This window comes from Hydrogenophaga sp. Root209, assembly GCF_001428625.1.
In the GTDB taxonomy this organism is placed as follows: domain Bacteria; phylum Pseudomonadota; class Gammaproteobacteria; order Burkholderiales; family Burkholderiaceae_C; genus Hydrogenophaga.
Genome location: NZ_LMIE01000031.1, coordinates 55,740 through 112,761, shown reverse-complemented (window position 1 = coordinate 112,761; position 57,022 = coordinate 55,740). Strand labels below are relative to the sequence as shown.

The following is a 57,022-nucleotide window of genomic DNA, read 5'->3' as shown; positions in this document are numbered from 1 at the left end:
CCATCATGGTGTGCACGATGTCGACCACCTCCACGGTGGTGCGGGTCTGGCTCCAGAGGCGAAAGTCCACCTCGACGCGGTCACCCACGCGCGCGCCCACGGCATTGGCCAGCAGCGACGACATCACCAGCCCGCTGGCGGGCAGGGCCACGTGGCCGCGCGCGTCGTCCACCGCGCGCAGGAGTTGCGCATCCTTGATCAAGCCCATCAGCGCCGCATCGTCGGTCTGCCCGCGCAGGTGCACGCGCACCGGCTCGCTGCGGTAGGGCTCGGCACTCATCACGCCGGGCAGGCGCTGCAGGTCCTGCACCACCGACAGCGGCACCGGGCGGTGGAAGTTCACCAGCACGTCGCCTTGCTGCACCTGGCGGAACTGCACGTCGACGATGTGGGCGATGGCGTCCAGCCAGAAAGCGCCCGAGATCTGCAGCGCGACCGAGAGCGCGATGCCGGTGACGGTGAAGGCCGCGCGCAGCGGGCGGCGCTCGAAGTTTCGGATGACCATGAGCGCGCCGGTGCTCACGCGTCGGCCCAGGCCCAGCCGTTCGATCAGCGTCTGGCGGTAGTGGGGCGGGGTGGGGGGTTGCATGGCCTGTGCGGGCCGAAGCCGCACCACCGCGTGGATGGCGGCCCAGGTGCCGGCCGCGGCGGCGGCAAAGGCCAGCGCCGTGGCGACCACCACCAGCCATGGCGTGGTGACGTAGGCGAGGTGGTTGAAGCGGAACACCTCGTCGTACAGCCCGAGCATCAGTTGCCCGATGACCACGCTCAGGCCCAGCCCTGCCACCACGCCCAGGCCGGCAATCACCATGGAGAGCTTGATGTAGTGCCAGGCGATGGCCCCGTCGCTGTAGCCCAGCGCCTTGAGCGCGGCGATCTGGCCGCGCTGCGTGGCCACCTGGCGGCTGATCACCACGTTGAGGATGAACATGGCCACGGCCAGGAAGATCGAGGGCAGCACCGTGCCCATCACCTTGAGTTGCGAGAGCTCGTCGGCGACGATCTTGGCCGAGAGCTGTTTGTCGCGACCCACCGCGCCCAGCGCGCCGTAGGCGTCGAGCAGGCGATCGGTCTGCTCGATCACGGCGGGTTGTGATGCGCCCGCGTCCAGCCGAAGCGCGGCCTGGTTGAACGCGCCCTGCAGGTCGAAGGCGTGCGCCATGCGCTCGCTGTCGATCCACCAGATGCCGAAGGTCTGGTCGTCGGGCGCGCCACCGCGCGAGGCAAACACGTACTCGGGCGAAATCGCCGTGCCCACCAGGTGCACCTGCTCCAGTCGACCATTCAGGATGGCGTTGACCCGGTCACCGGGCTTGAGGCCTCGCGCCACGGCGAACCGGTCGCTCACCACCGCCTCCAGCGCACGGCCGCGTTCGGGCCAGCGCCCGCTGCGCAGTGTGAGCGCATTGAGTCCCTGGCGCTGCGCATGCACGCGGGCCAGATCGAGCCCGATGAAGCGCCCCGTCACGGGTGCATCGGCGTCGGGCAAGGCGATCTGCGCGTCCATCACCACGTCGAGCTTGACCTCGGCCACGCCAGGGATGGCGGCGAGCCGCGTGCCCAGGTGCACGGGCGCGCGCTTGACATTGGCAAACACGTCGGCGAGGCGGTTGTCGCGGTAGAAGCTGTCGCGCGATCCCTGCAGCGACTCGTGCACCGAGAACATGCCCACAAAGCCAGCCACGCCGATGGCCACCACCACCGCGATGGTGCTCACCTGGGCGCGCAGGCGCTTCAGATCGCGCCAGAGCTTGGTGTCCAGGGCCTTCATGGTGGGCTCACCAGCGCAGGGTGGACGCGGCCACCTTGTGTGTGTTGACCCGCACGTCCTTGATGCTCCCATCGGCCAGACGCAGCACGCGGTCGGCCATGTCGGCGATCGGCGCGTTGTGCGTGATCACCACCGTGGTCGTGCCCAGCGTGCGGTTCACGTGTTCGATGGCCTGCAGCACCATCACGCCGGTGGCGTAGTCCAGCGCGCCGGTGGGCTCGTCGCACAGCAGGACGGCGGGCCGCTTGGCGATGGCCCGCGCAATGGCCACGCGCTGCTGCTCGCCGCCGGAGAGCTGCGAGACGAAGTGGTTCCTGCGTTCGCTCAGCCCCACCAGCGCCAGCGCTTCTTCGGGCGGCATCGGGTCGTCGGCCAGGTCGGTCACCAGCGCCACGTTTTCCAGCGCGGTCAGGCTGGGGATGAGGTTGTAGAACTGGAACACGAAGCCCACGTGCTCGCGGCGGTAGCGTGTGAGCTCGGCGTCGCTGGCGCCGGTGAGTTCGTGCGATTCGCCTTCGTGCACCCAGCGCGCCGTGCCGGCGCTGGCGCTGTCCAGCCCGCCCAGGATGTTGAGCAGGGTCGACTTGCCACTGCCCGAGGCCCCCAGCAACACCACGAACTCGCCGCGCACGATGGACAGATCCACCCCGCGCAGCGCGTGCACGGCGGTCTCGCCCTCGCCATAGACCTTGGTCAGGCCCTCGGCGATGAAGACGGGTTCGGCATCCAGCGGGGCGGCGTTCATCGGGTGGGTCGGGCAAAAAAATTCCAGCTTCCCATTCAATCACCCGGGCTGCCCTGTGTCCTTGACACCGGTCAAGTCATCGCCATTGCCTTAGACTCCCGCCTCCCCTCATGTCTGCATCCCTCACCCCCACCCCCAACCCATCCCACGGCCCGCTGATCGCCAACCTGATCGCGCAGCTCGCCTTCGGCCTGCTCGCCATGACCATCTGCCTGCCGTCCATGCAGGAGTGGGGTGCCGTGTTCGGATCGGATCAGGCGAGCGTGCAGCTCACCTTCAGCGGCTACGTGGTGGCCTATGGCGGACTGCAGCTGCTCTACGGCCCGTGGTCCGACCGGTGGGGTCGAAAGAAGGTGCTGATGTTCGGTCTGGCGCTCGCCGGCCTGGGCTCGGTGCTGGCGGCGCTCTCTCCCAGCCTGGCGTGGCTCACCGCGGCGCGCGTGTTGCAAGGCGCGGGCTGCGCGGCGGGCATGGTGGTCGGCCGGGCCATGGTGCAAGACCTCTTCACCGGCGCCGAGCGCACGCGCGTGATGGCCTACGTGGGCATGGCCATGGGCTTGATCCCGCCCACTGCCACCATCCTGGGCGGGCAGATCCATGTGCGCCTGGGCTGGCAGGCCAACTTCGTGCTCATCGCCGTGCTCGCGGTCGTGCTGTTCGTGGCCGCGTGGAAGGGCCTGCCCGACCACAAGCCAGCCGCCACCGTGCAGCCGCATTGGCTGGGTGCCATGCTGTCGTCGTACGCGCGGCTGGCGCGCGAGCCTTCGTTCCTGCTGTTCGTGTTCATCCTGGCCATGAGCACCGCCAACTTCTATGCCTTCCTGGCGGGCGCGCCCATCGTGCTGGGCAGCTATGGCGTGGGGCCCGCAGGGATCGGCTACTACATCATGGTCGTGCCGCTGTCCTACATCGTGGGCAACTACCTCACCACGCACCTGGTGCACCGCACCGGTGACCGCGCCATGATGATGCTGGGCCAGCTGTGCACGGTGGGTGGCGTCGCGCTCATGCTGGTGCTGGCCCTGGCCAACGTGGACACCCCGCTGGCCTTTGCGCTGCCGCTCATGTTGATGGGCCTGGGCAACGGTTTCCTGGTGCCCCCGGCACTCACCGGCACGGTGGGGCTGGTGCCGGCGCTCGCCGGCTCGGCCGCCGCGGTGGCGGGTCTGGCGCAGCAACTCATGGGGGCGGTGGGCGGCTACGCGGTGGGCCTGGTACCGCACGACGGTGCGGTGAACCTGGGCTGGCTGATGCTGGGCCTGGGCAGCGTGGCGATGGCGGCGCAGGTGATGCTGAACCGCCGGCGCAGCGCCAAAGCCGCGCCGGTGCGCAGCACTCCCGACGACGCTTGACGCCGGCTGGCCCGGGCGCGCTGCAGGCGATGGGTTCGCTGGCGAACAGACCACCGCCTTGCGCAGTGGTCAGATGATCCTGCAGGCACATGCCGATGCCCCTCACCGAGGGCCGGCAATGCTCGGGAGAATCACATGTACATCGGCGGCGGCGCTCTATTGCTCATCATCATCCTGTTCCTCGTGTTCCGTTGAACCCTGGTGCGAGGGCTCACACATCCGTGTGTGGGCCTTCGTGCGGCCGTGTCCGCTGAATGTGTGCGCCTGTGTCATTGAGGCAGGCCCGCGAACGCGAGTGACAACCGCGGGCGCGAGATCAGTGCACCATGGCGTTGCCGTCACTACCCGCACGCCCGCACCATGACCACACAGCAATTCCAGGTCCGCAAGGACCAGCTCGCCACCACCCGCACCGTGCAACTGCCCGACGCGCCACTGGCTGATGGCGAGATTCGCGTGCGCATCGAGCACTTTGCCTACACCTCCAACAACATCACCTACGCCGCGTTTGGCGATGCGATGAACTACTGGCAGTTCTTCCCGGTCGCACCTGCGTCTGGCGATGACACCGCATGGGGCCTGGTGCCGGTGTGGGGGTTTGGCGTGGTGGAGCAGACGCAGTGCGCGGGCGTGGCCGTGGGCGAACGCCTGTACGGCTACTGGCCCATGGCTTCACACGCGGTGCTCAAGCCCGTGCGCCTGTCGCCCGAAGGTTTCTTTGACGGCGCACCGCACCGCGCCACGCTGCATCCGGTCTACAACAATTACCTGCGCTGCGCGGTGGACCCGCTGCACGATCCCGCCACCGAGCCGCTTCAGGCCTTGCTGCGCCCGCTCTTCCTCACCGCCTGGCTGATCGACGATTTTCTGGCCGACAACGATTTCTTTGGAACGTGCCAAGACGGCAAGCGCGGCGTGATGCTGCTCTCGTCGGCCAGCAGCAAGACGGCGTATGCCACGGCCGCCCAGCTGGCGAAGCGGCCCGAGGTGGAGGTGGTGGGCCTCACCTCGCCGGGCAATGTGGCGTTTTGCGAAAGCCTGGGCGTGTACAGCCGCGTGCTCACCTACGACCAGCTCGAGCAACTGCCGCAGGCCACACCCTGCGTGTACGTGGACTTTGCGGGCAACGGCGCGCTGCGCAAGGCCATCCACGGCCGTTTCGCCGCGCTGGCCTACAGCTGCTCCATCGGCGGCACCCACGTGGACCAGCTCGCCGGCGGCCGCGATCTGGCCGGGCCGCGCCCGGTGCTGTTCTTCGCGCCCACCCAGGCCAAAAAGCGCCACGGCGACTGGGGCGCCGCCGGTTTCAACGAGCGCATGGGCAAGGCCTGGCACGCCTTCATGGCCCAGGTGAGCCAACCCGCTGCGCCCTGGGTGGTGGTGCAGCACCACAAAGGCCCGGCCGCCGTGCAGGCCGCTCACGCCCTGGTGCTGGGCGGGCGAGGCGACGCGCGCGTGGGGCACATGCTGTCGCTGCCGTGAGCGACGCGTGACTTTACGCACAGAGACTGTGCCCTACGCTGTGGATAACAAGGTGGACAACCGCCGCAGCCCGCCGCCCGCCTGGCTTGGCGGGGACTGCTTAAAAATAGGGCGCTGACCGCAGGTTCAGTACAGCCGCACGGCCATGTCGAAATGCCAGGTGCGGCGGATTTCGATCACGTCGTACTCGCTCGCCAGGCCCGGCGGAAACGCCGGGTAGTTCGCCTGGCTGTGCACGATGCGAGGGATGGCCTCGTCGATGGCCGTCACGCCGCTGGAGCGCACAAAGGTCACCGACTCCACCGTGCCATCGCTGCGGATCGCCACCGTCACCACGGGCTGGGTGTGCGGCTGCTTCGCCGCCTCGCGCACCATGTCGATGGTCATGTTCATCTGGATCTTGCGGGCCCAGGCCTCCGCATAGAGGATGAGTTCGGTGTTGGGATCGGTGTGCCCGAAGAGCCGGGCCCGGCGCAATGTGCTCGCCGAGGGCAAGCGGCGTGCCGCCGCTTCGGCCGCCTCGCGCCGGTCGGCTTCCTCGTTCAACTGCCGCCCGATGGCCCGAAGCCGCTCTTCGCGTTTCGCTTCCGCCGCCTGCCGCTCGGCTTGCAGGCGCGCGGCTTCTCCCTGAGCCGCTTGCTGGCGGGCAGCCTCCTGCTGACCAGCCGCTTGCTGCGCGGCGGCCTGACGCGCGCCCTCTTGCCGTGCGGCTTCGGCGGCTTGCTGGCGGGCGGCCTCTTGCCGCGCGGACGCTTGCTGCGCGGCAGCCTGGCGTTCCGCTTCGAGCCGTGCGGCCTCGGCCCGTGCCGCTTCCTGGCGTGCTGCGTCCTCGCGTGCCGCTTCCTGTTGCGCAGCCGCGCGTTGTGCCACCGCCTGTTGCTCGGCTTCCAACCGGGCTGCTTCGACCCGTGCCGCCTCCTGACGAGCGGCTTCTTGCTGCGTTGCCGCTTGCTGCGCGGCGGCTTGGCGTTCGGCTTCCAACCGCGCGGCTTCAACCCGCTCTGCTTGCTGGCGAGCGGCTTCCTGCTCGGTCGCTTGCTGCCTTGCAGCCGCCTGGCGCTCTGCCTCCTGACGTTCTGCTTCCAGTTGCCGCGCGGCTTCCTGCTGATTGGGCGGCGGCTTGCCGTTCGGCCTCCGCGCGTTCGGCGTCGGCCTGCGCGGCATTCTGTCGGGCTGCTTGCGCGCGCGCGATCTCCTGCCGTGCTGCTTCCTGGCGCTCCGCTTCCTCTTGCTGTGCCGCTGCCAACTGCGCAGCCTTCTGGCGAGCCGCGCCCTGGCGCTCAACTTCCAGCCGTGCGCTTTCGACCTGCGCCGCTTCCTGTCGAGCGGCTTCCTGGCGATCGGCCTCGACGCGCGCCAGTTCCTGCCGGGCCGTCTCCTGTTGCGCCTCTTCGCGCCTGGTGGCTTCTGCCCGCGCAGCCTCTTGCTGACTGGCTTCCAGTCGCGCCGCCTCTTGCCGCACCGCCTCCAGCCGCTCAAGCTCCAGCCGCTCCGTTTCCTGCGGTTGCGCCTGTGGCTCGGCGCGGTTGAGCAGAGCCACCTCGGCGGGGGACTCCTGTGCCCGTGGCGCGACAGGCGCGACCGCTGGTTCGCCGGCCTCATGAATCGGTGGCAACGCCGTTTCTGGAACAGGCTCGTTCGGCGCGGCCGCGACCACGGGCTCTGGCTGGGCCGGTGGCGCGCTCGCTGCCGGCGTCGGCCCAGAGATTGGCGCGGGGGGCTTCGACGGCTTTGGGGGCCTTGGCGCAGACCGCCGGGCCACCGGGCGCACCGCCTGTGCGGGGGGCGATGGCTCCACCGCCTGCGCCTGCGCAGGCTGCGCCACCGTTTCCTTCGTCGCAGTCAGGAGCACGCGCAGATTGGGCACCTCGATCCGCCGGTCCTGCCAGGGAAAGCCGAAGCCTGGCAGCCCGATGCCCTGGCCACCAAAGGTCAGGCCCAAGAGCAGGGCGTGGAACACGAGGGAGAGCAGCAGCGCGACCGACATGCGCCTGCGCTCGCGCGTCATGCGATCACTCTGCGGGCGGCCACGGGAGGCACCCCACGGCGATCCCGCAGGCTTGGAGGCAGAGCGGGGCCTCGGTGAAACGCTGGGAACGGTGGCGCTCAAATGTCCTCCGCCGTCGTTGCGCGGGCGCGGCCCAGGCGGGCCGGGTCGGGCCAAAGCACTGGGGAGGGTGTCGTGAGCAGCATCCGGCCGATTGTCGTATCCAAACTGTCGGGTCCGTGTGCCGGGCCTCACCGGGCCTGTTCCTGGTGGACCGTGGTCAAAAAATCAGGATTTCGACGCGCCGGTTGCGCGGTTCCCAAGCACCCGGACCGGATGGCGTCAGAGGCTTGGCGTCACCGAAGAATTGCACCTCGATGTCCTTGAGCGAGGGATCGTTCGTTCTGAGAAGGTGGGCAGCGGCCTCGGCTCGATCGGCCGACAACCTCAGGTTCCATTCCTTCGTGCCGGTGGCATCGGCGTGCCCGAACACCGTGATGCTGGTGGGCTTGCGCTCGCGCACCTCGTCAAAAATGGCAGGCAGCATGGCCTTCGACTCCTCGGTCAGCTCGGTCTTGTCCAACAGGAACTGCAGGATGAAGGTCCTGGGCTTCGGCGGTTGTGCCTTGAGCAAGGTGCCGTAAGCCGTGTCTATCGTGTTGCGGCTGATCGTCCTGGCTTTTGACGGTGCCGCGCTGCTCCCATTGACGGACGTGTAGCTGAACGCCTTGTCGAGCCGCCGTGATCCTGAGGCCGTGGAAACCGACACGGCGCCGACCGTGCTGTCTTCATCGGGCATCAGGACGACGGTCGTTCGGGTGCTGGTCGGCGGCGGTGTGGCGCATCCGCCAAGGAGTGCGACGGCGAGCAGGAGCGGCGCCGCGAACCGGGCGCAAGGGTTTTCTGATGTCCTCACGGCCCTAGTCCGCCTCGATGATGAATCGCGTCCCGCGAACGCCGATGGTCGCCGTGGGCGTGCCCACCTTGACCGCTTCCGGCGCCAGCTTGGCGATCATTCCCGACGAGTAGATCGCGGCCCCCCGGGCGAGGTAGACAAAGAACTCGTATTTCGCCTGCTTGGGCTCGAAGGCGTAGTCGCGCACCTGGATGTCGGTGGACGGCCCGACCGTCAGCGTCGTTCCGTCCTTGAACACGATGCCCGCGGAGGAACCGGAACCGGAAACGATGCGGTCCGAGACGAACAGCGTCGAGCCCGACACGGCGTCCAGCGTGGAGCCATTGCGAGCGATGCCGATATCCCCGGACACATTCTTGAACGTGGCGACATGGTCGCCATTCGCGCTTGCCGACCCGACAAACCCCAACGGCCCCACCACTGCCAGCAGCGAGGCAAAGATCAAGCGCTTCATCGGGTTCCCTTGTTTTGCGGTTGTCGAAAGACACAGACCCGGTGCACCATGGGCTGCGGCCGACAGTACGGACCCCGTCGCTGCTCGTATGTTCGATGTCGCACATAGGGATGCTCAAGCGCATCTCTTCAGGGAAGAGTGTGAGGAAATCCACACTCGCCCGGGATGGCCGACCCGGTTTCCTATGCTGCACCTGCCTGCTTCTTGAACGACAGCGCCACGAAATCAACAAACGCCCGCACACGCACGGCCAACTGGTGGCGTTGTGGGTAGACAGCGTAGATGTCGGCGTCGGGTGTGGCGTACTGGGGCAGCACCTGGATGAGCCGCCCGTTGGCCAGGTAGCGCTCGATGTCCCACTCGGCGCGCATGAGGATGCCGTGGCCGTCCAGTGCCCAGTTGACCGCGATCCCGCCATCGTTGGTGGTCAGGTTGCCACGGGTCTTGATGGCTTCGGTGGTGACGTTCTTGCCACGTCCACTGGCCAGGCGCCACAGCCCGTAGGCCTCTTCGCCCTGGCGGATGCCGATGCAGTTGTGTTTGACCAGGTCGTTGGGCACCCTGGGTGTGCCGTGTCTGGCCAGGTAGGCGGGAGACGCGCAGAGCAGCCGCCGGTTGGGCGCGATGTGGCGGGCGATCACGCGTGCGTCGGGCGGCGCGCCGAAGCGTATGCAGACGTCGAACGAGTCGTCGGTCAGCGCGGGCGGATTGACCGAAAGCTGCAGCTGCACCTCCATCTGCGGGTGCTTGCGCACGAAGCGTGAAATCAGCGGCGCCACGTGGCTGCGCCCGAAGCCCAGCGTGGCATTCACGCGCAGCAAGCCTTTGGGTGTTCCCTTGGACACACCCAGCAACGCCTGCATGCCGTCGATCTCGCCGAGGATGCGGCGCGCGTGTTCCAGGTAGAGCTCGCCCTCGGGCGTCATGCCCATGCGCCGGGTGGTGCGGTTGACCAGAACCACGCCCAGGCGCGCCTCCATCTGCGCCAGATGTTTGCTCACCGCTGGCGTGGTGATGCCGAGTTCGCGGGCCGCGGCACTCAGGCTGCCGGCACCCGCCAGCGCGGAAAAAAAGCCCAGATCGGCGGGTTGAATGGCGTTGCTCATGGTGGGTCCATTGTTGAATGCAGGTAAACAATGGATTCACTTTAGCGGTGAATGGACACGCCGTGCAAGCTCTACATTCACCCCATTGAACCATCCCCCACGAGGAAACAGCCGATGAAAACTTACGCCATTGCAACGATTCCAGGAGACGGCATCGGCAAGGAAGTGGTGCCTGCTGGCCAACAGGTGCTGGAGGCCATCGCCGCATCCAGCAGCGGTTTCAGATTTGTTTTCGAGGACTTCGACTGGGGCGGCGATTACTACCGCGAACACGGCGTGATGATGCCGGCCGATGGCCTGGACGCGCTGCGCCACAAGGACGCCATCCTGTTCGGCTCCGCGGGCGATCCGGACATTCCCGACCACATCACCCTGTGGGGCCTGCGGCTGAAGATCTGCCAGGGCTTCGACCAGTACGCCAACGTGCGCCCCACGCGCATCCTGCCCGGTATCGACGCGCCGCTCAAGCGTTGCAAACCCGAAGACCTGAACTGGATCATCGTGCGCGAGAACTCCGAAGGCGAGTACTCCGGCGTGGGCGGTCGGGTTCACCAGGGCCATCCCATCGAAGCCGCCACCGACGTGACCATGATGACCCGCGTAGGGGTGGAGCGTGTCATGCGCTTTGCCTTCAAGCTGGCGCAATCGCGGCCCCGCAAACTGCTCACCGTGATCACCAAGAGCAACGCCCAGCGCCACGCCATGGTGATGTGGGACGAGATCGCACTGGAGATTTCCCGCGAATTCCCCGACGTGAAGTGGGACAAGGAAATCGTGGACGCCGCCACCGCCCGCATGGTGAACCGCCCGGCCACGCTGGACACCATCGTGGCCACCAACCTGCACGCCGACATCCTCTCCGATCTGGCCGCCGCGCTGGCGGGCAGCCTGGGCATAGCGCCCACCGGCAACATCGACCCGGAGCGCCGCTACCCCAGCATGTTCGAACCCATCCACGGCTCGGCGTTTGACATCATGGGCAAGGGCCTGGCCAACCCGATCGGCACTTTCTGGAGTTGCGTCATGTTGCTCGAACACCTGGGCGAGATGGACGCTGCCCGGCGCCTGATGAGCGCCATCGAACAAGTCACCGCCAACCCCGCGCTGCACACCGGCGACCTGGGTGGACGCGCCACCACGGCACAGGTGACGCAAGCCGTGTGCGATCTGCTCGGCATCGGCGAGCGACGCCTCGCCGCCTGATCTGAAGTTCATGCCGGATGCACTTTTTTCAAAGTGATTCGGCGACCCCACCGGATCGCAGAGTCCGGTTCATCAGAGCGCAGACCGCGCCGTTTTTGGAGACAAGCATGCAAGCCATTCATTCCCTCAACCGTCGTCACGTCGTGCAGGCCCTCGCACTGGGTCTCGCCGTTGCCGGCACCAGCGCCATGGCCCAGAGCTGGCCCACCCGACCGATCTCACTGATCGTGCCTTTTGCGGCTGGTGGCACCACCGATGTGCTGGCCCGCGCGCTGGCCGACAAGCTGTCGCAAAGCCTGGGTCAGCCGGTGGTCGTGGAAAGCAAGCCCGGTGCAGGTGCGACCATCGGCGCCGACTTCGTGGCCAAGGCCAAGCCCGACGGCCACACGCTGCTGATGGGCGCGGTGCACCACACCATTGCGTCCAGCGTCTACAAGAAGCTGCCGTACGACTTCGCCAAAGACCTGGCCCCCATCACCACCGTGGCCCTGGTGCCCAACGTGCTGGTGGTCAACGCCAGCACCCCGGCGAAGAACGTGAACGAACTGGTGGCCTTGCTCAAGGCAAGCCCTGGCAAGCTGGCTTACGGCTCCAACGGCAACGGCACGGCGCAGCACCTGATCGGCACGCAGTTCCAGAACCAGACCGGCACCGCCGTGATCCACATCCCGTACAAAGGCAGCGGCCCCTTGTCCACCGACCTGCTGGGCGGTCAGATCATGATGACCTTCGACACCATCACGCCGGTGCTGCCGCACATCAAGGCAGGCAAGCTGCGCGCGCTTGCGGTGACCACGGCCAAACGCTCGGCAGCCCTGCCCGACGTGCCCACGCTGGAGGAGGCTGGCCTCAAGGGCTTCAACATCGGCACCTGGTTCGGCGTGTTGGCTCCGGCAGCCACACCGCAGGACATCGTGACCCGCCTCAACGCCGAGATGGTCAAAGTGATCCAGTCGCCCGAGTTCCGCAGCCGCATGGCCGAGATTGGTGCCGAGCCGATTGGCGACACCAGCGCGCAGATGGCTCAGCAGATTGCCAGCGAGACGGAGAAGTTCGGCAAGTTGGTCAAGGAAGCGAAGGTCGTGATCGACTGAGGCAGGGCGGGCGCCCAAAAAGCGGCGCTGTTGGGTTCGGTTTGTTCCACCAGTGGACAGGGTTTGACCTTTAAGATACTGTACGCACATACAGTATTTATCGGCCTTCCCAACCCCACCCGAACACCCCGCCATGCATCCCGCCCTTGACTGGCAGGAGGACGATCCGTCTTCCTCGCTGATGTTTTCACCTCCGCCCAAGCCACCACGCCCCGCAATCCCGGTGCGAGTGCCCGGTGAATTGCCCATGGCCGTGGCCGCGGCCATCTGGCGCGGCGATCAACTCGGCGGCCCGGTCTCGGCTGTGCTGGCCAGTGGCTTCGAGGCGCTGGACGCGCAACTGCCCGGCGGCGGCTGGCCGTGCCACGGCGTCATTGAAATCCTCGCGTCGCAGAGCGGCATGCTGGAGTGGCGCCTGCTCGGGCCCGCGCTGCGCCAGGTGTGTGCCGCCGGCCGCGCGGTGGTGGTGGTGGGCCCGCCCAGGGCGCCGCACCTGCCGGGCCTGCGCTTCGAGGGCATCGACGAGCGCCACCTGGTCTGGGTGCGGGCCGACACGGCCGCGGAGCGCCTGTGGTCGGCCGAACAACTGATCAAGGCCAACGCCTGCGGTGCGCTGGTGGTGTGGCTGCCGCAGGCGCGGGCCGAGCAGGTGCGCCGCCTGCAGGTGCTGGCCGCCAGCTGCGAAGGCCCGGTGTTTCTCTGCCGGCCCAGCGCGGCGGCGCGCGAATCGTCGGCCGCGCCGTTGCGGCTGCAGGCCCGCGTGGGGCTTGATTGGGAACTGCACCTGGACATCTTCAAACGCAAGGGCCCGCCGCTTGAAGGCACGCTGCGCCTGGGCTCGGTGCCCGGGGGCCTGCGCGCCATCCTCACGCCGCGGCTGCGGTTCCCCAGCCGCCTGTTGCCCTCTGATCTGTCCCGAGAGGCCGACCATGTTGTGGTCAGCACTCCTGCTCCCGACCGCCCCCACCGCGCCGTGCACTGAGGCGGCGCGCCGGGCCGTGGCCACCTGGGCGTTGCAGTTCACGCCCCGCGTGGCGCTGGCCGGCGGTGCGGTGCTCATGGAGGTGGCGGGGAGCGTGCGCCTGTTTGGCGGCAAACGCGCGCTGCGCGACCGCGTGGTGGCCGAGAGCGCAGAAGTGGGCGTGGCGCAGGTGGCCTGGGCGCCCAACAGCCTGGCCGCGCTGGCGCTGGCGCGCGCCGGCATTGAAAACGGTTTCAAGCAACCCCTGCCGGTGCTGCTCGATGCCTTGCCCATGGTCGTGTTGAACGCCGTGCACCCGCATCAGCTCACGCTGGCGCACATCGGCTGCCGCACGCTGGGCGACGTGCGCGCGTTGCCGCGTGGTGGTGTGGGTCGGCGATTTGACAAGCAGCTTTTGCAGGCGCTGGACCAGGCCTACGGCGCCGAGCCCGAGGCCCATGTGTGGGTGGCGCTGCCCGAGCGGTTCGAGGAGCGGCTGGAGCTCATGGCGCGCGTGGAGCAGGCGCCGGCTTTGCTGTGGGGCGCGCGGCGTTTGCTGCTGGTCATGAGCGGCTGGCTGGCGGCGCGGCGCGCGGGCGTCACGGCCTTCACGCTGCGCTGGGCGCACGACGCCATGCGCGCACGCGATGCGGGGGAGGGCGGCGAGATCACGGTGCGCACGGCCGAGCCCACGCGCGACACCGAACACCTCTGCCGCCTGCTCGCCGAGCACCTGGCCCATGTGCAGCTGCTCGCGCCCGTGGGCGACCTGCACCTGCTGGCCACCGACGTGCAACCGCTGTTAGAACGCAGCGCCTCGCTCTTGCCCGACACCGTGCGCCAGGGCGAGACGCTGCACCTGGTGCTGGAGCGCCTGGCCGCGCGCCTGGGGCCGGGGCGTGTGTTGCGCCCGGTGGTGCTGCCCGACCACCGCCAGGAATGGATGTGCCGCTGGCAGAGCGCGCCCGAGCCGTTGCCGCGCAAGCCGGCGCCCGACATCGGCCTGCCGCAACCCACCTTCGTGCTGCCCGAGCCGCTGAAGCTGCTGGTGCGCGGCAACCGGCCGATGTACCAGGGCGAGCTGCAACTGCTCGCCGGCCCGCAGCGGGTGGAGGGTGGCTGGTGGGACCGGGTTGATGGCGCGGGTGCCACGCGCAACGTGGTGCGCGATTACTGGGTGGCGCTGTCAGCGAAGGCGGGCGTGTTGTGGATCTTCCAGACGCGGCTGGATGAGGCGCCCGCGTGGTACCTGCACGGGCACTTTGCATGACATGAAAACCACCCTCCTGCCCGACTACGCCGAGCTGCGCTGCATCTCCAACTTCACCTTCCTGCGCGGCGCCAGCCACGCCGAAGAACTGGTGGAGCGCGCCAAGGCCCTGGGCTACAGCGCGCTGGCGCTGGTGGACGAGTGTTCCCTGGCCGGTGTGGTGCGGGCCCACGTGGCCGCCAAAAAACACCAGCTCAAGTTGCTGGTGGGCAGCCAGTTCCGGGTGCAATGCAGCGCGCCGCTCGTGCCCTTCACGCTCATCGTGCTGGCCTGCAACCTCAACGGCTACGGCAACCTGTGCGAGTTCATCACGCAGCTGCGCCGCACGGCTCCCAAGGGCACGTACCGCCTGGCATTGAATGCCATCCGCGCCGAAGCGCTGGCCGACTGCGTGGTGATCGCCGTGCCCGATCGCGCGTGCGACCAGGACCCGATGGACGCGACAGCGCGCTGGCTGCTGCAGCATTTCATGGGCCGCTGCTGGCTGGGTGTGACGCAGCTGCGCCGGCTCGACGACGAGATGCTGCTGCACAAATTGCGCCAGAGCAGCACGCTCACCGCCGTGCCGCTGGTGGCCGTGGGCGACGTGCACATGCATGTGCGCTCGCGCAAACCGCTGCAGGACGTGCTCACCGCCACGCGCATCGGCCAGCCGCTGAGCGCCTGCGGGCTGGCGCTGGAGCCCAATGCCGAGCAGCACCTGCGTTCGCGCCTGACGCTGGGCCAGTGCTACCCGCCCGAGCTGCTGGCCCAGACGCTCGCGGTGGCGGCGCGCTGCGCCTTCTCGCTCGACGAGCTGCGCTACCAGTACCCCAGCGAGGTGGTGCCCGAGGGCGAGACACCGTCTTCTTACCTGCACCGCCTGGCCTGGGCGGGCGCGGCCTGGCGCTGGCCGCAGGGCACACCACCGCGGTTTGCGAAGCAGATCGAGCACGAGCTCCAGCTCATCGCCGACATGCGGTACGAGCACTACTTCCTGACGGTCAATGACATCGTGAGCTTCGCGCGCTCGCAGGACATCCTGTGCCAGGGCCGGGGCTCGGCGGCCAACAGCGTGGTGTGTTACTGCCTGGGCATCACCTCGGTGGACCCGGAGCGCACCAGCCTGCTGTTCGAGCGCTTCATCTCGCGCGAGCGCAACGAGCCACCCGACATCGATGTCGACTTTGAACACGAGCGGCGCGAGGAGGTCATTCAGTACCTCTACAACAAGTACGGCCGCGAACGCGCCGCGCTCACCGCCACCGTGATCAGCTACCGCCCGCGCAGCGCGCTGCGCGACGTGGGCAAGGCCTTGGGTTTTGCCGACGGCGCGCTCGAAGTGCTGGCCAAGAGCACGCGCTGGTGGGACGGGCGCGCGATCGAGACCGAGCGGCTGCTGGAGGCCGGGCTCGACCCCGACGACCTGGCGGTGCGCCAGCTGCTGCAACTCACCGCGCAGCTCATGGGCTTTCCGCGCCACCTCTCGCAGCACACCGGCGGCTTCGTGCTCACCCAATTGCCGCTCTCGCGCCTGGTGCCGATCGAGAACGCCAGCATGAAAGACCGCACCGTGATCGAGTGGGACAAGGACGACCTCGACGCCCTGGGTCTGCTCAAGGTGGATGTGCTCGCCCTGGGCATGCTCACCGCCATCCGCAAGGCGCTGGCCCTCATCGGTGCCAAAGAAGGGCGGGTGATCGAGATGCCGGACATCCCGCCCCAGGACGAGGCCACCTACGACATGATCTGCGCGGCCGACACCGTGGGCGTGTTCCAGATCGAGAGCCGCGCGCAGATGAGCATGCTGCCGCGCCTGAAGCCCCGCAGCTACTACGACCTGGTGATCGAGGTCGCGCTGGTGCGCCCCGGCCCCATCCAGGGCGGTGCGGTGCATCCCTACCTGGACCGGCGGCGCGGTCTGGTGCCGGTGAACTACCCCGGCCCGCGCGGCGGGCAGGATCTGAAGGAGGCCCTGGGCCGCACGCTGGGCGTGCCGATCTTCCAGGAGCAGTGCATGCAGATCGCCGTGCTGGCCGCGGGCTTCACACCCGGCGAGGCCGATGACCTGCGCCGCGCCATGGCCGCGTGGAAGCGCAACGGCAATCTGCACAAGTACGAACGGCGCCTGGTCGACGGCATGACCGCGCGCGGCTACGAACCCGAATTCGCGCAAAGCGTGTTTGAACAGATCAAGGGCTTCTCCAGCTACGGCTTTCCCGAAAGCCACGCGGCGAGTTTTGCGCTGCTGGTCTACGTGAGCTGCTGGATCAAGCGCCACCACCCGGCCGAGTTCCTGGTGGCCATGCTCAACAGCCAGCCGCTGGGCTTCTACACACCCAGCCAACTGGTGCAGGACGCCAAGCGCCATGGTGTCGAGGTGCGGCCGGTGGATGTGGTGCGCAGCGACTGGGACTGCACGCTCGAACGGTTATCTGTTGCTCGGCCTGAGCCCATATCCGTTCGGGCTGAGCCTGTCGAAGCCCAGCCCGCCGTCCGCCTGGGCCTGCGCCTGGTCTCAGGCCTCAAAGCCGAGTCTGCCGACCGCATCACCATCGCCCGCGCCAGCAAACCCTTCACCACCACCCAAGACCTCGCCCGCCGCGCCAACCTCGACCAACCCCAGATGAAACTGCTCGCCGCCGCCGACGCGCTCATGGGCCTGAGCGGCCACCGCCGCCAGCAGGTGTGGGACGCCGCCGCGCTCAGGACCGCCCCTGAGCTGATGAAGGACGCCCCGGTCGACGAAGCCCCGCTGCATTTGCCCGAGGCCAGTGAGGGCGAGGCCGTCGTGTGGGACTACGGCAGCCTGGGCCTCACCTTGCGCCGCCACCCGTTGGCGCTGCTGCGGCCCGAGCTCACGAAACGAAGGCTCATGAGTGCCGAAGAACTCCGGGACGCGCCCAACGGAAGGCTGGTGCGCCACTGCGGCATCGTCACCCTGCGCCAGCAACCCGAGACCGCCTCGGGCGTGGTGTTCGTGAGCCTGGAGGACGAGACCGGCGTGGTGCAGGTGATCGTGTGGAAACACCTGCGCGAGCGCCAGCGCACGGTGCTCACGCAATCACGCCTGCTGGCGGTGCACGGCGTGTGGCAGCGCGACGGCGAAGCGAAAAACCTGATCGCCGGCCACCTCGAAGACCTCACGCCGCTGCTGCGCGGGCTGTCGACGGTGAGCCGGGATTTTCATTGAGGGATGGAGCGACTTGATCCAGCGCAATGCGCCAGGGCGTTGTGCGGCGTAAGTTGTGTTCACCTCAGTTCCCATCCTGGGAGGGCTGTCCATGCCTGCGGATCTGGATGCCGATCTTCTCGTCATGGGTCACTGAAAGGAGAGTCTCCCCCGATGTCGACGCCGTTCGATCCCTGGCACACCGGTCTGGTCGCTGCAGAGTTGGGCATGGCCTCAATCGCCTCGCCCGAGGTGCTTGCTGCGCTGCGCGCGCGGCGACTGGCGGCCCTGTTCGAAGCGGCGGCCCAAGGCTCGCCACGCTACCGTCGCCTGTTGGCCGGGCGCGACCCGGCGCACACACGGCTGGAAGAACTGCCCATCGCACGCAAGTCGGAGCTGATGCGCCATTTCTCCGACTGGGTCGCGGACCCGGCCCTCTCCCTCGACCACCTGCGCCGTTTCGTCGCCGACCCCGGGAACATCGCCCGAGCCTGTCTCGACCGGTACATCGTCTGGGAGAGCTCGGGGAGTTCCGGCGAGCCTGCCATCTTTGTGCAGGATGCGCGGGCCATGGGTGTGTACGACGCACTTGAGGCGCTGCGCCGTCCGGTGCTGCGTCCTCTGCAGCGCTGGCTGGACCCCTGGGGACTGACCGAGCGCATCGCCTTTGTCGGGGCCACCGGTGGGCACTTCGCGAGCAACGTGTCGGTCGAACGCCTGAGGCAGCTGCAGCCGGGACTTTCGGCCCGACTGCGCAGCCTGTCGTTTCTGCAACCCCTGGAGGCGCTGGGCGCCGAACTGGAGGCGTTCCAGCCGACCGTGCTGGCGACCTACCCCAGCGCCGCCGTGCTGTTGGCGCAGGAACACCTCGCGGGCCGCTTGCAGGTGGACCTGCGCGAGATATGGACCGGCGGTGAAGGGATGTCGTCGGTCCAGCGCGCATTCGTTCAAGACAGCTTCTCGTGTCCCGTCAGCCAGAGCTACGGCGCTTCGGAATTTCTGTCGCTGGCTTTCGAATGCCGCCATGGGGTGTTGCACCTCAACAGCGACTGGGCGATCCTGGAAGCCGTGGACGCGCAAGGCCGTCCCGTGCCGGACGGGCACGCCGGCAGCACCACCTTGCTGACCAACCTGGCCAACCATGTCCAGCCGCTGATCCGCTACGACCTGGGGGATCGCGTGAGCTTGCAGTCCAGCCCCTGCGTCTGCGGTTCGCACCTGCCCGTCATCACCGTATGCGGCCGCGACGACGACACACTGCAACTGCGCGGCGGACGGGGACGCGCCCGCGTGGACGTGGTGCCGCTGGCGGTGAGCACCGTGCTGGAGGATGCGGGCCTGTTCGACTTTCAGCTCGTGCAGAACGGGCCAGGCGAGTTGCTGCTCACCACAGGCATGCACGGCAGACAGGCGCAACACACGCTCGACGCGGCTCGCCAGCAGTTGGGGGACTTCCTGTGGGAGCAGGGTGCCCAAGGCGTGCACATCCAGTGCCGCAGTGGGGTGAAGGCACGGTGTGGCCGCAGCGGCAAGCTGCAGCGCGTGATCGTCTCACCGCACTGACCTTGCCGGACGACCTCCTGGACACTTTGTTTCCTGCCCAGCTGGCGCATTGAGCGAGCGCAATACCTTGGCGCCTGGCGCGGTCGCGTCAGGCTTTCAGCAGCGTCCCGGTGATCAGCTGCCAGTGCTCGGCGCTCACCGGCGTGATCGACAACCGGCTGCCGCGCTGCAGCAGCGTCATCTCCGCCAAAGCCGGGTTTGCACGCAACTCGGGCAGGCCGAGCAGGCGTGTCTTGCGCAGCGCCTTCACATCGAGCAGCAGCCAGCGCGGTGTTTCGGGCTTGGACTTGGCGTCGAAGTAGGGCGACTTGGGGTCGAACTGCGTGGGGTCGGGCCGGGTGTCGGACGCGACCTGTGCAATGCCGGCGATGCCGGGCTGCGGGCAACTCGAGTGGTAGAACAGCACGCCGTCGCCCACGCGCATGACGTCGCGCATGAAGTTGCGCGCCTGGTAGTTGCGCACGCCGGTCCAGGGCACGGTGGCGCCGGGTGCGGCGAGTGCGTCGTCGATCGAGCACTCGTCCGGTTCGGATTTCATCAGCCAGTATTGGGTCATCGCGCTATTTTGCGACGGCAACCCGCAGGCGGGGCGCTGGCCTTAGAAGGATTCCCACTCGTCCGACGCGCCGGCCTTCTCGGTGACTTTGGCCACCGGCTTGGGCGCTGGCTTCACGGGCGCAGCGGATGCGGCTTTCGCGGCGCTCGACACGGGCTTGGCCGTTGCCGGCTTGGCCACGGGGGCGCTGCGCACGGTGGTGTTGCCGGGCTTGTGCAGGTCGGTCGATCGAATCTGGGCGATCGTGCTGTGCGAGGTGGCTTGCGCATCCACGCGGAACACGCGCACCACCTCGGCCAGGCGGTCGGCCTGCTCGTTCATGCTGGAGGCGGCCGCGGCGCTTTCTTCGACCAGGGCGGCGTTCTGCTGGGTCAGCTGGTCCAGGTTGGCCACGGCCGAGTTGATCTGGTTCACGCCGTCGGCCTGTTCGCCCGAGGCGCTGGCGATCTCGCCGATCATGTCGCGCACGCGCACCACGTTCTCGACGATCTCGCCCATGGTCTTGCCGGCCTGGTTGACCAGCTCGGTGCCCGCGGTGACCTTGTCCACGCTGGTGCCGATCAAGACCTTGATTTCCTTGGCTGCCTGCGCGCTGCGCTGGGCCAGGTTGCGCACCTCGGCGGCCACCACCGCGAAACCGCGGCCTTGCTCGCCGGCGCGCGCGGCTTCCACCGCGGCGTTGAGTGCCAGGATGTTGGTCTGGAAGGCGATGCCGTCGATCACGCCGATGATGTCGTTGATCTTGCGTGAGGACTGGTTGATCTCTTCCATGGTGGAGATCACCTGGCTGACCACGTCGCCACCCTTCTGGGCGCTTTGACCGGCCACATCGGCCAGCTGGTTGGCCACGCGCGCCGAGTCGGCCGACTGGCGGATCGCGCCGGACATCTGTTCCATGCTGGCAGCGGTCTGTTGCAGGTTGGAGGCGGTCTGCTCGGTGCGCGCCGAGAGGTCGTGGTTGCCGGTGGCGATTTCCTTGGCGGCCACGGTGATGTTGTCGGTGCCGCGCTTCACGTCCGCGACCACGTTCACCAGACGCTCGCGCATGGTGACGAGCGACGCGATCATGGCGCCGAACTCGTCCTTGCGGTCGTTGTGGATGGTGGCCGTGAGGTCACCACCGGCGATCTGTTCGGCAAACGCCATCGCCTCGCGCAGCGGGTTGCGGATGTTGCGGATCAGGAAGAACGCGCCCGCGACGATGCCGGCGATCAGGGCCACGACCTGGAAGGTTGCAATCGTCAGGCTGGTGGCGCGCTGTTCGTCGAAACTCTGCTGGGCTTTGGCGCGGATGTCGGATTGCATGCGCGTGAAGTCGCGCAAGCCGCCCACATAGGGCGTCACCGCGGGGTTGAAGCGGGCCCGGATCTCCTCGGCGGCACCGGCGGCATCACCGGCCTTCTTCATCTCGTTGGCCTTGGCGTGCGAGGCCAGAACGCTCTTGCGCAGTTCGGCGATCTTCTCCAGTTGCGCTTTTTCTGCGTCGTTCAACTCCATCGTCTGCAGCTTCTTTTGAAGTTCGTTGATGTTGGCGATGGCGGCGGGGACCAGGTCCTTGTACATCTCGGCCACGGCGGGGTCGCTGCTGACCACGGCGGCCTGGGTGCGGGTGACCGCGAGTTCCGTCAGCGCGGCCCACTCGCTGGCAATGGTGGTCTTTTCGGCCAGCTTGGCCAGCGTTTGTTCAGACGTCTTGTTGAGCTGGGTCGATCGCGAACCGGCGGTCCCCACGACCACGAACAGGGCGACGATGATGGCGATGACGCCGGCCCACAGCCGGGCGCCGACGGAGAGATTGCGAAAAAAGTTCATGACGGTTTACTGCAGGGTTTCGGTGGGGGTGACCAGGCCCAGGTCGGAGCTGCCGAGCAAGGCTTCGATGTCGGCGAGGATGAGCATGCGCTCGCCCACGCTGGCGATGCCGGTGATGAAACCGGCGTCCAGGGAGGTGTTGATCTGCGGCGCGGCCTTGATGTGTTCCTGGCCGAGCCGGATCACATCACTCACCGAGTCGACCACCAGGCCCACCACGCGGTTGTGCACGCTGAGCACGATCACCACGGTCAAGGCGTTGTATTCCACCTTGGCGCAGCCCAGCTTGATGCGCATGTCCACCACCGGCACGATCACGCCGCGCAGGTTGACCACGCCTTTGATGGATTCGGGCGCGTTGGCGATGCGGGTGGGCTCTTCGTACGAGCGTATCTCCTGCACGCGCAGGATGTCGATGCCGTACTCCTCGGCGCCCAGGCGAAAGCTCAGGAACTCACCGGCACCCGCCAGCACCGGGGCATGGCGGCGCGTGGGCGCGCTGGGAGAAAGGACCGCGGGGGTGGGGGTGTTGTGGGCGTCCATGGGTCCAGGGTGTGGGGTTGATACTTGCGTATCGACACCTGCCCGGGTTTCTTGAGCCCGGGTTGACCCCGCTGGACGAGCTCTCGCCGACAATCCACGCATGGCCCTCACGATCAATTCAGACACCGTTCACACGCCGCCCGTGGCCTCTGCCACCGTCATGGTGGTGCGCGACGGACCTCAAGGGCTGGAGGTGCTGCTGGTGCGCCGGCACGGCAACTCGGGCGTGCTCGGTGGCGTGCACGTGTTTCCTGGCGGCAAGCTCGATGCCGCCGACCACCAGGTGGATGCCGCGGCGGTGGACCGTTCCGGGCTCGATTGCGCGCAAGGTTTGAACGAGCCGGGTCTGGACGCCGAGACGGCGCTGGGCCTGCACGTAGCGGCCCTGCGCGAGACGTTCGAAGAATGCGGCCTGCTGCTGGGCCAGGTGCATCGCGCGGATCTGATCCCGCGCATGCGTGAGCTCACCGCCGCGGGCACCGGCTTTGCCGCCGCCCTGCACCAGCTCGGTTGCCCGGTGTCCACCGCCAGTGTGTTGCCGTGGTCGCGCTGGGTCACGCCACGCGTGCCGTCGGTGACCAACAAGCGCTTCGACACCCGCTTCTTCGTGGCCACCGCGCCGCAGGGCCAGGAGGCCGAGCATTGCACCTTCGAGGCCACCGAAGCCGTGTGGCTGGCGCCGCGCCGGGGGCTGGAGCGTTACTGGGCGGGCGAGATCGATCTGGCGCCGCCTCAGATCATGAGCCTGGGGCAGCTCAGTCACCTGAGCACCGCTGCCCAGGTGATGGCCGCTGCCCGCAGCCGACCACCCGCGCTGATCGAGCCCGAGCCGTTCGATCAGGACGGCGTGCGCGTGATCTGCTACCCCGGCGATCCGGCGCACAGCATCGCGCAGCGCGTGTGGCCCGGCCCCACAAGGCTGACCTACCGCAATCAGCGGTTTGAGGCCGAGGGCGGCCTGGCGGCCCTGTTGGGGTAGTCGCAGGGCAACCTGGCTTTCAAAATGCCGTCGAAGCCCGGGGGCTTGGCAGCACGCAATGTCGTCCGTTCACCTGTCGGGTTTCTTTGCAGTTTTGTGAACGTGCGATCAGGGGCCTCAGCCATCTCTTTGTTTTTGTTGAGAAATTCTTCATGGCATGAAGCATGCGATGCACGACGCCTCAACGCTTGCTGTGCCTTGGTCTCAGGGGTCCGTATTGAGCTGTGGTGACCGCCCCTGGTCATGAGTTGCGGCAATCCCATGTCTGCACTTCTTCCAGGAGTCCTCATCGTGAAAAACTTCTCCACCCGGATCTGGCTCGTGGCGTTGCTCTCGGGGGCGTCATGGGCCGCGCAGGCCGCGCCCATCGACCTGAGCTCCTGGTCACCTTTGACGCTTGACTTCGCTGGGGGCCAACCAGCGGGCAGCTGGGTGCTTGAGCCGGGCAATGAAGCGGTACAACAGGTGGTCAATGCCGACCCTTCGTTCTATCTGAACAACCTCAACCAGACCAGCTATTCCATCCAGGGCTCCTGGCAGGTGCTTGAGAGCGGCGGGGACGACGACTACATGGGCTTCGTGTTTGGCTACCAGAATTCGAGCAATTTCTATTTGTTCGACTGGAAGCAGGGCACCCAAGGCTATGAGGGCCGAACAGCCGCCGAGGGCATGGCGGTGAAGAAAGTGACGGGTGCCACCGGCGACGGTCTGACCGATCTTTCGCTGGCCGAGCTCTGGGAGAACCAGGTGAACTTTGGCGACGTGGACGTGCTGGCCACCAACCAGTCCAGCAGCAAGGGGTGGGAAGACAACACGCTCTACGACTTCCGGCTGGACTTCAATTTGGTGGCAGGAGAGTTCACCATCGTGGTCAAGAAAGGACTCGATGAACTCTGGAATGTGACGGTGGCGGACAACACCTTCACCTCAGGCGAGTTCGGGTTCTACAACTACTCCCAGCAATCCGTCCGATATGCCGGCTTCGAGCAGGAGGGTGGGGTCATCGTGGATCCAAACCCGGTGCCTGAACCGGGTTCATTGGCCCTGTTGGTCATCGGACTGGTCGTGGCCGCCGGGACCGTCTACCAGCGTCGGAGAATGACGGCGCGGGTTGCTCTGCTGAAGCGTTGAGGCCCTCACGCTCACGCCCGGATCAGGGCGCGGCGTTCACATCCAGAGTGATTGCCAGACCAGCCGGGGCAGATCGGCGCGCTGCAGCTTCACGCGGGTCTGCCAGCTGCGGTGGTCCTGCTCTTCAATGAGCTCCAGGATGCGCAAGCCGCCTTGCACCACCAGACGCAGTTCCCAGCCGGCACGCCCCGGTACGCGGCGCGCCAGTGGTGCGCCGAGCTGCATGAGGGCGCGCGCGTAGGCGCAGAGCTCGGCCACCACGGCGCGTCTGTCGGGCGTGACCTCCAGCTGGGCACTCTCGAAATCGATCACCTGCAGCCCATGGCGCTGCAAGGTGTCGGCCGGCAGGTAGCAGCGCCCATTGGGCAGATCGCGGCTGATGTCCTGCCAGAAATTGATGAGCTGCAGGGCGCTGCAGATCTGGTCGCTTTGCTGAAGCGATCGCGCGTCGTGCACGCCATACAGGTGCAGCAGCAGGCGCCCCACCGGGTTGGCCGAGAGGCGGCAATAACCCAGCAACTCCTCGGTGCTGGCGTAGCGGTGTTGTTGTTCGGTGTAGCGCACGTCCTGCTCGAAGGCGCTCAGCAGGTCGTGCAGCAGATCGCTCGGCAGCGCGTGGCGGGCCACGGCCAGGCCCAGCGGTTCGAACACGGCGGGCCAGCGCTGCGGCCAGGGCGCGACCGCGCCGCCAGCGGCCTTGACGATGCACAGCGCCAGTTCGTTGCGGTACGCGGCCAGATCGGCCAGCCGTTCTGCGGCGCTGGCCGAGCCTTCGTCGGCAATGTCGTCCGCGGTGCGGGCGAAACGGTAGATGGCCGCGACCGTGGGTCTGAGCTTGGGCGGGCAGAGCCAGGAGGCCACCGGGAAATTTTCGTAGTGCTCGACGCCGCCACCCAGCGCGCCCAGCGCGGTGGCTTGTGCCGCAGCGTGGGCACGGCCATCAGGAGGCGGGAGTTGGACCGACGGGGTGGGTTGCGTCATGGGAATGAAGGCCAATTTGATCGATATTTTTGATTACTAACCGGTCAGTCATTAATATACGGGTATCCGCAGCGGCCTGAATGTGCCGCGCGCCTTCCATTCTCACCTCGCCCAGAGCACCATGAAAACGCCGAATTTTGTCCTGATCGTGACCGCCACGCTTGCCATGGTGGCGTGTTCTCCCGCGCCCGCGCCTGTCGAGCCGATCCGTTCGGTCAAGCTGATGACCGTGGGCGCGAGCGCCCTGGGGGCCAGGACCGAGTACGCCGGCGAGGTGCGTGCTCGCACCGAATCGCGCCTGGGCTTCCGGGTCGGGGGCAAGCTGGTGCAGCGCCCGGCCGAGGTGGGGCAGCGGGTGAAGGTGGGGCAGTTGCTGGCCCAGCTGGATGCGCAGGACCTTGCGTTGTCGAGCCAGGCCGCGCAGGCCCAGGTGAGCGCGGCGCAGACCCAGCGCGATCTGGCCGCGGCCGACCTCAAGCGTTTTCAGGAACTGCTGGCCCAGGGCTTCGTGAGTGGCGCCGAGATCGAACGACGCCAGGCCACGCTGCAATCGGCCGACGCCTCGTTGCGCCAGGCGCGTGCCCAGGGTGCGGTGCAGGGCAATCAGGCCGGCTATGCCCGCTTGCTGGCCGACGGCGCTGGCGTGGTGGTGGCGGTCGAGGCTGAAGTGGGGCAGGTGGTGGCGGCCGGCGCGCCGGTGGTGCGCCTGGCGCGTGATGGCGCCCGCGACGTGGTTTTCGCGGTGCCCGAAGACCGGTTGGCGCTGCTGCGTGTGGGTCAGGCTGCGCAGGTGCGCCTGTGGGCTGGTGCTCCCAACGGACCCGCGGGCGCCGCCACGCCGCTGGACGCCGTGGTGCGCGAAGTGGCGGCCAGTGCTGACCCGATCACACGCACCTACCAGGTGAAGCTGGCTTTGCCCGAAGGCGCGGCCGCGCCGCTGGGCGCCACGGCCTATGTGACCATGGTTCCGCCCCCCGGTGGGCCCACCGCTGTGATCAAGCTGCCGACCTCGGCGCTGATGCGCTCGGACGCCGGAGACCGCAGTGGCAGCGCCGTCTGGGTGTTTGACGCGGCCAGCAACACGGTGCAGCCGCGCCCAGTGGTGGTGGCCGGCGCCGACGGCAACGAGATGGTGATTGCCTCGGGCCTCAAGCCGGGCGACGAGGTGGTGGCCGCTGGCGTGCATGTGTTGTCGCCGGGGCAGACGGTCACGCGCTTTGTTGGCGCGGCCACGAAGTGAGGCCGGCATGAGCTCGTCCGACTACTCATCCGCCGACCAGGCGGCCACCTGGGTCTCCCGCTTCAACCTCTCGCAGTGGGCGCTGGACCACCAGGCCTTCACCCGCTACCTGATGATCGTGCTCATGCTGCTGGGCGTGGCGGCGTACTTCCAGCTCGGCCAGGACGAAGACCCGCCGTTCACCTTTCGCGCCATGGTGGTGCGGGCCTACTGGCCCGGCGCCACCGCAGAGCAGGTGGCCGAGCAGGTGTCCGACCGCATCGAGAAGACGCTGCAGGAGGTGCCCTACGCGGACAAGATCCGCAGCTATTCCAAACCCGGCGAAACGCTGGTGATCTTCCAGTTGAAAGACTCGTCACCGCCCAAGGAGGTGCCGCAGATCTGGTACACGGCGCGCAAGAAGATCGGCGACATGCAGGCCACCCTGCCGCAAGGCGTGGTGGGGCCGTTTTTCAACGACGAGTTCGGCGACGTGTTCGGCGTGATCTACGCGCTGCAGGGCGACGGCTTCTCGTATGCCGACAAGAAGCAGGTGGCCGACAACGTGCGCCAGCAACTGCTGCGTGTGCCCGACGTGAGCAAGGTTGAACTCTTCGGCGCGCAGGACGAGAAGTTGTTCATCGAGATTTCGCAGAAACGGCTGGCGGTGCTGGGGCTGAATCTGCAGCAGGTGTTCGACGCCCTGGGGCAGCAGAACGCGGTGGCCTCGGCCGGCGCGGTGCAGTCGCCGCAGGACGTGGTTCAGGTGCGCGTGGCCGGCGCTTTCAATTCGGTGGAGCAGCTCGGCGCCATGCCGATCCGCGCGGCCAATGGCACGCAGATCCGCCTGGGCGACATCGCCGACATCCGCCTGGACTATGTGGATCCGCCGCAGGTGCTGGTGCGCCACAACGGCAAGGACAGCATCGGCCTGGGCATTTCCATGGCCAAGGGCGGCGACATCATTGCGCTGGGCAAGGCACTCAAGACCACGGTGGCCGGCATCGAGGCCACGCTGCCCGCGGGCATGGTGCTGGCGCAAGTGCAGGACCAGCCCAGCGCGGTGACCCGGAGCGTGAACGAGTTCGTGACGGTGCTGATCGAGGCGGTGGTGATCGTGCTGGTGGTGAGTTTTCTGGCGCTCGGACTGCACAGGCGCGCGGGCAGCAAGGGCCTGCGCGGCTACACGCTGGACATGCGCCCCGGACTGGTGGTCTTCATCACGATTCCGCTGGTGCTGGCCATGACGTTCCTGGCCATGAACTACTTCAAGATCGGTCTGCACAAGATCTCGCTGGGCTCGCTGATCATTGCCCTGGGCCTGCTGGTGGACGACGCGATCATTGCGGTGGAGATGATGGTGCGCAAGCTCGAAGAGGGCTACAGCATGGTGCGCGCGGCTACCTTCACCTGGGAGGCCACGGCCATGCCCATGCTCACCGGCACGCTGATCACGGCCGCCGGTTTCCTGCCGATCGGCCTGGCCAACTCCACCACCGGTGAATACACCTTCGCGATCTTCGCGGTGACCGTCATCGCGCTGTTGCTGTCGTGGATCGTGGCGGTGTTCTTTGTGCCCTACCTGGGCGTGCGCCTGCTCAAGGTCAAGCCCCATGTGGGTGAGGTGCATGAGGTGTTCGACGGTCCGTTCTATGTGCGTTTCCGCGCGCTGGTGGACTGGTGCGTGCAACACCGCTGGCTCACCATCGGTGCCACCGTGCTCACTTTCGTGCTGGGCATCGTCGGCATGGGCCAGGTGCAGCAGCAGTTCTTCCCGGATTCGAGCCGGCCCGAAATTCTGGTGGACGTGTGGCTGCCCGAGGGTAGCAGCATCAAGGCCATGGACGAGGTGACGAAGCGGCTGGAAGCGCGCATGACGGCAGAAGAGGGCGTGACCAGCGTGAGCACCTGGATCGGCTCGGGCGTGCCGCGCTTCTATCTGCCGCTGGACCAGATCTTTCCGCAGACCAACGTGTCGCAGATGATCGTGTTGCCTAAAGACCTGAAGACCCGCGAGCGCCTGCGCAAGGCGCTGCCGGCCTTGCTGGCAACCGAGTTCCCCGAGCTGCGTGGCCGCGTGAAGCTGCTGCCCAACGGCCCACCCGTGCCGTATCCGGTGCAGTTCCGCGTGGTCGGCACCGACCCGACGCAACTGCGCACGCTGGCCGACGAGGTGAAGGTGGCGATGCGCGCCAACAGCAACATGCGCGGCGTGAACGACAACTGGAACGAGTCGGTCAAGCGCTTGCGGTTGGAGGTGGACCAGGCCAAGGCGCGTGCGCTGGGTGTGTCCAGCCAGTCGATCGCCCAGGCCGCGCGCACCCTGCTCACCGGCAGCACCGTGGGCCAGTACCGCGACGGTGACAAGCTGATCGACATCGTGCTGCGCCAGCCATTGAGCGAGCGCGATGCGATCAGCGATCTGGCCAACACCTACCTGCCCACGAGCAGCGGGCAAAGTATTCCCTTGCTGCAGATTGCCAAGCCGGTGTTCGACTGGGAGGCCGGTGTGCTCTGGCGGGAGAACCGCGACTACGCGATCACGGTGCAGGGTGATGTGGTGGAAGGTCTGCAGGGTGCCACCGTCACGGCCGAGCTGCAACCGGTGCTCAAGCAGATCAGCGACGGCTGGGCGGCGCGCGGGCTCTCCGACTACCGCATCGAGGTGGCGGGCGCCGTGGCCGAGAGCAGCAAGGGTTCGTCGTCGATCGTGGTGGGCATTCCGCTCATGCTGTTCATCGTCTTCACCTTGCTCATGCTGCAGCTGCAGAGTTTCAGCCGCTCGGTGCTGGTGTTCCTCACCGGTCCGATGGGCCTGGCGGGTGTGGCGGGCGCGTTGCTTTTGCTCAACCGGCCGTTCGGCTTCGTGGCCTTGCTGGGCGTGATTGCGCTCATGGGCATGATCCAGCGCAACTCGGTGATCCTGATCGATCAGATCGAGCAGGACCGCGCGCGTGGCGTGCCGGCCTGGGACGCGGTGGTCGAATCCGCTGTGCGGCGCATGCGGCCGATCGTGCTGACCGCCGCTGCGGCGGTGCTGGCGATGATTCCGTTGTCGCGCAGCGTGTTCTGGGGCCCGATGGCGGTGGCGATCATGGGGGGTCTTGTCGTTGCAACGGTGTTGACCCTGCTGGCTTTGCCTGCGATGTATGCGGCCTGGTTCCGGGTGGAGAGGGAGCCTGATGCCTTGTAAGCGATGAACCTCGCGGGCTCGCGGACGCGGTGTGCTCTGCTCCGCGGCTGTCCCCCGGCGGCTGGAGCCGCCTCCTCCTTGATGCCGCTGCGCAGAACACACCGCGCCCGCGAGCAGAGGTGATGCTTGCACGTCAACAGACCGAGCGCCAACGAGGTCAGGTCATCGGCGGCCATGGGGCACGGCGCAGCGAAATCAAGGAGGAGGGGCCGAAGGCCCCGGGGGACATTCGTGGAGCCGTGACCCGTGGTCGCCGATGACCGGATCAGCCGGAGCCAGAGCCACCGGACAAGAGCATCCACCTTGGTCAACAATGGCTCCATGCGACTAAGACACATCGAAGTTTTCAACGCGGTCATGCAAACCGGCAGCGTGAGCGCCGCCGCCCGCATGATCAACGTGACGCAGCCTGCGGTGAGCCGCACCTTGCAGCATGCCGAGCTGCAACTCGGCTTCCAGCTCTTCCAGCGGGTCGGTGGACGACTCAAACCCACGGTGGAGGCGCAGACCCTCTACCCGCACATTGAACGCCTGTTTGCGCAGCTCGACGAGGTGCAGCGCCTCTCGGCCAGCCTCAAGGCCGGGCGCGGCAAAGGAGAGTTGCGGGTGCTTACCGTGCTCGCATTGAGCTATGAAGTGTTCCCGCGCGCGATGCGCCTGTTTCGCGAAAAGCACCCTTCGATTGTGGTCCACCACGAGGCCCTGCATTCACCCGAGATCGTGTCGTCGCTGGTGCTGCAGGAAGCCGATGTGGGCTATGTTTTCAGTGCGGTCACGCATCCGGCGCTGGCGCAGGAGCGGCTGGCCGAGCGGCGCGTGGAATGCGTGGTGCCCAAAGGCTTGCTGAGCGCCAGACAGGTCAAGGCCGGCACGATCACGCTGGCCCAGCTCGCCAAGCTGCCGGTGATCGCGCTCGATGGGCAGGATCCCCTGGGCATGTTGCTGGCCCACACCGTGCGCGAGGCGGGCACCGGACTCAACGAAGTGATCACCGTGCAGACCTACCACGTGGCCCTGGCGCTGGCCCACCACGGGGTGGGCGTGGCCATGGTGGAGGGGTGCACGGCCGCGTCGGCCGATCTGCAGCGGGTCGACGTGCTCACGCTGGAGCCCGCCATCGCCACCTCGGTGCACATGCTGCGGCCCACGGCCAGGCCCAATTCGCTCACCACGCGCGCGTTCACGCGCTGCATGCAACAGGCCCTGCAGCAACTGGCCTGAGCGAGGCTGCCAGCTCGCGCGCCACCCGTTCGGCGCTGCCGAAGGCCAGCGTGAAGCCCAACGCGCCGTGGCCGGTGTTGAAGAACAGGTTGGATGGCGATCCGCGCAGCCGACCGAGTACTGGCAGGCCGGTGGGTGTGGCAGGGCGCAGGCCGGCCCAGGGGTTCAGCTCGCCGTGTGCTTCCAACTGCGGAAAGACATCGCGCACGCTGGCCAGCAGCGACTGGATGCGTGCGGGGTCGATGCTCCTGTCGTGGCCGACCAGTTCGGCCATGCCGGCCACGCGCAGGCGCTCGCCGAGGCGGGCAAACACCACCTTGCGCGACACATCGGTCACGTTCACCCGAGGCGCCGCGGCGCAGGCTGGCAAGGTGATGCTGTAGCCCTTGAGCGGGTACACGGGCACGTCCAGTCCCAGGGGGCGGGCGAGCCGGGGTGAGGCAGAACCCAGCGCCACGACGAAGGCGTCGGCCTCCAGGGGGCCGTGGGGTGTTTCGGCCGAGCAGACGTGATCGCCCTTGCGCACCAGCCGCGTGACCGGGGTGTCGAACACAAACCGCACGCCACGCGCCTGCAACAGTCGCTGCAGTTCCTGGCACACCTTGAAGCAGTCGGCCGCGCATTCGCCGGGTGTGTGGATGGCGCCCGAAAAGCGGGACGCATAGCCGGCCAGGGCGGGTTCGACGGCGACCGCGTCGGCTGGCGAGAGCGCGTGTTGAATGCTGCCCAGGGATCGCTGCAGGACCATCTGGCGCCGCGCGGCGGCAAATGCGGCTTCATCGGGATAGAGCACGAGTTTGCCGGTGGTTGAAAAATCGCAATCGATGTTTTCCTGGGCAACCAGGCGCTCGAAGCCGGCGCGGCTCTCGGCCGCCAGCGTGAGCAGCGCGGCCGTGGTGTCGTGCGACACGCTGGCGCGGCAGGCGGCCAGAAAGCGCAGACCCCAGGCCCATTGCTGCGGGTCCATCTGTGGGCGGAGTTTCAACGGGGAATCGCTGGCCAGCAGCAGTTTGGGCAGCTGACGCCAGATGCTCGGGTCGGCCAGTGGCTGCACGTAGGCGTAGCTCAGTTGCGCGCCGTTGGCCTCGCTCGCGCCGGTGCCGGCCCGCGCACTGTCGACCACGGTCACCGTGTGTCCGTCGCGGTGCAGTTGCCAGGCCGTGGCCAGGCCGACGATGCCCGCGCCCAGGACGCAGACATGCAGGGAATGTGTGGGGCGGTTGTCCATGGCGCATGACTGTAGGCAGGTGAAGCGCTTCTGAAAAATGCCAACAACGACACCGCCCATGCCACAAAGTCATGGGCCGGCGGTGGGTGGCGAGGCCATAAACGCGCGGCATGGATCGGCACCAAAAAGGCATTTTCCTAAGGGAGCGGGGCTGCCTACACTGACCCACCGTTCAACACCGCCCACCTCATCCATGCTCACTGCCAGCTCGCCCGGGACCCGCGTCTTCCATCGCCAGCTCAGCCACTCGTTGCCCACTGCGGTCAGTGGCCAGGGCATCACGCTCACCGACGCGGGTGGCAGGACTTATCTGGACGCCTCGGGTGGCGCGGCGGTGTCCTGTCTGGGCCACGGCCACCCGGACGTGATCGCGGCCATGCACGCGCAGATCGACCAGCTCGCGTATGCGCACACCAGCTTCTTCACCACCGAGGTGGCCGAGAAACTGGCCGACCTCTTGATAGAGACAGCGCCGCCCGGCATGAGCCATGTGTATTTCGTGAGCGGTGGCTCGGAGGCGATGGAGGCTGCGCTGAAGATGGCGCGCCAGTACTTCGTGGAGATCGGTCAGCCACAGCGCCGGCACTTCATCGCCCGACATCAGAGTTACCACGGCAACACCCTGGGCGCGCTCGCCGTCGGCGGCAACGCCTGGCGGCGCGAGCAGTTCAAGCCGCTGTTGATCGACGTGACCCATGTGGCGCCGTGTTACGAATACCGCCACCGGCGCGACGACGAGACCGCCGAGCAGTATGGCCAGCGCCTGGTGACCGAGCTGTCCGAGGCCATCGACCGCCTCGGCGGCGAGAACGTCATGGCCTTCGTGGCCGAGACCGTGGGCGGCGCCACGGCGGGCGTGCTCACGCCGGTGCCGGGTTACTTCAAGGGCGTGCGTGAACTGTGCGACCGCCACGGCATCCTGCTGATCCTGGACGAGGTGATGTGCGGCATGGGTCGCACCGGCAGCTTGCACGCCTGCGAACAGGAGGGCGTGGTGCCCGATCTGATGGCCATCGCCAAGGGCTTGGGCGGTGGTTATCAGCCCATCGGTGCCGTGCTGGCGCAGGGCAGGGTGGTGGACGCGTTTCGCCAGGGCAGTGGTTTGTTTCAGCACGGCCACACCTACCTGGGTCATGCCATCGCCTGTGCTGCCGCGCTCGCCGTGCAACGCGTGATTCAGCGCGATGGTTTGCTGGCGCAGGTGCGCGAGCGCGGGCAACAACTAGAGGCTCTGCTGCACCAGACATTTGACGACCATCCTCACGTGGGCGACATCCGCGGACGTGGCCTGTTCTGGGGCGTTGAACTCGTGGCCAACCGCGACAACAAGCAATGGTTCGACCCCGCGCGCAAGCTGCACGCCCGCATCAAGAGCGAAGCCATGGCCGCTGGCTTGATGGTCTATCCCATGGGTGGCACGGTGGACGGGCGCTGTGGCGATCACGTGTTGCTCGCGCCGCCCTTCATCAGCACGCCGCAAGAGCTGGAGCAGATCGTGGGCCGGCTTGCCGGTGCGATCGACAGGGCGGTGGCCGCCTGATGCCGGCCTTGATTCATGACGCATTTGCATGTCCATCTGGGGTAAACCCCGTCGCCGCGAGGGCGGGTCTGCACGAAGCTTGCTTGCTCGACAAACACCTTCGTGTCCGCACCAAGTTTGTTCAACCACGTAGAAACCTCCAGGAGCCATCCGCATGAAAAACATCTCCCTCAGTCTGAGCACCCTGGCCGCTGCGACGGCCCTCATGGTTCCCATGGCACCGGCCCAGGCGCAACAGAAATTCATGACCATCGGCACCGGCGGTGTCACCGGCGTGTACTACGCAGCGGGCGGCGCCATCTGCCGTCTGGTGAACAAGGACCGCGCCAAGCACGGCATCCGCTGCTCGGTGGAGTCCACGGGCGGCTCGGTGTTCAACGTCAACACCATCAAGGCCGGTGAACTCGATCTGGGCTTCACCCAGTCGGACGTGCAGTTCAACTCCCTCAAAGGCGTGGGCCAGTTCAAGGACGCCGGAGCCTACGGCGACCTGCGAGCCGTTTTCGCCGTGCACCCCGAGCCCTTCACGGTGGTGGCACGCAAGGAAGCCAACATCACCAAGTTCGAGGACTTCAAGGGCAAGCGCTTCAACGTGGGCAATCCGGGTTCGGGCACACGCTCTTCGATGGAAGAGCTGCTGAGCGCGATGGGCTGGAAGATGGGCGACTTCTCGCTGGCCTCCGAACTCAAGGCCGACGAACACGGCCCGGCGCTGTGTGACGGCAAGATCGACGGCTTCTATTACGCCGTGGGCCACCCCAGTGCCAACATCCAGGACCCCACCACCTCCTGCGGCGCCAAGCTGGTGTCCATCACCGGTCCTGCGATCGACAAGCTCGTGGCTGACAAGCCCTACTACGCCAAGGTCACGCTGCCCGGAGGCCTCTACCCGAACAATCCGCAGCCGACCAACACCTACGGCGTGATCGCCACCGTGGTGGCGTCCAGCAAGACGCCGACCGACACCGTGTATGCGGTGGTCAAGTCCGTGTTTGACAACTTCGACGAATTCAAGAAGCTGCACCCTGCGCTGGCCAACCTCAACCCCGAGAACATGATCAAGGACGGCTTGAGTGCGCCGCTGCACGAAGGTGCGGTGAAGTACTACAAGGAAAAAGGCTGGATGAAGTGATCTGCGCGGGCCTGCAGGCGGGCCTGACGTGATCTCCATGGCGAAGTGATCTTCGCCATTTTTTTAGCCTTCCCCAGCGGACCTGATGCCATGACAACAGACCTCGAAAAAGCGCCGGAAGCCTTGCAGCAACTCGTGGCCGACAGTGACACGGGTGGTCGAAAACCAACGGGTGTCACAGCTGGCGTGGTGTTCGCCGTGGCCATGCTCTGGGCCCTGTTCCAGTACTGGTACGCATCGCCCCTGCCGTTCGCGCTGGGCTTCGGCATCCTCAACGACACCGAGGCCCGCGCGATCCACCTGGGCTTTGCCCTGTTCCTCGCCTTCCTGGCCTGGCCTGCGTTCAAGGGTTCTCCGCGCAACCGGGTGCCGGTGTTGGACTGGCTGCTGGCGCTGGTGGCCGCCTTCTGCGGTGCCTACATCATGCTGTTCTACGCAGAGCTGGCCACCCGGCCCGGCCAGCCCAACACCATGGACATCGTGGTCGGGTCTGCCGGTGTTCTGCTGCTGCTGGAGGCCACGCGCCGCGCGGTGGGCTGGCCCATGGCGGCGCTGGCGGTTGTCTTCCTGGCCTACTGCCTGCTCGGACCGTACCTGCCCGAGGTGCTGTCGCACAAGGGCGCGTCGGTCAACCGCCTCATCTCCCACATGTGGCTCACCACCGAGGGTGTCTATGGCATTGCGCTGGGCGTCTCGGCCGGCACCATCTTCGTCTACGTGCTGTTCGGTGCGCTGCTGGACCGCGCGGGCGGTGGCAACTACATGATGCAGGTCAGCTTCGCGGCACTGGGCCACCTGCGCGGCGGCCCGGCCAAGGTGGCGGTGGTGTCTTCGGCGCTCAACGGCATGATTTCCGGCTCGTCGGTGTCCAACGTGGTCTCAGGCGGCATCTTCACCATCCCGCTCATGAAGAAGGCCGGCTACGGCGGCGTGAAGGCCGGCGCGATCGAGACCATGAGCTCGGTCAACGGCCAGATCATGCCGCCGGTGATGGGCGCGGCCGCCTTCCTGATGGTCGAGTACGTGGGCATCCCGTATGCCGACGTCGTCAAGCACGCCTTCCTGCCGGCCACGTTGTCTTATATCGGCCTGCTCTACATCGTGCATCTGGAGGCACTCAAGATGGGCATGCAGCCCATCGTGCAGGCCGTGGCCCGCCCGTGGCGGGTGCGCGTTCTGCGCAATGCCCTCGGCATTGCCGGCAGCATCGCCGTGGTTGGCGCGGTGTACTACCTGCTCCAGGGCATCAAGGCTGTCATGGGCCCCGTGGCGCCTTACGCCGTGTCCGCGGTGGTGCTCGCGCTCTACCTGTTCTCGGTGTACCAGGCCGCGGGCTGCCCGGACCTGCCCGACGACATCGACGTCGACGATCCCAAACCGTTGCAGACCTGGCCCACGGTACGTGCCGGCTTGCACTACCTGATGCCGATCGCCATGCTGATCTGGTGCCTGATGGTGGAGGAAATGTCGCCGGCGCTGTCGGCCTTTTGGGCGGTCACGACCTTGATCGTGCTCATGCTCACCCAGCGTCCGCTGATCGCGCTGTTTCGGCGCACCAGTGGTGCCGGCACCTGGCTGCAGGGCTGGCAGTCGGTGGTGGGTGGCTTCAACGACGGCTCGCGCAACATGATCGGTATTGGCGTGGCCACCGCCACGGCGGGCGTGATCGTGGGGGCCATCACGCTCACCGGCCTGGGTCTGCGCATGACCGAGTTCGTCGAATTCGTGGCGCAGGGCAACGTGATGGTGATGCTGTTGTTCATCGCCTTCGTCTGCCTGGTGCTGGGGCTGGGTGTGCCGACCACGGCCAACTACGTGCTTGTGGCCACGCTGATGGCGCCGGTGGTGGTTGAGCTGGGCGCGCAATCGGGGCTGATCATTCCGCTGATCGCGGTCCACCTGTTCGTCTTCTATTACGGGATCATGGGCGACATCACGCCACCCGTGGGCCTGGCCACGTTCGCGGCGGCAGCCATCTCGGGCGAGGACGCCATCAAGACTGGCGTCCAGGGCTCTGTGTACGCCTTGCGCACTGTGATCCTGCCCTTCATCTGGATCTTCAACCCGCAGCTTCTGCTGATCAACGTGCACGGCTGGGGCGAGCTCATCCGCCTGGTGCTGGCCTGCACGCTGGCCACGCTGATCTTCGCGGCCGTGACCATGAACTGGTTCCGCGTGAAGAGCCGCTGGTGGGAAACCGCGCTGCTGGCCTTCGCGGTGGTGCTGCTGTTCCGCCCTGACTTCTTCATGGACCGCCTCACACCCGAGTACCGCCAGGTGCCAGCCGCACAGGTTTACGACGTGGCGCGTGACACCGCCACCGACGACCGTGTCGTGATGATCATTCAGGGCTTGACCATCGAGGGCGACGATGTGGTGAAGACCGTGGCCGTGCAGTTGGGCGAGAAGGGCGAGGACGGACGCAAGCGGTTGACCGAAGCCGGCCTGCAACTCGTGCCCCTGGGTGATGCGGTGCAGATCGGGCAGGTCAAATTCGGCACGCGCGCGGCCAAGTCCGGCTTCGAGCAGGGTTGGGATGTCACAGCTGTTCAGGTGACAACCGATCGTCCCACGCCGCACTGGTTTTACCTGCCGGCCCTGCTGTTGATCCTGCTGGTGTGGTGGAACCAGGGCCGGCGTCTGCCTGCGGCCCGCGTTCGGAATGCGATCTGACATGCGTATTGCCCTGATCCATGCCCTGGCGCACTCGGTGGCGCCCATCAACGAAGAACTGGAACGCCGTTGGCCCGAAGCGATCCGCATGAACCTGCTCGACGACAGTCTGTCGGCCGATCTGGCGCGCAACGGTGCGGGGCTGGACGCCGCCATGCACCAGCGGTTCGAGGACTTGTCCGCCTATGCCGAGCGCGCGGGGGCACACGGCATCCTGTTCACCTGCTCTGCCTTTGGGCCCTGCATCGAGGCAGCAGCGGCGCGTCGGCGTCACATGCCGGTGCTCAAGCCCAATGAAGCCATGGTGGTCGACGCAGCCGCACACGGCGGGCGTGTGGGCCTGATTGCATCGTTCGGTCCCACGCTTGAGTCGATGCCGCCCGAGTTCCCGGCGGGAACCGCCTTGGTTACCCGCCTGGCAGCCGGTGCGCTGGAGGCTCTCAACCGCGGTGACACCGCCGAGCACGACGCGCTGGTCGTCGAGGCCGCGCGCTGGCTCGCCGACCAGGGCTGCGACGTCATTGCATTGGCGCAGTTCAGCATGGCACGCGCGCAAATGGCGGTGCACAGGGCCGTGGACCTGCCGGTGCTCACCACACCGGGCAGCGCCGTGCGCATGCTGCGCCACCGCCTGGGGGCCTGAGCGGCGTCCGGACCGCCTGCTGGCAAGGGCTACAATCGAGGGTTGCCGTGAGGAGGACAAGGCGTGGAGCAGACCCATCTGCGCCAGGCCCGAAACCCCAACCAGGCGCGCGGGTGGCGAAATTGGTAGACGCACCAGGTTTAGGTCCTGACGCCAGCAATGGTGTGGGGGTTCGAGTCCCCCCCCGCGCACCACCACAGACACATGCATCCCCGGTTCGTCCAGGCAGGCTGGCCGAACCGCAATTTTTGGGCATCACCCTTTTGGAGAGAACCATGACCGTGACCGTTGAAACCCTGGAAAAGCTCGAGCGCAAGATCACGCTCTCGCTGCCGGCCAATGTGATCCAGAACGAGGTGGCGAACCGCCTCAAGCGCCTGGCTCGTGATGTGAAGATGGACGGTTTCCGTCCGGGCAAGGTGCCCATGAACGTGGTCGCCCAGCGCTACGGTTATTCGGTCCACTACGAAGTGATGAACGACAAGGTCGGTGAGGCTTTCGCCACCGCCGCCAACGAAGCGCAGCTGCGCGTCGCCGGCCAACCCAAGATCACCGAAAAGGAAGGCGCACCTGAGGGTGAACTGACTTTTGACGCGGTGTTCGAGGTGTATCCCGAAGTCAAGATCGGTGATCTGGCCACCGCCACGGTGGACAAGGTCTCGGCTGAAGTCGATGCCGCCGCCATCGACCGCACCCTGGACATCCTGCGCAAGCAGCGCCGCACCTTCGCGCAACGCGCGCAAGACCAGGCCGCTCAGGACGGTGACCGTGCCACCATCGATTTCGCCGGCAAGATCGACGGCGAGCCGTTCGAAGGCGGCAAGGCCGAAGCCTTCCAGTTCATCGTGGGCGATGGCCAGATGCTCAAGGAGTTCGAAGACGCCGTGCGAGGCATGAAGCAAGGCGAAAGCAAGACCTTCCCGCTGGCCTTCCCTGAGGACTACCACGGCAAGGATGTGGCCGGCAAGACCGCTGACTTCCTGGTCACTGTCAACAAGCTTGAGGCCGCCCACCTGCCCGAGGTGGACGAGGCCCTGGCCAAGTCGCTCGGCATTGCCGACGGCACGGTCGACGGCCTGCGTGCCGACATCAAGAAGAACCTGGAGCGCGAAGTCAAGTTCCGCCTGCAAGCCCGCAACAAGCAGTCCGTGATGGACGCGCTGATCGCCACGTCTGAACTCGACCTGCCCAAGTCGGTCGTGCAGTCCGAACTCGACCGCCTGGTCGAAGGTGCGCGCGCCGACCTCAAGCAGCGCGGTGTGAAGGATGCCGAGAAGGCCCCGATCCCCGAGGAGCTGTTCCGCCCACAGGCCGAGCGACGCGTGCGCCTGGGTCTGGTGGTGGCCGAACTGGTGCGTGCCAACGAGTTGCACGCCAAGCCCGAGCAGATCAAGGCCCACATCGACGAGCTGTCCGCCTCCTACGAGAAGCCGGCCGACGTCGTGCGCTGGTACCAGGGCGACAACCGCCGCATGGCCGAAGTTGAAGCCATCGTGATCGAGAACAACGTGACCGAGTTCGTGTTGTCCAAGGCCCAGATCACCGAAAAGGCGGTCAGCTTCGACGAACTGATGGCTCAAAACTGATCGGCTTGCCGGGCCTGATCGCACAGGGCGGAGCGATCCGCCCTTTTTTTTGCCGATTTGAGCCCCACGTGCGACCCACTGTCCTTTTGGCGCCTCAAAGGCGATCGCCCTTGTGTGCATACGGCCACAGTGGGTTGGTTACAGTAGTGACACGGCAATGCAACAACACATGGAGAAACGCATGAGCGCAATGGACATTCAAGGCTTGGGCATGGTGCCCATGGTGATCGAAACCTCGGGTCGCGGCGAGCGTGCCTACGACATCTATTCGCGCCTGCTCAAAGAGCGCGTGATCTTCCTGGTGGGCGAGGTCAACGACCATTCGGCCAACCTCGTGGTGGCACAGTTGTTGTTTCTCGAAAGCGAAAACCCCGACAAGGACATTTCGTTCTACATCAACTCTCCTGGTGGATCGGTGAGCGCCGGTATGGCGATCTTCGACACCATGAACTTCATCAAGCCCGATGTGTCCACGCTGTGTTGCGGTTTCGCGGCCAGCATGGGTGCCTTCCTTCTGGCGGCGGGCGCCAAGGGCAAGCGGTTCTCGCTGCCCAACTCCAAGATCATGATCCACCAGCCGTCAGGTGGCAGCCGTGGTCAGGCGACCGAGATCGAGATCCAGGCCCGCGAGATCCTGAAGACCCGCGAGCAACTCAACAAGATCCTGGCCGAACGCACCGGCCAGCCTCTGGAGCGCATTGCACGCGATACCGAGCGCGACTACTACATGTCCGCCGCTGAATCGGCCGAGTACGGCTTGATCGACAAAGTGATCGACAAACGCCCGAGCGCGAACTGATTCCGACCGCGCGGCGAAAAGCGGGAGACAGTGCCAATAAAGGCGCTTTTCCCGGGTTTGGCGCCCGGAAGGCTTGATCTATCATTGTTCTTACTGTTCCACCTGACCTTCCCCTATGGCCGACAAAAAAGCCGCCTCCAGCGAAAAAGCGCTCTACTGCTCCTTCTGCGGTAAGAGCCAGCACGAGGTCAAGAAGCTCATCGCCGGCCCCTCGGTGTTCATCTGCGACGAATGCATCGACCTGTGCAACGACATCATCCGTGACGAGTTGCCCGGCCTTGAGTCGGTGAAGGCGTCGGGCGAAGAGGTGCCCACGCCCTCGGACCTGAAATCCAACCTCGACAACTACGTGATTGGCCAGCAGGGTGCCAAGCGCGCTCTGGCCGTGGCGGTCTACAACCACTACAAGCGTTTGCGCCACAAACAGACGGCCCGCAAGGACGATGTGGAACTGGCCAAGAGCAACATCCTGCTGATCGGGCCCACGGGTTCGGGCAAGACGCTGCTGGCCCAGACCATGGCGCGCATGCTCAATGTGCCGTTCGTCATGGCTGACGCCACCACGCTGACCGAAGCCGGCTACGTGGGTGAAGACGTGGAAAACATCGTGGCCAAGCTGCTCCAGAGCTGCAACTACGACGTCGAGCGCGCGCAGCAGGGCATCGTCTACATCGACGAGATCGACAAGATCACCCGCAAGTCCGACAACCCGTCCATCACCCGCGACGTCTCCGGCGAGGGCGTGCAGCAGGCCTTGCTCAAGCTCATTGAGGGCACCATGGCCTCGGTGCCGCCCCAAGGCGGGCGCAAGCACCCCAACCAGGATTTCCTGCAGGTCGACACGACCAACATCCTGTTCATCTGCGGCGGCGCGTTTGCCGGCCTGGAGAAAATCATCGAGAACCGCACCGAGGCCTCGGGCATCGGCTTCGGCGCCACGGTGAAAAGCAAGAAGCAACGCAGCCTGACCGAAGCTTTCAAGGAAATTGAACCCGAAGACCTGATCAAGTTCGGCCTGATTCCCGAGCTGGTGGGCCGTGTGCCCGTGATCGCCGCCTTGTCGGAACTCAGCGAGGACGCGCTGGTCGAAATCCTCACCGAGCCCAAGAACGCGGTGGTGAAACAGTTCTCGCGCTTGCTGGCCATGGAAGGCGCCGAACTGGAAGTGCGTCCCGCGGCGCTCAAGGCGATCGCCCGCAAAGCGTTGGCCCGCAAGACGGGCGCTCGCGGCCTGCGATCGATCCTCGAGAACGCGTTGATCGACACGATGTTCGAACTGCCGAGCATGAACAATGTCGAGAAGGTGGTGGTGGACGAGTCCACCATCGACGAAAACAAGCCGCCTTTGCTGGTGTACCGCGAGGCGGCCAAGCAGGCCTGAATGGGCCTGCGATGTCGGGCGTTTCAGGAAGCGCCCCTTAGCGATGCGTCCGGTTGATATCGCCCGCACCAACCCCAGTTACCTGTTTTAGTCGAGGTTGAAATGTCCGGACAAACCCCTCTCCCCAGTTCCCCGGTTGACCTGCCGTTGCTGCCGCTGCGCGACGTGGTGGTGTTCCCGCACATGGTGATCCCTCTGTTCGTGGGTCGTCCCAAGAGCATCAAGGCGCTCGAATCGGCCATGGAGTCCGAGCGCCGCATCATGCTGGTGGCGCAAAAAGCGGCGGCCAAAGATGAGCCGTCGACCGACGACATGTTCGAAATGGGCTGTGTGGCCACCATCCTGCAGATGCTCAAGTTGCCCGACGGCACCGTGAAGGTGCTGGTTGAAGGTGTGCAGCGTGCCAAGGTGTTGGCCATTCGCGATGGCGAGAGCCATTTCATTGCCAGCGTGAGCCCGGTCGATCCGGTGGTCGAGCGTGCCGACACGCAGTCCAACGAACTGGAAGCCCTGCGCCGCGCGGTGATGCAGCAGTTTGACCAGTACGTCAAACTCAACAAGAAGATTCCGTCGGAAATCCTGACCTCGATTTCCAGCATCGATGATCCAGGTCGTCTGGCCGACACCATCGCCGCGCACCTGCCGCTCAAGCTCGAATCCAAGCAGGTCGTGCTCGACCTCGATCCGGTCAACAAGCGACTGGAAAACCTGTTCGAGCAGCTCGAACGCGAGGTCGACATCCTCAACGTCGACAAGAAGATCCGTGGCCGCGTGAAGCGCCAGATGGAGAAGAACCAGCGCGACTTCTATCTCAACGAACAGGTCAAGGCTATCCAGAAGGAACTCGGCGAAGGCGAAGAGGGCGCCGACATCGAGGAGATCGAGAAGAAGATCAAGGCCGCCAAGATGCCCGCCGAGGCACGCAAGAAGGCCGATGCCGAGTTCAAGAAGCTCAAGCTGATGTCGCCCATGTCGGCTGAGGCCACGGTGGTGCGCAATTACATCGACGCTCTGGTGGCGCTTCCCTGGAGCAAGAAGACCAAGATCAAGCACGACCTGGCGCACGCCGAGGCGGTGCTCAACGAAGATCACTACGGGCTGGAGAAGGTCAAGGACCGCATCCTTGAGTATCTTGCTGTGCAACAGCGCGTGGAAAAGGTCAAGGCGCCCATTCTGTGCCTGGTGGGCCCGCCCGGCGTGGGCAAGACCTCGCTGGGGCAGTCGGTGGCCAAGGCCACCGGGCGCAAGTACGTTCGCATGGCGCTGGGCGGCATGCGTGACGAGGCCGAGATCCGAGGACACCGCCGCACCTACATCGGCGCCATGCCGGGCAAGGTATTGCAGAGCCTGACCAAGGTCGGCACGCGCAACCCGCTGTTCCTGCTCGACGAGATCGACAAGCTGGGCACCGACTTCCGCGGTGACCCGTCGAGCGCGCTGCTCGAGGTGCTGGATCCTGAGCAGAACCACACCTTCGGCGACCACTACGTCGAGGTCGATTTTGATCTGTCCGACGTGATGTTCGTGGCAACCTCGAACTCGATGAACATTCCGCCGGCCCTGCTGGACCGCATGGAAGTGATCCGCCTCTCGGGCTACACCGAAGAGGAAAAGACCAACATCGCGATGCGCTACCTGCTGCCCAAGCAGCTCAAGAACAACGGCCTGAAAGAGGGCGAACTTGAGGTGAAGGAAGAGGCGGTGCGCGACATCGTTCGTTACTACACCCGCGAGGCAGGTGTTCGTTCGCTGGAACGCGAGCTCTCCAAGATCTGCCGCAAGGTGGTCAAGGGGCTGCTGCTCAAGAAGTACACGCCCACCGTGGTGGTGGATGCGGAGAACCTCAACGACTTCCTGGGTGTGCGCAAGTACAGCTATGGCCGCGCCGAGGCACAGAACCAGGTGGGCCAGGTGGTCGGTCTGGCGTGGACTGAAGTGGGCGGCGATCTGCTCACCATCGAGGTCGCGATCATGCCGGGCAAGGGCATCATCACCCGCACCGGTTCACTGGGCGACGTGATGAAGGAGTCCGTGGAAGCGGCCCGGACCGTGGTGCGCAGCCGTGCCCGCATGCTGGGCATCAAGGATGAGCAATTCGACAAGCGCGATATTCACATTCACGTGCCCGATGGCGCGACGCCCAAAGACGGACCGAGCGCAGGTGCTGCCATGACCACAGCTCTCGTGTCGTCGATCACCGGCATCCCGGTGCGAGCCGATGTGGCGATGACCGGTGAGATCACCTTGCGCGGCGAAGTCACGGCCATTGGCGGTTTGAAAGAGAAGCTGCTGGCTGCCCTGCGCGGCGGCATCAAGACGGTGATCATTCCTGAAGAGAACGTCAAGGACCTGGCCGATATCCCGGACAACGTCAAGCTGGGTCTGGAGATCGTGCCGGTGAAATGGATCGACAAAGTGTTGGCCATTGCACTCGAACGTCAGCCAGTGCCGCTGACGGACGAAGAGGTGGCGGCGCAGATCGCTGCGGCTTCCACGCGCACGCCTACGCCCGGGCAGGACGCGGTGAAACATTGATCAAAAAATTTGAGGGGGCTTGAAAGAGGCCCGATTTTTGGGTTAGAATTTCGGTTTCCGGCAGACAAGCGGAACAGCATGAAGAAAGTGCTGAAAAATGCGGGAATAGCTCAGTTGGTAGAGCGCAACCTTGCCAAGGTTGAGGTCGCGAGTTCGAGTCTCGTTTCCCGCTCCAGATTCAAAAAGGGAAGCTCTGCTTCCCTTTTTTGTAGCCTTTTCAGATCGGTGCTTTGGTACCGACCCTGATGGCGCGATAGCAAAGCGGTTATGCCCCGGATTGCAAATCCGGTTAGTCCGGTTCGACTCCGGATCGCGCCTCCAGATCATCCGCAACCCCGCCAACTTGATCGTTGCCGGGGTTGTTTCATTTCAGCCGTCTGGTTCATTCGGCTCGCTCGCTTCCAAGGTGTCTCCACCTGCGACAATCCACACTCGGCCTCGATGGTGAAATTGGTAGACACAGCGGATTTAAAATCCGCCGCCATCCCGAAAGGGAGCGTACCGGTTCGACCCCGGTTCGAGGCACCAGGACTAGGTTTTTTCCGGTTTCGCCGGTACAGTGAGTTTTCATGACCCGATACAACGCGCCCTTCGAAATCCACGTGCATGGCGACGTGCCTCTGCGCGAGGACGTGGTCTATGCGCAGATCCAGGACGCCCTCAAACCCGTGTGGGTATATGCCGGTGCCAAGTCGCTGGCCGCTGCGGCGGAGAGCAGCTACGAAGACGAGCCAGGCATCCGCTTTGATGCCGAAGCCCATGTACTGCAAATCTGCTGGACCGTGCCCGGCGACGAGGACTTTCGCCAGGTGATCGAAGAGGCCTGCATGGGCCTCAACGACATCGCGGCCACCGGTGCGCCGCTGGAGGTGTCGTTCTACGATGCCGAGTTCGACGAAGAGGACGAATCCTCCGAGGAAGAAGCGCGCGATGACTTCCTGATGTGCTTTGTCGGGCCCACGCCGGCCGCCATCATGCAGGTGCAACGCGATTTGCTGGTGCAGGATGTGCTCCACGTCATGGAGCGCCATTTCGATGCCGCCGAACTGGGCGACGTGGTGGGCGCCATCGACAAGCTCTTCACCCAGCGCTTTGATGCCCTGGTGAGTTCCATGCAACTGGGCAAGCCCCCGCGCGGCTACGGTGGTCCTTCGGGCCATGGTGGCCCGCGCAAGCCGCGCCACCTGCACTGATCCGCGACGGGATGCGTCGGCCTGACATCCTCAGGCCCTAGACTGCGCGGCATGGCGGGCCCCAGCCCGCCGCCCGGAGCCCCATGTCTTTCTTTTCCACCGATGCCCTGAACCCCGGCGTGCGCAAGCGCGAGGTGTTCGGCTGGGCGATGTTCGACTTCGCCAACTCGGGCTACACCACGGTGGTGTTGACCGCGGTGTTTGCCGCCTATTTCGTGGGCGCTGTGGCAGATGGTGCCGAGTGGGCCGCATTCGCATGGACCGCTGCCTTGAGCGTGTCGCACCTGATCGTGATGCTGACCGTTCCGGCGATGGGCGCCTGGGCCGATCAGCACGCGGCAAAGAAGAGGCTCTTGATGTTGACGACCGCGGGCTGTGTGCTCGCCACGGCCGCGCTGGCCCTGGTGGGGCCCGGGGCGGTCGCGTTGGCCATGCTGCTCATCGTGGTGTCCAACGTGTTCTTTGCCTGGGGCGAGTCCCTCGTGGCGGCATTCCTTCCGGAACTGGCCAGGCCGTCGGCGATGGGGCGTGTGAGTGGATGGGGTTGGAGCCTCGGTTACTGCGGTGGCATGCTGGCCCTGGGCCTGAGCCTGGCCTATGTGTTGTGGGCGCAGGCGCAAGGGCAGAAGGCTGCCGAGTTCGTGCCGGTGACCATGTTGATCACGGCTGCCGTGTTCGCGGTTGCGTCGTTGTTCACCCTGGTTTTGCTGCGCGAGCGCGCAAGACCTCCAACCGGCTTGAGCACAGGGTCTGCCTGGAGGCAGTCGTACCGTCAGTTGCGCAGTACGTTTCAGCAGGCGCGGCGCTACCAGGACTTCATGTGGCTGCTCGCCTGCGTCACCGCTTACCAGGGTGGTGTGGCGGTGGCGATCACGCTGGCGGCCATTTACGCCGAGCAGGTGATCGGCTTCGTGCAACAGGAAACCATGGTGTTGATCTTCGTGCTCAACATCGCTGCGATGGTGGGTGCGTTCGCCTTCGGTTACTGGCAGGACCGCCTGGGCCACAAGCTGGCGCTGGGCATCACGCTGGTGGGTTGGGTCGCCACCTGCATCATCGCGGCCATCACCACCACCAAGGGCGGCTTCTGGTACGCCGCTGCCATTGCGGGGGTGTGCATGGGCTCCAGCCAGTCGTCGGGCCGCGCGATGGCCGGTATGCTGGCGCCGTCGGCGCAGCTCGCGGAATTCTTCGGCCTGTGGACCTTTGCCACCCGCGTGGCCAGCATCATCGGGCCGCTGAGCTATGGCGCCATCACCTGGATGACGGGGGGCAACCAGCGGCTGGCCATCGGGTCCACCGCCGTGCTGTTCGTGATCGGGTTGCTGTTGCTGATTCCGGTCAACATGAAGCGGGGTCGGGAGGCCGCGCTTCAAGCGATCAGCACGTCAGACCAGTAGCTGCTCGGCGCGGGTCTGCAGGTCGAGCCAGCGGCTGGCCCCCTGCGACAGCTTTGCGGGATCGCCGGTGGACAACAGCACAGGCGGCGTCGCAGGGGTCACGACCCCGATGGACATGCCCAACACGTCGCGTGTGCGACGTGCGACGGCGATGCCCGTGTCGACCAAGGTCACGGCGGGCCCCAGGAGTTGGGTCAGAACATCTGCGGCGAAGGGGTAGTGTGTGCAGCCCAGCACCACGGTGTCCATGTCCCCGGGAGCGTGTTCGCGCAGCGCGGCCACGTAGCGTTCGCACAGGGACTGTTGGGTCCGCAGATCGTGACGCTCGATCGCGTCGGCCAGGCCATCGCAGGGCTGGCAGATGAAATGGACCGGGCTCAAAGCGGCGCTTTCCAGCTGCGTGCGCAGGCGCGCGAATCGCTGGCTGTCGAGTGTTCCCCGTGTGGCCAGCACGCCAACGTGGCGCGTGTGGCTCATGAGCGCAGCGGGCTTGAGCGCAGGCTCCACGCCCACGATGGGAAGGTCGGGGTGGGTGGCGCGCAGGCTGTCAATGGCGAGAGCGGTGGCGGTGTTGCAGGCCACCACCAACGCGTCAATGTGGTGGGTTCCGCGCAGCCAGGCGGTGATGCGTTCCGATCGGTCAGTGATCTCGCTGACCGTGCGCTCGCCATAGGGGGCGTAGGCACTGTCGGCCACGTAGATGAATCGCACGCCGGGCAGCTCGGCCAGCAGGGCGCGCAGCACGCTCAGGCCGCCGACCCCGCTGTCGAACACCCCGACGGTTTTCAAGCAGCAGCGACGCTGATGCCCTTGAACTCGCCGGTGGCGATGCGCTTCTGCCACTCGGCTGGGCCGGTGATGTGCGCGCTGGTACCGCCCGAATCCACCGCCACCGTCACCGGCATGTCGACCACGTCGAATTCGTAGATGGCTTCCATGCCGAGGTCTTCGAAGCCCACCACTTTGGCGTGTTTGATGGCCTTGGACACGAGGTAGGCCGCGCCGCCCACGGCCATGAGGTAGGCACTCTTGTGTTGTTTGATGGATTCGATGGCGACCGGGCCGCGCTCGGCCTTGCCGATCATGGCGATAAGACCGGTTTGTTCCAGCATCATGTCGGTGAAGCCGTCCATGCGCGTGGCGGTGGTGGGGCCGGCGGGGCCGACGGCTTCATCGCGCACCGGGTCGACCGGACCCACGTAGTAAATGACGCGGTTGGTGAAGTCCACCGGCAGCTTCTGCCCCTTGGCGAGCATGTCCTGGATGCGTTTGTGCGCGGCGTCGCGGCCGGTGAGCATCTTGCCGTTGAGCAGCAGGGTCTGGCCTGGCTTCCAACTGGCCACCTCGGCCTTGGTGAGTTGGTTCAGGTCCACACGCTGGCTCTTCTGCGTGTCGGGCACCCAGTTCACGTTGGGCCACAAGTCCAGGCTGGGCGCCTCCAGGTAGACCGGGCCGCTGCCGTCGAGCACGAAGTGCGCGTGGCGCGTGGCGGCGCAGTTGGGGATCATGGCCACGGGCTTGCTGGCCGCGTGCGTGGGGTACATCTTGATCTTGATGTCGAGCACGGTGGTGAGACCACCCAGGCCCTGCGCGCCGATGCCCAGCGCGTTGACCTTGTCAAACAGTTCCAGTCGCAGTTCTTCGACCTGGCTGAGCTTCTCGCCCTTGGAGGCCTTGGCCTGCAGCTCGTACATGTCGATGTCGTCCATCAGGCTTTCCTTCGCCATCAGCACCGCCTTTTCTGCGGTGCCGCCGATGCCGATGCCCAGCATGCCCGGCGGGCACCAGCCCGCGCCCATCGTGGGCACGGTCTTCATCACCCAGTCAACCACCGAGTCGCCCGGGTTGAGCATGATCATCTTGCTCTTGTTCTCGCTGCCGCCGCCCTTGGCCGCCACGGTCACTTCCACCGTGTCGCCGGGCACGAGCTCGGTGAAGATCACGGCGGGGGTGTTGTCCTTGGTGTTCTTGCGCGCGAACTGCGGGTCGGCCACGACCGAGGCGCGCAGCTGGTTGTCGGGGTGGTTGTAGCCCTGGCGCACGCCTTCGTTGATGGCGTCTTCGAGGCTGCCGGTGAAGCCGTCGAGCTTCACATTCATGCCCACCTTCAGGAACACGTTGACGATGCCGGTGTCCTGGCAGATCGGGCGGTGGCCGATGGCGCTCATCTTGCTGTTGGTCAGGATCTGCGCGATGGCGTCCTTGGCGGCGGCGCTCTGCTCGCGCTCGTAGGCGCGGGCGAGGTGGGCGATGTAGTCGGCCGGGTGGTAGTAGCTGATGTACTGCAGGGCGGCGGCGACGGATTCGATCAGGTCGTTCTGGCGGATGCTCGTGGTCATGGCGGTGGGGAGGTTGTGGTCGGGTGGGCCGTTGCCGCAGGGGCCGGGGCGGCGCATAGTCTGCTACGGTGGGCCAACCGGTATTTTGACAGGTCGTCCCAACGCCGGCTGACACAGGAGAGTGCCATGAAGACCCGGATCGAGCGCGACACCATGGGCGAGGTTGCCGTGCCCACTGAGAGGCTCTGGGGCGCGCAGACCCAGCGCTCGCTGCAGAATTTCGACATTTCGGGTGAGCGTCAGCCGCGTGAACTCATCCGGGCGCTGGCGCAGGTCAAGCGTGCATCAGCCGAGGTGAACCACGCACTCGGCCTGCAGGACGAGAAGAAAACCGGAGCCATTGTGGCGGCGGCCGACGAGGTGATTGCCGGGCAGCACGAGGCCGAATTTCCGCTGGTGGTGTGGCAGACCGGTTCGGGCACGCAGACCAACATGAACCTCAACGAGGTGCTGGCCAACCGCGCCAGCGAGTTGCTGGGGGGACCGCGCGGCGAAGCTCGGCTGGTGCACCCCAACGACGACGTGAACCGCAGCCAGTCGAGCAACGATGTGTTTCCCACGGCCATGCATGTGGCGGCGGTGGACGCGATCACCAACCGGCTTCTGCCATCGCTGGACGCGCTGCGAGCCACGCTGGCGCAGAAAGCCGCCGAGTTCCATGACATCGTGAAAATTGGCCGCACCCACTTGCAGGACGCCACGCCGCTGACCCTCGGGCAGGAGTTTTCGGGCTACGCCGCGCAACTGGCGCACTGCGAGCGGCATGTGCGCGATGCGCTGCCGCACCTGTGTGAACTGGCCCTGGGCGGCACGGCCGTGGGCACGGGGCTGAACGCACCCAAGGGCTACGCCGAAGCGGTGGCGGCCGAGCTGGCACGGCTCACCGGTATGCCCCTGGTGAGCGCACCCAACAAGTTCGAGAACATGGCCAGCGTCGATGCCCTGGTGCATGCGCACGGTGCGCTCAAGACCTTGGCCGCGAGCATGAACAAGATCGCCAACGACGTGCGCTGGCTCGCCAGCGGGCCGCGCAGCGGCATCGGCGAGTTGAGCATCCCCGAGAACGAGCCGGGCTCGTCCATCATGCCCGGCAAGGTCAACCCCACGCAGAGCGAGGCGGTGACCATGCTGTGCGCCCAGGTGATGGGCAACGACGTGGCCATCAACATCGGTGGTGCCTCGGGCAACTTCGAGCTCAACGTGTTCCGGCCGATGGTGGCGCACAACTTCCTGCAGAGCGTTCGCCTGCTGGCCGACGGCATGAGGAGCTTCAACGACCACTGCGCGGTGGGCATCGAGCCCAACCGCGCGCGCATCGCCGAACTGGTGGACCGGTCCCTGATGCTGGTGACCGCGCTCAACCCGCGCATCGGTTACGACAAGGCGGCGCAGATCGCGAAGAAGGCACACAAGGAGGGCACCAGCCTGCGCGAGGCGGCGTTGGCGTTGGGCTTCGTCTCGGCCGAGCAGTTCGACCAGTGGGTGCGGCCCGAGCAGATGGTGGGGCGCTGACGCGCTCCTCAGTGCCCCGAGCCCACGGGTGGCTGCATCAGCCTGTCGGTCATGGCAATCGCCATGGCGCTGAGCAGGAACACCACATGGATGATGGTTTGCCACATCAGCACCTGTTCGGTGTAGTTGGCGGCGTTGATGAAGGTCTTGAGCAGGTGGATGGAGCTGATGCCGATGATGGCTGTGGCCAGCTTCACCTTGAGCACCGAAGCATTCACATGGCTCAGCCACTCGGGCTGGTCCGGGTGGTTCTCCAGGTTCATGCGGCTCACGAAGGTCTCGTAGCCACCGATGATCACCATGATCAGCAGGTTGGAGATCATGACGACGTCGATCAGGGCCAGCACCACCAGCATGATCACCGTCTCGTTGAGACCGGTCAGTTGCACGTCGCTTTTGTAGCCGATGCTGCTGACGAGTTTGTCGAGCGCCACCTGGCTGCCAAAGGCTGCTTCGACCAGATGAACCAGTTCGACCCAGAAGTGAAAGACGTAGATACATTGCGCCGCGATCAGGCCGATGTAGAGCGGCAACTGGAGCCAGCGGCTGGCGAAGATCAGGTTGGGCAAGGCGCGAATCGGGGTGGGAGTTTTGACAGGATCGGTCATGGGAGATGCAATGCGCCGGGTGCCCGGGACGGGCGGCCACAAAGCGGGTGTATTGTAGGGTGGTCTTTGCGCTGAGCCCGGGTTTGTACCGATGTACCGGGTCGGCCGAACGGGCGTGTTTCCCGCCATGTAAGTGGCTCGTAAGAGCCTTTGCCCACAGTCATCGGTTGAGATCCGAATCCACAACACCTGAGGAGACTGCCCATGTCCGCACCGTCGACGTCCATCGAATCGACCCTGGTCGAGAACCGCGTTTTTGAACCCACTGCAGCAACCGTCAAAGCTGCCCGGGTATCGGGCATGGCGGCCTACCAGGCGCTGTGCGACGAGGCCGACAAGGACTTCGAGGGTTTCTGGGCGCGCCTGGCCCGTGAGACGCTGACCTGGAACAAGCCCTTCACCAAGACGCTGGACTCGACGAATGCGCCGTTCTACAAGTGGTTCGAGGACGGCGAGCTCAATGCCTCGTACAACTGCCTGGACCGCCACATGGGCACGCCGGTGGAGAACAAGACCGCCATCATCTTTGAGGCCGACGGCGGCGAGGTCACCAAGGTCAGCTACAAGGAACTGCTGGCCAAGGTCTCGCGCTTTGCCAATGCGCTCAAGGCGCGCGGTGTGAAGAAGGGCGACCGTGTGGTCATCTACATGCCCATGACGGTCGAAGGCGTGGTGGCCATGCAGGCCTGCGCCCGCATTGGCGCCACCCACAGCGTGGTGTTTGGCGGCTTCTCGGCCAAGGCGCTGCAAGAGCGCATTCAAGACGCCGGTGCCGTGGCCGTGATCACCGCCAACTACCAGCTGCGCGGCGGCAAAGAGCTGCCGCTCAAGGCGATCGTGGATGACGGTATTGCCATGGGTGGCTGCGAGTGCATCAAGAACGTGATCGTGTTCCAGCGCACGCCCACCGCCTGCAACATGGTGGCCGGGCGCGACAGCTTCATGCACGAGGTGATGGCCAGCGAGTCCGACGTGTGCCCGGCCGAGATGGTGAGCGCCGAGCACCCGCTGTTCGTGCTCTACACCTCCGGCTCCACCGGCAAGCCCAAGGGCGTGCAGCACAGCACCGGCGGTTATTTGCTGTGGGCCAACCTCACCATGAACTGGACCTTCGACCTGAAGGCCGATGACATCTTCTGGTGCACCGCCGACATCGGCTGGATCACCGGCCACACCTACGTGACCTACGGCCCGCTGGCCGCCGGCGCCACGCAGATCGTGTTCGAGGGCGTGCCCACGTACCCGAACGCCGGTCGTTTCTGGCAGATGATCGAGAAGCACAAATGCACCATCTTCTACACCGCGCCCACGGCGATCCGCTCGCTGATCAAGGCCGCCGAAGGTGATGAAAAAGTGCATCCGGCACGCTCCGATCTGACCAGCCTGCGCCTGCTCGGCTCGGTGGGCGAGCCCATCAACCCCGAGGCCTGGATGTGGTACTACAAACACGTGGGCGGTGAGCGCTGCCCCATCGTGGACACCTTCTGGCAGACCGAGACCGGTGGCCACATGATCACGCCGCTGCCGGGCGCCACGCCGCTGGTGCCGGGCTCGTGCACGCTGCCGCTGCCCGGCATTGCCGCGGCCATCGTGGACGAAGCCGGCATCGATGTGCCCAACGGCTCGGGCGGCATCCTGGTGGTGAAGAAGCCCTGGCCTTCCATGATCCGCACCATCTGGGGCGACCCCGAGCGATTCAAGAAGAGCTACTTCCCCGAGGAGCTCAAAGGCTACTACCTGGCCGGCGACGGCGCGGTGCGCAGCGCCGACCGCGGTTACTTCCGCATCACCGGGCGCATCGACGACGTGCTCAACGTGTCGGGCCACCGCATGGGCACGATGGAGATCGAGTCGGCCCTGGTGAGCAAGACCGATCTGGTGGCCGAAGCTGCCGTGGTGGGTCGCCCGGATGATCTGACGGGTGAGGCCATCGTGGCCTTCGTGGTGCTCAAGCGCTCGCGCCCCACCGGTGAAGAGGCCAAAGCCATCGCCAAGGTATTGCGCGACTGGGTGGGCAAGGAAATTGGCCCGATCGCCAAACCGAAAGACATCCGCTTCGGTGACAACCTGCCCAAGACCCGCAGCGGCAAGATCATGCGGCGTTTGCTGCGGTCGATCGCCAAGGGCGAGGCCATCACGCAGGACACCTCGACCCTTGAGAATCCCGCCATCCTCGACCAGTTGTCCGAGAACAACTGACGCAGGCTTTCAGGCAACAAAAAAGTGCCGGTGTCAAGTCTTTCGCGCAAATCACGCAGGGCTTGAAACCGTATATGGGACAGTAGGTTAGCTCTTTTCGGGGCCGCTTTGCAGAACCGCGGCTTCGTCGGCTAGGAGCCACATAAGAGCGTCGGGAGAGAAAGCCGCATCGCACCGTGTCGTGCTGGATTGCCGAGGAACGGCGGGCCTGTCGCGTCATCATAGCCCAAGAGGCTTGGCGGCATCCAGAATGAAGAACGCGCAGCCGGTGGCTGCGCGTTCGATGGATGCCGTTGGTATGTGACGCCATCATGTCGGCTTCGATGGCGCGCTCCGGGTCGCCGTGCCCTTCCTGAATCCCCGATCCCCCGCCATGAACGCCTCCAGCATGTGCGGGATCAATTTCTCTGCATCGACCACCTCGCCATACGCCTGCGCGTGCAGCGAGGCGTAGCGGTCGAGGTCGGCTTTCAGGCTTGCCGGGCAGGCGAAGGTCAGCTTGACACTCTCGGTCTTGGGCAGAGGCCCGAGCCGCAGCTTCTTGGTCGTGGTCATTGCGAAGCTCCCCGGTTAAAGAACAGGGGCTGGTACGGCCGCAGCACCAGATCCCGGTTGACGATGATCCGCACCGGCAGGCCGGGCCGCGTGGTCAGCGTCGGCTGGATGTTCATGTTGCGCCGGGTGATCTCCTGTCCGACTTGATTGATGCTGTCCTGGGCGCTATCACGCCCGGCGATGACGATGCGGTTGCCGTCCTGGCGGTTCTCCGGCGCGGCCAGTTCGGCGCCCACGCCCAGCAGCGTCGTCAGCACCGCGCCCGAGACGATGCGCTTCCAATGCCAGTCCACGTCGTCCTCCAGGCCGGCGTAGCCCGCTGGATCGGTGCCCACAAGGTTGTCGAGCGTCAGCGATGAGGTATCCGGCAGGATGACCCGGTTCCACACCACCTGCACGCGGCTCTGCCCATAGCTGACCTGGCTGTTGTACTTGCCCAGGATGCGCGACCCCTGCGGGATCAGCAGGAACTTGCCCGTGGCCGTGTCATAGACCGGCTCTGTGACGGTGGCGATCACATCGCCCGGAAGATCGGACTTGATGCCTGTCACCAGCGCCCCGGCGATCACGGTTCCGGCCATCACCTGATAGGGCGACGCCGGCAGCGCCAGATTGCCGGAATTGCGGGTTTCCGTAGAGCCGGCTTTCAGGAACGCCTCTTTCTGGTCTTGCCGGTTCTGCACGGCAGTCGGGTCGGCGGGCTGGGCCGCCGTCGAGGCCGGCCCGGCAGCGAGCGGGTCGAAGGCCGCGAGTGCGCTTGCACCGCCGGGCGCACCCGGCGCCGCCTGCGCTATCGTGGCGGCCGCCTGCCCTTGGCCGCCCGAGCGGAAGAACACGTTGGGATCGTGGCCAGGGGCCGCGTAAGCGGCCACGGCCGGCTGCTGCGAGTTCACGATGGCCGGGCCGAGGTCGCCCGGTAGCGGCCGCCCCAGCTCGGGCACTTTCGGCGTCAGCTTCGAGTAGTCCGCCGGCAGGCCGTCCAACCCTTCGGACTTCGAGACACGATCGACGTTGTAAAGCTCGGTCTGCTCGCCCGCGCCGCGCCGCTGCGGTTGCAGCGACCAGATCGTGGCCCCGAGCACGGCGACGGACAGGCCGCCGACGAGGATGGCCAGTGTGCGCCGATTCAGGCGAGTGACTGGGCGCGGCTGGGCGCGCAGCGCCACCGCCTCCGGCGCGACCTTGCCCGCCTGTGGCGTGGCGAGGTCGGGGGTGTCGTCCTGGCTCATGGTCAGTTCCTCCGCGCAACGCCGTCCGTGCGCTCAATTCGCACCACGTCACCCTTGTCCCCGCCCAGGCGCAGTTCGGCGGCGCCGAACAGCCGATCCACGATGTAGTACGGCGAGCGGAAGCGGTAGTTGACCAGTTGCCCGTCGCCTTCCGGCCCGATCACGAACAGCGGCGGCAACTCGCCTTGCGCGATACCGGGCGGGAACTGGATATAGACCTTCGCGCCGTCGTCGAACGCGCGCAGCGGCTTCCACGGCGGGGTGCTGCCGCTGACCGCGTAGCGAAAGCGCAGGTTCTCCAGCGACAAGCCGGAGTCCACCGGCGCGGCGGCGCTGGCCGCCTGCGCTTGGCGCTGCAAGGCCAGCATCCGGTCACGCGGATACTCCCAAGAAGCCGACGCCATCCACGTCTTTTCCGTCGAAGCCAACTCCAGCAGGTACGTCCTGCGGTTGGTGGTGATGACGAGATTGGTCTTGAGGCCCGAGCGGATCGGCTTGACCAGCACATTGACGCGCAGGTCAGCACCGCTGCCGCTCGACGTATCGCCCACGATCCAGCGCACGGTATCACCAGCGGCCACCGTCACCAGCTCCTCGCCCGGCTGGAGCGAAATCACGGTCACGCGGCCTACGGCTGCATAGACTTGGTAGAGCGCGCCATCGGTGAACGGCCACACCTGAATCGCGTTGACGTATCCCTCGCGCGTGGGTGCGACGCGCGCCTCGGCATTGGCCCGTGAGACGCGCACCTTCTCGTCGGCTGGCTCCGGCGTGGGCTTGGCGTCCTCGGCTTCGGGCAATGGCTTCAACTGCGCCGGCATCGGCAGCACCTCGGGCACGGCCACCACCTCCACCGGCGCGGGTGGCTCGGGTAGCGGCTGGGCCTGCACCGGCTGCTCATCGAGCGAGATGGTCGGCGGTGGCTTGCCCTGCGTGGCGCAGCCCGCAAGGGCAGCGAGCATCAACGGCAAAGCGAAAAAGCGGAAAGACAGGTTCATGGTTTTACTCCTTCGGAAGAATCCAGTTCGCGGCTCCACGACAGGCCATTGACGTAAATGCCGAGAGGGTTCTTGCGCAGGCGTTCCTCGGTGCGTGGCGTCTGCTGCACGATGGAAATCACGGCGTTCCAGCGTTCAGTGCCTGCGGCGGCGCCGTTGACGTAGCGCCGCTCCGTCCAGCGCACGTTGAAAGACGTGTCGCTGGCACGGGTCACGCTGGCAATCTGCACCGTCACCGACTCCTTGCCGATGCGCGCGAACGGGTCGTTGACCCGTGCGTAGTCGTTGAGCACGGCCGCGCCCTTGTCGGTCGTGTAGTCGTAGGCGTCCAGCCAGTTCTGGCGGACGACAATGGGGTCGATGGACAGCGAGCGCACCAGCGTCACGAAGCGCGCGATGTGGTGCGCGGTCTGCGCATCGTTGGGCCGGTACGGCGTGGCGGCTTCGCCCACGGCGCGCACCTGGCCCGCGTTGTCCACCTCCACCACGTAAGGCGTCACGATGGACTGCGCCGAGCGCCACACCAGGCCGCCGGCCATCAGAAGTGCGAGCGTGAGGCACCCGAAGGCCATCAGCCGCCAGTTCTTCGCCTGCACACGCGGCGAGCCGATACGGTCATCCCACACCTGGCCGGCAGCTTGGTACGGCGTGGCAGGCTGCGGCGTGTCGGCATAGCGCACCTGCGGTTTCTTGAATCGCATGGTCAGTTCTCCTTATGAATCGGAATCGCGCAGGCTTGGCCCTTGGCCGGAGCCGCCGCCATCGCCACCGCGCAGCGCGTG

At 66.1% G+C, this 57,022-nt stretch carries 45 protein-coding genes and 4 tRNA genes (2 of these 49 only partly in view); 29 read left to right on the top strand and 20 right to left on the bottom strand.

The window, feature by feature from the left end:
• On the bottom strand, positions 1-1,771 hold the 5' portion of the coding sequence (locus ASE11_RS18980) for an ABC transporter permease (protein ID WP_056275171.1). 599 nt of this gene lie to the left of the window's left edge; 1,771 of the gene's 2,370 nt are visible here — the first part of the coding sequence; its start codon is at positions 1,769-1,771; its stop codon lies beyond the left edge, outside the window.
• Between the two features lie 7 nt (positions 1,772-1,778).
• A complete protein-coding gene (locus ASE11_RS18975; RefSeq protein ID WP_056275169.1) occupies positions 1,779-2,516 on the bottom strand; it encodes an ABC transporter ATP-binding protein in 738 nt (245 codons plus the stop codon).
• Between the two features lie 110 nt (positions 2,517-2,626).
• Here ASE11_RS18975 and ASE11_RS18970 point away from each other — a divergent pair, with 110 nt between their 5' ends.
• Complete coding sequence (locus tag ASE11_RS18970; protein WP_056275168.1) at positions 2,627-3,868, top strand: multidrug effflux MFS transporter; 1,242 nt, start codon at positions 2,627-2,629, stop codon at positions 3,866-3,868.
• 360 nt (positions 3,869-4,228) lie between these two features.
• A complete protein-coding gene (locus ASE11_RS18965; RefSeq protein WP_056275166.1) occupies positions 4,229-5,350 on the top strand; it encodes a DUF2855 family protein in 1,122 nt (373 codons plus the stop codon).
• Between the two features lie 126 nt (positions 5,351-5,476).
• Here the strand turns inward: ASE11_RS18965 and ASE11_RS25980 are convergent, their stop codons facing one another.
• From ASE11_RS25980 to ASE11_RS18940, 5 genes are all read right to left on the bottom strand, one after another.
• Positions 5,477-6,331 (bottom strand): TonB C-terminal domain-containing protein, encoded by an 855-nt coding sequence (locus ASE11_RS25980; RefSeq protein WP_056275164.1) that lies wholly within the window; start codon positions 6,329-6,331, stop codon positions 5,477-5,479.
• 10 nt (positions 6,332-6,341) lie between these two features.
• Entirely contained in the window at positions 6,342-7,358 is a 1,017-nt protein-coding gene (locus ASE11_RS25975; RefSeq protein ID WP_056275162.1) for a hypothetical protein, read from the bottom strand.
• A gap of 259 nt (positions 7,359-7,617) precedes the next feature.
• Positions 7,618-8,136: an OmpA family protein gene (locus ASE11_RS18950; RefSeq protein ID WP_082585861.1), complete on the bottom strand. Its 519-nt coding sequence runs from the start codon at positions 8,134-8,136 to the stop codon at positions 7,618-7,620.
• Between the two features lie 121 nt (positions 8,137-8,257).
• Positions 8,258-8,707 carry a FecR domain-containing protein gene (locus ASE11_RS18945; RefSeq protein ID WP_056275156.1) on the bottom strand — a complete coding sequence of 150 codons (450 nt, stop codon included), beginning with the start codon at positions 8,705-8,707 and terminating at the stop codon, positions 8,258-8,260.
• 182 nt (positions 8,708-8,889) lie between these two features.
• Complete coding sequence (locus ASE11_RS18940; protein ID WP_056275155.1) at positions 8,890-9,813, bottom strand: LysR substrate-binding domain-containing protein; 924 nt, start codon at positions 9,811-9,813, stop codon at positions 8,890-8,892.
• A 114-nt stretch (positions 9,814-9,927) separates the two neighbouring features.
• Between ASE11_RS18940 and ASE11_RS18935 the strand changes: the two genes are divergently transcribed.
• The 6 genes from ASE11_RS18935 (at position 9,928) to ASE11_RS18910 (ending at position 19,055) form a co-directional block, all read left to right on the top strand.
• Complete coding sequence (locus ASE11_RS18935) at positions 9,928-11,016, top strand: tartrate dehydrogenase (protein WP_056275154.1); 1,089 nt, start codon at positions 9,928-9,930, stop codon at positions 11,014-11,016.
• 107 nt (positions 11,017-11,123) lie between these two features.
• Positions 11,124-12,110 (top strand): Bug family tripartite tricarboxylate transporter substrate binding protein, encoded by a 987-nt coding sequence (locus ASE11_RS18930; RefSeq protein ID WP_056275152.1) that lies wholly within the window; start codon positions 11,124-11,126, stop codon positions 12,108-12,110.
• A gap of 133 nt (positions 12,111-12,243) precedes the next feature.
• The gene (gene imuA / locus ASE11_RS18925) at positions 12,244-13,092 is read left to right on the top strand and encodes a translesion DNA synthesis-associated protein ImuA (RefSeq protein WP_056275150.1); all 849 of its coding nucleotides are present in this window, start codon (positions 12,244-12,246) and stop codon (positions 13,090-13,092) included.
• Positions 13,040-14,341 carry a Y-family DNA polymerase gene (locus tag ASE11_RS18920; RefSeq protein ID WP_056275148.1) on the top strand — a complete coding sequence of 434 codons (1,302 nt, stop codon included), beginning with the start codon at positions 13,040-13,042 and terminating at the stop codon, positions 14,339-14,341. The genes imuA and ASE11_RS18920 overlap by 53 nt, the downstream gene beginning before the upstream one ends.
• Position 14,342: 1 nt before the next feature.
• A complete protein-coding gene (locus tag ASE11_RS18915) occupies positions 14,343-17,513 on the top strand; it encodes an error-prone DNA polymerase (protein ID WP_056275146.1) in 3,171 nt (1,056 codons plus the stop codon).
• A gap of 153 nt (positions 17,514-17,666) precedes the next feature.
• Positions 17,667-19,055, top strand: coding sequence for a phenylacetate--CoA ligase family protein (locus ASE11_RS18910; protein ID WP_056275144.1), 1,389 nt, complete (start codon positions 17,667-17,669; stop codon positions 19,053-19,055).
• An 88-nt stretch (positions 19,056-19,143) separates the two neighbouring features.
• Here ASE11_RS18910 and ASE11_RS18905 read toward each other — a convergent pair whose 3' ends face one another.
• The 3 genes from ASE11_RS18905 to ASE11_RS18895 are packed head-to-tail and all read right to left on the bottom strand — an operon-like array spanning position 19,144 to position 21,966.
• The gene (locus ASE11_RS18905; RefSeq protein ID WP_056275141.1) at positions 19,144-19,611 is read right to left on the bottom strand and encodes an EVE domain-containing protein; all 468 of its coding nucleotides are present in this window, start codon (positions 19,609-19,611) and stop codon (positions 19,144-19,146) included.
• A gap of 42 nt (positions 19,612-19,653) precedes the next feature.
• Positions 19,654-21,423 (bottom strand): methyl-accepting chemotaxis protein, encoded by a 1,770-nt coding sequence (locus ASE11_RS27020; RefSeq protein WP_056275139.1) that lies wholly within the window; start codon positions 21,421-21,423, stop codon positions 19,654-19,656.
• A 6-nt stretch (positions 21,424-21,429) separates the two neighbouring features.
• Positions 21,430-21,966, bottom strand: a complete 537-nt coding sequence (locus tag ASE11_RS18895; RefSeq protein WP_082585860.1) for a chemotaxis protein CheW — start codon at positions 21,964-21,966, stop codon at positions 21,430-21,432.
• Between the two features lie 100 nt (positions 21,967-22,066).
• Between ASE11_RS18895 and ASE11_RS18890 the strand changes: the two genes are divergently transcribed.
• Together ASE11_RS18890 and ASE11_RS18885 are read left to right on the top strand one after the other, a co-directional pair.
• Positions 22,067-22,945: an NUDIX hydrolase gene (locus tag ASE11_RS18890; RefSeq protein ID WP_056275137.1), complete on the top strand. Its 879-nt coding sequence runs from the start codon at positions 22,067-22,069 to the stop codon at positions 22,943-22,945.
• A gap of 243 nt (positions 22,946-23,188) precedes the next feature.
• On the top strand, positions 23,189-24,076 hold the full coding sequence (locus ASE11_RS18885; RefSeq protein WP_200959384.1) for a PEP-CTERM sorting domain-containing protein: 888 nt from the start codon (positions 23,189-23,191) through the stop codon (positions 24,074-24,076).
• Positions 24,077-24,112: 36 nt separating this feature from the next.
• On the opposite strand, the gene hpnC is transcribed toward ASE11_RS18885, so the two are convergent.
• On the bottom strand, positions 24,113-25,057 hold the full coding sequence (hpnC, locus tag ASE11_RS18880; protein ID WP_082585859.1) for a squalene synthase HpnC: 945 nt from the start codon (positions 25,055-25,057) through the stop codon (positions 24,113-24,115).
• 121 nt (positions 25,058-25,178) lie between these two features.
• Between hpnC and ASE11_RS18875 the strand changes: the two genes are divergently transcribed.
• The 3 genes from ASE11_RS18875 to ASE11_RS18865 all read left to right on the top strand — a co-directional run bounded on the left by ASE11_RS18875 (position 25,179) and on the right by ASE11_RS18865 (position 30,690).
• Positions 25,179-26,297 carry an efflux RND transporter periplasmic adaptor subunit gene (locus ASE11_RS18875; protein ID WP_056275135.1) on the top strand — a complete coding sequence of 373 codons (1,119 nt, stop codon included), beginning with the start codon at positions 25,179-25,181 and terminating at the stop codon, positions 26,295-26,297.
• Between the two features lie 7 nt (positions 26,298-26,304).
• The gene (locus tag ASE11_RS18870) at positions 26,305-29,469 is read left to right on the top strand and encodes an efflux RND transporter permease subunit (protein ID WP_056275134.1); all 3,165 of its coding nucleotides are present in this window, start codon (positions 26,305-26,307) and stop codon (positions 29,467-29,469) included.
• Positions 29,470-29,790: 321 nt separating this feature from the next.
• On the top strand, positions 29,791-30,690 hold the full coding sequence (locus ASE11_RS18865) for a LysR family transcriptional regulator (protein WP_056276341.1): 900 nt from the start codon (positions 29,791-29,793) through the stop codon (positions 30,688-30,690).
• On the opposite strand, the gene ASE11_RS18860 is transcribed toward ASE11_RS18865, so the two are convergent.
• Positions 30,650-31,918 (bottom strand): D-amino acid dehydrogenase, encoded by a 1,269-nt coding sequence (locus tag ASE11_RS18860; RefSeq protein ID WP_235501364.1) that lies wholly within the window; start codon positions 31,916-31,918, stop codon positions 30,650-30,652. The genes ASE11_RS18865 and ASE11_RS18860 overlap by 41 nt on opposite strands.
• A gap of 193 nt (positions 31,919-32,111) precedes the next feature.
• Between ASE11_RS18860 and ASE11_RS18855 the strand changes: the two genes are divergently transcribed.
• The 14 genes from ASE11_RS18855 to ASE11_RS18790 all read left to right on the top strand — a co-directional run bounded on the left by ASE11_RS18855 (position 32,112) and on the right by ASE11_RS18790 (position 46,800).
• Positions 32,112-33,458, top strand: coding sequence for an aspartate aminotransferase family protein (locus tag ASE11_RS18855; protein ID WP_056275131.1), 1,347 nt, complete (start codon positions 32,112-32,114; stop codon positions 33,456-33,458).
• A gap of 154 nt (positions 33,459-33,612) precedes the next feature.
• Positions 33,613-34,590: a TAXI family TRAP transporter solute-binding subunit gene (locus tag ASE11_RS18850; RefSeq protein WP_056275130.1), complete on the top strand. Its 978-nt coding sequence runs from the start codon at positions 33,613-33,615 to the stop codon at positions 34,588-34,590.
• 90 nt (positions 34,591-34,680) lie between these two features.
• Positions 34,681-37,263, top strand: a complete 2,583-nt coding sequence (locus ASE11_RS18845; RefSeq protein ID WP_056275128.1) for a TRAP transporter permease — start codon at positions 34,681-34,683, stop codon at positions 37,261-37,263.
• A gap of 1 nt (position 37,264) precedes the next feature.
• On the top strand, positions 37,265-37,906 hold the full coding sequence (locus ASE11_RS18840) for an aspartate/glutamate racemase family protein (protein WP_056275125.1): 642 nt from the start codon (positions 37,265-37,267) through the stop codon (positions 37,904-37,906).
• Between the two features lie 107 nt (positions 37,907-38,013).
• Positions 38,014-38,100: transfer RNA gene (locus tag ASE11_RS18835), tRNA-Leu, on the top strand.
• Between the two features lie 81 nt (positions 38,101-38,181).
• Entirely contained in the window at positions 38,182-39,492 is a 1,311-nt protein-coding gene (gene tig / locus ASE11_RS18830) for a trigger factor (RefSeq protein WP_056275123.1), read from the top strand.
• 181 nt (positions 39,493-39,673) lie between these two features.
• Positions 39,674-40,291 carry an ATP-dependent Clp endopeptidase proteolytic subunit ClpP gene (gene clpP / locus ASE11_RS18825; RefSeq protein ID WP_056276336.1) on the top strand — a complete coding sequence of 206 codons (618 nt, stop codon included), beginning with the start codon at positions 39,674-39,676 and terminating at the stop codon, positions 40,289-40,291.
• 115 nt (positions 40,292-40,406) lie between these two features.
• Positions 40,407-41,672: an ATP-dependent Clp protease ATP-binding subunit ClpX gene (gene clpX / locus ASE11_RS18820; RefSeq protein ID WP_056275121.1), complete on the top strand. Its 1,266-nt coding sequence runs from the start codon at positions 40,407-40,409 to the stop codon at positions 41,670-41,672.
• 102 nt (positions 41,673-41,774) lie between these two features.
• Positions 41,775-44,207 carry an endopeptidase La gene (gene lon / locus ASE11_RS18815; protein ID WP_056275119.1) on the top strand — a complete coding sequence of 811 codons (2,433 nt, stop codon included), beginning with the start codon at positions 41,775-41,777 and terminating at the stop codon, positions 44,205-44,207.
• 99 nt (positions 44,208-44,306) lie between these two features.
• Positions 44,307-44,382: transfer RNA gene (locus ASE11_RS18810), tRNA-Gly, on the top strand.
• Between the two features lie 72 nt (positions 44,383-44,454).
• Positions 44,455-44,528, top strand: a tRNA-Cys gene (locus ASE11_RS18805).
• Between the two features lie 114 nt (positions 44,529-44,642).
• Positions 44,643-44,735 (top strand) — tRNA-Leu (locus ASE11_RS18800).
• Between the two features lie 41 nt (positions 44,736-44,776).
• Positions 44,777-45,400, top strand: coding sequence for a DUF6806 family protein (locus ASE11_RS18795; RefSeq protein ID WP_056275117.1), 624 nt, complete (start codon positions 44,777-44,779; stop codon positions 45,398-45,400).
• Positions 45,401-45,483: 83 nt separating this feature from the next.
• The gene (locus tag ASE11_RS18790) at positions 45,484-46,800 is read left to right on the top strand and encodes an MFS transporter (protein WP_056275115.1); all 1,317 of its coding nucleotides are present in this window, start codon (positions 45,484-45,486) and stop codon (positions 46,798-46,800) included.
• On the opposite strand, the gene murI is transcribed toward ASE11_RS18790, so the two are convergent.
• Together murI and ASE11_RS18780 are read right to left on the bottom strand one after the other, a co-directional pair.
• Positions 46,789-47,589: a glutamate racemase gene (murI, locus tag ASE11_RS18785; RefSeq protein WP_056275114.1), complete on the bottom strand. Its 801-nt coding sequence runs from the start codon at positions 47,587-47,589 to the stop codon at positions 46,789-46,791. The genes ASE11_RS18790 and murI overlap by 12 nt on opposite strands.
• Complete coding sequence (locus ASE11_RS18780) at positions 47,586-49,139, bottom strand: fumarate hydratase (RefSeq protein WP_056276333.1); 1,554 nt, start codon at positions 49,137-49,139, stop codon at positions 47,586-47,588. The genes murI and ASE11_RS18780 overlap by 4 nt, the downstream gene beginning before the upstream one ends.
• A gap of 126 nt (positions 49,140-49,265) precedes the next feature.
• Between ASE11_RS18780 and fumC the strand changes: the two genes are divergently transcribed.
• Positions 49,266-50,651: a class II fumarate hydratase gene (fumC, locus tag ASE11_RS18775; protein WP_056275112.1), complete on the top strand. Its 1,386-nt coding sequence runs from the start codon at positions 49,266-49,268 to the stop codon at positions 50,649-50,651.
• Positions 50,652-50,659: 8 nt separating this feature from the next.
• On the opposite strand, the gene ASE11_RS18770 is transcribed toward fumC, so the two are convergent.
• A complete protein-coding gene (locus ASE11_RS18770; protein ID WP_056275110.1) occupies positions 50,660-51,259 on the bottom strand; it encodes a TIGR00645 family protein in 600 nt (199 codons plus the stop codon).
• A gap of 204 nt (positions 51,260-51,463) precedes the next feature.
• Here ASE11_RS18770 and acs point away from each other — a divergent pair, with 204 nt between their 5' ends.
• Positions 51,464-53,458 carry an acetate--CoA ligase gene (gene acs, locus ASE11_RS18765; protein WP_056275108.1) on the top strand — a complete coding sequence of 665 codons (1,995 nt, stop codon included), beginning with the start codon at positions 51,464-51,466 and terminating at the stop codon, positions 53,456-53,458.
• Between the two features lie 309 nt (positions 53,459-53,767).
• Here acs and ASE11_RS18760 read toward each other — a convergent pair whose 3' ends face one another.
• The 5 genes in view from ASE11_RS18760 to trbL are tightly spaced (at most 12 nt apart) and all read right to left on the bottom strand, a layout consistent with a single transcriptional unit that may run on beyond the window.
• Positions 53,768-54,013 (bottom strand): DUF2274 domain-containing protein, encoded by a 246-nt coding sequence (locus ASE11_RS18760; protein WP_031636880.1) that lies wholly within the window; start codon positions 54,011-54,013, stop codon positions 53,768-53,770.
• Entirely contained in the window at positions 54,010-55,242 is a 1,233-nt protein-coding gene (locus tag ASE11_RS18755) for a TrbI/VirB10 family protein (RefSeq protein ID WP_056275105.1), read from the bottom strand. Before ASE11_RS18755 ends, ASE11_RS18760 begins: the two co-directional genes overlap by 4 nt.
• A 2-nt stretch (positions 55,243-55,244) precedes the next feature.
• Complete coding sequence (trbG, locus tag ASE11_RS18750) at positions 55,245-56,240, bottom strand: P-type conjugative transfer protein TrbG (RefSeq protein ID WP_031636884.1); 996 nt, start codon at positions 56,238-56,240, stop codon at positions 55,245-55,247.
• Positions 56,237-56,941, bottom strand: a complete 705-nt coding sequence (trbF, locus tag ASE11_RS18745) for a conjugal transfer protein TrbF (RefSeq protein ID WP_023114200.1) — start codon at positions 56,939-56,941, stop codon at positions 56,237-56,239. Before trbF ends, trbG begins: the two co-directional genes overlap by 4 nt.
• A gap of 12 nt (positions 56,942-56,953) precedes the next feature.
• On the bottom strand, positions 56,954-57,022 hold the 3' end of the coding sequence (gene trbL / locus ASE11_RS18740; protein WP_031636886.1) for a P-type conjugative transfer protein TrbL. The gene runs 1,317 nt beyond the window's last position; 69 of the gene's 1,386 nt are visible here — the last part of the coding sequence; the start codon falls outside the window, past its right edge; the stop codon is at positions 56,954-56,956.

Excerpts from the sequence above, each read along its gene's own strand:
- ASE11_RS27020 (WP_056275139.1), bottom strand. The coding sequence starts at position 21,423 with ATGAACTTTTTTCGCAATCTCTCCGTCGGCGCCCGGCTGTGGGCCGGC.
- ASE11_RS25975 (WP_056275162.1), bottom strand. The coding sequence starts at position 7,358 with ATGACGCGCGAGCGCAGGCGCATGTCGGTCGCGCTGCTGCTCTCCCTC.
- ASE11_RS18965 (WP_056275166.1), top strand. The coding sequence starts at position 4,229 with ATGACCACACAGCAATTCCAGGTCCGCAAGGACCAGCTCGCCACCACC.
- hpnC (WP_082585859.1), bottom strand. The coding sequence starts at position 25,057 with ATGACGCAACCCACCCCGTCGGTCCAACTCCCGCCTCCTGATGGCCGT.
- ASE11_RS18910 (WP_056275144.1), top strand. The coding sequence starts at position 17,667 with ATGTCGACGCCGTTCGATCCCTGGCACACCGGTCTGGTCGCTGCAGAG.
- ASE11_RS18935 (WP_056275154.1), top strand. The coding sequence starts at position 9,928 with ATGAAAACTTACGCCATTGCAACGATTCCAGGAGACGGCATCGGCAAG.
- ASE11_RS18855 (WP_056275131.1), top strand. The coding sequence starts at position 32,112 with ATGCTCACTGCCAGCTCGCCCGGGACCCGCGTCTTCCATCGCCAGCTC.
- ASE11_RS18975 (WP_056275169.1), bottom strand. The coding sequence starts at position 2,516 with ATGAACGCCGCCCCGCTGGATGCCGAACCCGTCTTCATCGCCGAGGGC.
- ASE11_RS18790 (WP_056275115.1), top strand. The coding sequence starts at position 45,484 with ATGTCTTTCTTTTCCACCGATGCCCTGAACCCCGGCGTGCGCAAGCGC.
- ASE11_RS18940 (WP_056275155.1), bottom strand. The coding sequence starts at position 9,813 with ATGAGCAACGCCATTCAACCCGCCGATCTGGGCTTTTTTTCCGCGCTG.
- ASE11_RS18850 (WP_056275130.1), top strand. The coding sequence starts at position 33,613 with ATGAAAAACATCTCCCTCAGTCTGAGCACCCTGGCCGCTGCGACGGCC.
- ASE11_RS18920 (WP_056275148.1), top strand. The coding sequence starts at position 13,040 with ATGTTGTGGTCAGCACTCCTGCTCCCGACCGCCCCCACCGCGCCGTGC.
- ASE11_RS18895 (WP_082585860.1), bottom strand. The coding sequence starts at position 21,966 with ATGGACGCCCACAACACCCCCACCCCCGCGGTCCTTTCTCCCAGCGCG.
- acs (WP_056275108.1), top strand. The coding sequence starts at position 51,464 with ATGTCCGCACCGTCGACGTCCATCGAATCGACCCTGGTCGAGAACCGC.
- ASE11_RS18945 (WP_056275156.1), bottom strand. The coding sequence starts at position 8,707 with ATGAAGCGCTTGATCTTTGCCTCGCTGCTGGCAGTGGTGGGGCCGTTG.
- ASE11_RS18840 (WP_056275125.1), top strand. The coding sequence starts at position 37,265 with ATGCGTATTGCCCTGATCCATGCCCTGGCGCACTCGGTGGCGCCCATC.
- trbF (WP_023114200.1), bottom strand. The coding sequence starts at position 56,941 with ATGCGATTCAAGAAACCGCAGGTGCGCTATGCCGACACGCCGCAGCCT.
- ASE11_RS18845 (WP_056275128.1), top strand. The coding sequence starts at position 34,681 with ATGACAACAGACCTCGAAAAAGCGCCGGAAGCCTTGCAGCAACTCGTG.
- ASE11_RS18885 (WP_200959384.1), top strand. The coding sequence starts at position 23,189 with ATGAGTTGCGGCAATCCCATGTCTGCACTTCTTCCAGGAGTCCTCATC.
- ASE11_RS18865 (WP_056276341.1), top strand. The coding sequence starts at position 29,791 with ATGCGACTAAGACACATCGAAGTTTTCAACGCGGTCATGCAAACCGGC.
- ASE11_RS18890 (WP_056275137.1), top strand. The coding sequence starts at position 22,067 with ATGGCCCTCACGATCAATTCAGACACCGTTCACACGCCGCCCGTGGCC.
- ASE11_RS18870 (WP_056275134.1), top strand. The coding sequence starts at position 26,305 with ATGAGCTCGTCCGACTACTCATCCGCCGACCAGGCGGCCACCTGGGTC.
- ASE11_RS18795 (WP_056275117.1), top strand. The coding sequence starts at position 44,777 with ATGACCCGATACAACGCGCCCTTCGAAATCCACGTGCATGGCGACGTG.
- lon (WP_056275119.1), top strand. The coding sequence starts at position 41,775 with ATGTCCGGACAAACCCCTCTCCCCAGTTCCCCGGTTGACCTGCCGTTG.
- ASE11_RS18755 (WP_056275105.1), bottom strand. The coding sequence starts at position 55,242 with ATGAGCCAGGACGACACCCCCGACCTCGCCACGCCACAGGCGGGCAAG.
- tig (WP_056275123.1), top strand. The coding sequence starts at position 38,182 with ATGACCGTGACCGTTGAAACCCTGGAAAAGCTCGAGCGCAAGATCACG.
- ASE11_RS18905 (WP_056275141.1), bottom strand. The coding sequence starts at position 19,611 with ATGACCCAATACTGGCTGATGAAATCCGAACCGGACGAGTGCTCGATC.
- ASE11_RS18780 (WP_056276333.1), bottom strand. The coding sequence starts at position 49,139 with ATGACCACGAGCATCCGCCAGAACGACCTGATCGAATCCGTCGCCGCC.
- trbG (WP_031636884.1), bottom strand. The coding sequence starts at position 56,240 with ATGAACCTGTCTTTCCGCTTTTTCGCTTTGCCGTTGATGCTCGCTGCC.
- ASE11_RS18860 (WP_235501364.1), bottom strand. The coding sequence starts at position 31,918 with ATGGACAACCGCCCCACACATTCCCTGCATGTCTGCGTCCTGGGCGCG.
- ASE11_RS18875 (WP_056275135.1), top strand. The coding sequence starts at position 25,179 with ATGAAAACGCCGAATTTTGTCCTGATCGTGACCGCCACGCTTGCCATG.
- imuA (WP_056275150.1), top strand. The coding sequence starts at position 12,244 with ATGCATCCCGCCCTTGACTGGCAGGAGGACGATCCGTCTTCCTCGCTG.
- ASE11_RS18930 (WP_056275152.1), top strand. The coding sequence starts at position 11,124 with ATGCAAGCCATTCATTCCCTCAACCGTCGTCACGTCGTGCAGGCCCTC.
- clpP (WP_056276336.1), top strand. The coding sequence starts at position 39,674 with ATGAGCGCAATGGACATTCAAGGCTTGGGCATGGTGCCCATGGTGATC.
- ASE11_RS18950 (WP_082585861.1), bottom strand. The coding sequence starts at position 8,136 with ATGCCCGATGAAGACAGCACGGTCGGCGCCGTGTCGGTTTCCACGGCC.
- clpX (WP_056275121.1), top strand. The coding sequence starts at position 40,407 with ATGGCCGACAAAAAAGCCGCCTCCAGCGAAAAAGCGCTCTACTGCTCC.
- ASE11_RS18770 (WP_056275110.1), bottom strand. The coding sequence starts at position 51,259 with ATGACCGATCCTGTCAAAACTCCCACCCCGATTCGCGCCTTGCCCAAC.
- ASE11_RS18970 (WP_056275168.1), top strand. The coding sequence starts at position 2,627 with ATGTCTGCATCCCTCACCCCCACCCCCAACCCATCCCACGGCCCGCTG.
- fumC (WP_056275112.1), top strand. The coding sequence starts at position 49,266 with ATGAAGACCCGGATCGAGCGCGACACCATGGGCGAGGTTGCCGTGCCC.
- ASE11_RS18760 (WP_031636880.1), bottom strand. The coding sequence starts at position 54,013 with ATGACCACGACCAAGAAGCTGCGGCTCGGGCCTCTGCCCAAGACCGAG.
- ASE11_RS18915 (WP_056275146.1), top strand. The coding sequence starts at position 14,343 with ATGAAAACCACCCTCCTGCCCGACTACGCCGAGCTGCGCTGCATCTCC.